Annotated in this window: 63 protein-coding genes, 1 tRNA gene, 1 pseudogene and 1 riboswitch (1 of these 66 only partly in view); of the genes and pseudogenes, 55 read left to right on the top strand and 10 right to left on the bottom strand. The window is 41.9% G+C overall.

Annotation, left to right across the window (positions count from 1 at the left end):
- The 7 genes from LI164_RS03325 to LI164_RS03295 all read left to right on the top strand — a co-directional run.
- Window positions 1–90 carry the end of a deoxyuridine 5'-triphosphate nucleotidohydrolase gene (locus LI164_RS03325; RefSeq protein ID WP_029731653.1) on the top strand. 429 nt of this gene lie to the left of the window's left edge, so the window shows 90 of its 519 coding nt (coding positions 430–519); its start codon lies beyond the left edge, outside the window; it ends in the stop codon at window positions 88–90.
- A gap of 169 nt (window positions 91–259) precedes the next feature.
- On the top strand, window positions 260–1621 hold the full coding sequence (locus LI164_RS03320; RefSeq protein ID WP_040015469.1) for a spore germination protein: 1362 nt from the start codon (window positions 260–262) through the stop codon (window positions 1619–1621).
- A 232-nt stretch (window positions 1622–1853) separates the two neighbouring features.
- Window positions 1854–2729, top strand: a complete 876-nt coding sequence (locus LI164_RS03315; RefSeq protein WP_005333056.1) for a DegV family protein — start codon at window positions 1854–1856, stop codon at window positions 2727–2729.
- A gap of 281 nt (window positions 2730–3010) precedes the next feature.
- On the top strand, window positions 3011–3505 hold the full coding sequence (gene infC, locus LI164_RS03310; protein WP_227086729.1) for a translation initiation factor IF-3: 495 nt from the start codon (window positions 3011–3013) through the stop codon (window positions 3503–3505).
- Between the two features lie 40 nt (window positions 3506–3545).
- On the top strand, window positions 3546–3743 hold the full coding sequence (gene rpmI, locus LI164_RS03305) for a 50S ribosomal protein L35 (RefSeq protein ID WP_005333054.1): 198 nt from the start codon (window positions 3546–3548) through the stop codon (window positions 3741–3743).
- 37 nt (window positions 3744–3780) lie between these two features.
- A complete protein-coding gene (gene rplT, locus LI164_RS03300; RefSeq protein WP_005333053.1) occupies window positions 3781–4137 on the top strand; it encodes a 50S ribosomal protein L20 in 357 nt (118 codons plus the stop codon).
- A 173-nt stretch (window positions 4138–4310) separates the two neighbouring features.
- Complete coding sequence (locus LI164_RS03295; protein WP_005333050.1) at window positions 4311–4853, top strand: cysteine hydrolase family protein; 543 nt, start codon at window positions 4311–4313, stop codon at window positions 4851–4853.
- A 2-nt stretch (window positions 4854–4855) separates the two neighbouring features.
- Here the strand turns inward: LI164_RS03295 and LI164_RS03290 are convergent, their stop codons facing one another.
- Window positions 4856–5335, bottom strand: a complete 480-nt coding sequence (locus LI164_RS03290) for an S-ribosylhomocysteine lyase (RefSeq protein WP_005333049.1) — start codon at window positions 5333–5335, stop codon at window positions 4856–4858.
- A 168-nt stretch (window positions 5336–5503) separates the two neighbouring features.
- Between LI164_RS03290 and LI164_RS03285 the strand changes: the two genes are divergently transcribed.
- Window positions 5504–6145, top strand: coding sequence for a histidine phosphatase family protein (locus LI164_RS03285; protein ID WP_005333048.1), 642 nt, complete (start codon window positions 5504–5506; stop codon window positions 6143–6145).
- A 335-nt stretch (window positions 6146–6480) separates the two neighbouring features.
- Here the strand turns inward: LI164_RS03285 and LI164_RS03280 are convergent, their stop codons facing one another.
- Window positions 6481–7347: a patatin family protein gene (locus LI164_RS03280; protein WP_040015468.1), complete on the bottom strand. Its 867-nt coding sequence runs from the start codon at window positions 7345–7347 to the stop codon at window positions 6481–6483.
- Between the two features lie 323 nt (window positions 7348–7670).
- Between LI164_RS03280 and LI164_RS03275 the strand changes: the two genes are divergently transcribed.
- The 3 genes from LI164_RS03275 to LI164_RS03265 all read left to right on the top strand — a co-directional run bounded on the left by LI164_RS03275 (window position 7671) and on the right by LI164_RS03265 (window position 10808).
- Window positions 7671–9305 carry an ABC-F family ATP-binding cassette domain-containing protein gene (locus LI164_RS03275; protein WP_005333046.1) on the top strand — a complete coding sequence of 545 codons (1635 nt, stop codon included), beginning with the start codon at window positions 7671–7673 and terminating at the stop codon, window positions 9303–9305.
- A gap of 302 nt (window positions 9306–9607) precedes the next feature.
- The gene (truA, locus tag LI164_RS03270; RefSeq protein ID WP_040015467.1) at window positions 9608–10345 is read left to right on the top strand and encodes a tRNA pseudouridine(38-40) synthase TruA; all 738 of its coding nucleotides are present in this window, start codon (window positions 9608–9610) and stop codon (window positions 10343–10345) included.
- Between the two features lies 1 nt (window position 10346).
- Complete coding sequence (locus tag LI164_RS03265) at window positions 10347–10808, top strand: acyl-CoA thioesterase (protein WP_005333043.1); 462 nt, start codon at window positions 10347–10349, stop codon at window positions 10806–10808.
- Between the two features lie 157 nt (window positions 10809–10965).
- Here the strand turns inward: LI164_RS03265 and LI164_RS03260 are convergent, their stop codons facing one another.
- The gene (locus tag LI164_RS03260) at window positions 10966–11250 is read right to left on the bottom strand and encodes a hypothetical protein (protein ID WP_005333037.1); all 285 of its coding nucleotides are present in this window, start codon (window positions 11248–11250) and stop codon (window positions 10966–10968) included.
- A complete protein-coding gene (locus tag LI164_RS03255; RefSeq protein WP_005333035.1) occupies window positions 11243–11608 on the bottom strand; it encodes a hypothetical protein in 366 nt (121 codons plus the stop codon). Before LI164_RS03255 ends, LI164_RS03260 begins: the two co-directional genes overlap by 8 nt.
- A gap of 103 nt (window positions 11609–11711) precedes the next feature.
- On the opposite strand from LI164_RS03255, the gene LI164_RS03250 reads away from it, so the two are divergent.
- Entirely contained in the window at window positions 11712–11885 is a 174-nt protein-coding gene (locus LI164_RS03250) for a hypothetical protein (protein ID WP_005333033.1), read from the top strand.
- Window positions 11886–12355: 470 nt separating this feature from the next.
- Window positions 12356–13000: a Uma2 family endonuclease gene (locus LI164_RS03245; protein WP_005333031.1), complete on the top strand. Its 645-nt coding sequence runs from the start codon at window positions 12356–12358 to the stop codon at window positions 12998–13000.
- A 77-nt stretch (window positions 13001–13077) separates the two neighbouring features.
- Here the strand turns inward: LI164_RS03245 and LI164_RS03240 are convergent, their stop codons facing one another.
- Together LI164_RS03240 and LI164_RS03235 are read right to left on the bottom strand one after the other, a co-directional pair.
- Complete coding sequence (locus LI164_RS03240) at window positions 13078–13341, bottom strand: hypothetical protein (RefSeq protein WP_040015466.1); 264 nt, start codon at window positions 13339–13341, stop codon at window positions 13078–13080.
- Between the two features lie 152 nt (window positions 13342–13493).
- Window positions 13494–14135: a J domain-containing protein gene (locus LI164_RS03235; RefSeq protein ID WP_005333018.1), complete on the bottom strand. Its 642-nt coding sequence runs from the start codon at window positions 14133–14135 to the stop codon at window positions 13494–13496.
- 136 nt (window positions 14136–14271) lie between these two features.
- Between LI164_RS03235 and LI164_RS03230 the strand changes: the two genes are divergently transcribed.
- From LI164_RS03230 to LI164_RS03145, 18 genes are all read left to right on the top strand, one after another.
- Window positions 14272–15162, top strand: a complete 891-nt coding sequence (locus LI164_RS03230) for a S8 family peptidase (protein ID WP_005333017.1) — start codon at window positions 14272–14274, stop codon at window positions 15160–15162.
- Window positions 15163–15259: 97 nt separating this feature from the next.
- The gene (gene ylxM, locus LI164_RS03225) at window positions 15260–15625 is read left to right on the top strand and encodes a YlxM family DNA-binding protein (RefSeq protein ID WP_005333016.1); all 366 of its coding nucleotides are present in this window, start codon (window positions 15260–15262) and stop codon (window positions 15623–15625) included.
- 1 nt (window position 15626) lies between these two features.
- Window positions 15627–16985 carry a signal recognition particle protein gene (gene ffh / locus LI164_RS03220; RefSeq protein WP_005333015.1) on the top strand — a complete coding sequence of 453 codons (1359 nt, stop codon included), beginning with the start codon at window positions 15627–15629 and terminating at the stop codon, window positions 16983–16985.
- A gap of 79 nt (window positions 16986–17064) precedes the next feature.
- Window positions 17065–17310, top strand: a complete 246-nt coding sequence (gene rpsP / locus LI164_RS03215) for a 30S ribosomal protein S16 (RefSeq protein WP_005333014.1) — start codon at window positions 17065–17067, stop codon at window positions 17308–17310.
- A 25-nt stretch (window positions 17311–17335) separates the two neighbouring features.
- Window positions 17336–17566, top strand: a complete 231-nt coding sequence (locus LI164_RS03210; RefSeq protein WP_005333013.1) for a KH domain-containing protein — start codon at window positions 17336–17338, stop codon at window positions 17564–17566.
- 146 nt (window positions 17567–17712) lie between these two features.
- Window positions 17713–18219, top strand: a complete 507-nt coding sequence (gene rimM / locus LI164_RS03205) for a ribosome maturation factor RimM (RefSeq protein ID WP_005333007.1) — start codon at window positions 17713–17715, stop codon at window positions 18217–18219.
- 11 nt (window positions 18220–18230) lie between these two features.
- On the top strand, window positions 18231–19007 hold the full coding sequence (gene trmD / locus LI164_RS03200) for a tRNA (guanosine(37)-N1)-methyltransferase TrmD (RefSeq protein WP_005333004.1): 777 nt from the start codon (window positions 18231–18233) through the stop codon (window positions 19005–19007).
- A 205-nt stretch (window positions 19008–19212) separates the two neighbouring features.
- A complete protein-coding gene (gene rplS / locus LI164_RS03195) occupies window positions 19213–19560 on the top strand; it encodes a 50S ribosomal protein L19 (RefSeq protein ID WP_005333002.1) in 348 nt (115 codons plus the stop codon).
- A gap of 76 nt (window positions 19561–19636) precedes the next feature.
- The gene (gene lepB, locus LI164_RS03190; protein WP_005333000.1) at window positions 19637–20344 is read left to right on the top strand and encodes a signal peptidase I; all 708 of its coding nucleotides are present in this window, start codon (window positions 19637–19639) and stop codon (window positions 20342–20344) included.
- 4 nt (window positions 20345–20348) lie between these two features.
- A complete protein-coding gene (ylqF, locus tag LI164_RS03185) occupies window positions 20349–21203 on the top strand; it encodes a ribosome biogenesis GTPase YlqF (protein ID WP_117495453.1) in 855 nt (284 codons plus the stop codon).
- 36 nt (window positions 21204–21239) lie between these two features.
- On the top strand, window positions 21240–21803 hold the full coding sequence (gene lepB / locus LI164_RS03180; RefSeq protein ID WP_227086728.1) for a signal peptidase I: 564 nt from the start codon (window positions 21240–21242) through the stop codon (window positions 21801–21803).
- Entirely contained in the window at window positions 21796–22455 is a 660-nt protein-coding gene (locus LI164_RS03175; RefSeq protein ID WP_005332994.1) for a ribonuclease HII, read from the top strand. Before lepB (LI164_RS03180) ends, LI164_RS03175 begins: the two co-directional genes overlap by 8 nt.
- The gene (locus tag LI164_RS03170) at window positions 22448–22816 is read left to right on the top strand and encodes a YraN family protein (protein ID WP_005332992.1); all 369 of its coding nucleotides are present in this window, start codon (window positions 22448–22450) and stop codon (window positions 22814–22816) included. Before LI164_RS03175 ends, LI164_RS03170 begins: the two co-directional genes overlap by 8 nt.
- A 74-nt stretch (window positions 22817–22890) precedes the next feature.
- The gene (pgeF, locus tag LI164_RS03165; protein WP_005332991.1) at window positions 22891–23727 is read left to right on the top strand and encodes a peptidoglycan editing factor PgeF; all 837 of its coding nucleotides are present in this window, start codon (window positions 22891–22893) and stop codon (window positions 23725–23727) included.
- A gap of 51 nt (window positions 23728–23778) precedes the next feature.
- The gene (locus LI164_RS03160; RefSeq protein ID WP_005332990.1) at window positions 23779–24735 is read left to right on the top strand and encodes a mechanosensitive ion channel family protein; all 957 of its coding nucleotides are present in this window, start codon (window positions 23779–23781) and stop codon (window positions 24733–24735) included.
- A 108-nt stretch (window positions 24736–24843) separates the two neighbouring features.
- Window positions 24844–24916, top strand: a tRNA-Thr gene (locus LI164_RS03155).
- Between the two features lie 117 nt (window positions 24917–25033).
- Window positions 25034–26383, top strand: a complete 1350-nt coding sequence (locus LI164_RS03150) for a sensor histidine kinase (protein ID WP_161597502.1) — start codon at window positions 25034–25036, stop codon at window positions 26381–26383.
- The gene (locus tag LI164_RS03145) at window positions 26380–27198 is read left to right on the top strand and encodes a LytTR family DNA-binding domain-containing protein (protein ID WP_005332989.1); all 819 of its coding nucleotides are present in this window, start codon (window positions 26380–26382) and stop codon (window positions 27196–27198) included. Before LI164_RS03150 ends, LI164_RS03145 begins: the two co-directional genes overlap by 4 nt.
- Before the next feature lie 122 nt (window positions 27199–27320).
- On the opposite strand, the gene thiC is transcribed toward LI164_RS03145, so the two are convergent.
- Window positions 27321–28631, bottom strand: a complete 1311-nt coding sequence (gene thiC, locus LI164_RS03140) for a phosphomethylpyrimidine synthase ThiC (RefSeq protein WP_005336130.1) — start codon at window positions 28629–28631, stop codon at window positions 27321–27323.
- A gap of 116 nt (window positions 28632–28747) precedes the next feature.
- A riboswitch (TPP riboswitch) is annotated at window positions 28748–28858 on the bottom strand.
- Window positions 28859–29104: 246 nt separating this feature from the next.
- Between thiC and lepB (LI164_RS03135) the strand changes: the two genes are divergently transcribed.
- The 18 genes and pseudogenes from lepB (LI164_RS03135) (at window position 29105) to LI164_RS03050 (ending at window position 46086) form a co-directional block, all read left to right on the top strand.
- The gene (gene lepB, locus LI164_RS03135) at window positions 29105–29665 is read left to right on the top strand and encodes a signal peptidase I (protein ID WP_005332986.1); all 561 of its coding nucleotides are present in this window, start codon (window positions 29105–29107) and stop codon (window positions 29663–29665) included.
- Between the two features lie 45 nt (window positions 29666–29710).
- A complete protein-coding gene (locus LI164_RS03130) occupies window positions 29711–31111 on the top strand; it encodes a uracil-xanthine permease family protein (RefSeq protein WP_005332984.1) in 1401 nt (466 codons plus the stop codon).
- Window positions 31112–31419: 308 nt separating this feature from the next.
- Window positions 31420–32175: a P-loop NTPase gene (locus LI164_RS03125; protein ID WP_040015488.1), complete on the top strand. Its 756-nt coding sequence runs from the start codon at window positions 31420–31422 to the stop codon at window positions 32173–32175.
- 4 nt (window positions 32176–32179) lie between these two features.
- Window positions 32180–33502: a nitrogenase component 1 gene (locus tag LI164_RS03120; RefSeq protein WP_117656997.1), complete on the top strand. Its 1323-nt coding sequence runs from the start codon at window positions 32180–32182 to the stop codon at window positions 33500–33502.
- The gene (locus LI164_RS03115) at window positions 33502–34710 is read left to right on the top strand and encodes a nitrogenase component 1 (RefSeq protein WP_118426722.1); all 1209 of its coding nucleotides are present in this window, start codon (window positions 33502–33504) and stop codon (window positions 34708–34710) included. The genes LI164_RS03120 and LI164_RS03115 overlap by 1 nt, the downstream gene beginning before the upstream one ends.
- Window positions 34711–34712: 2 nt before the next feature.
- A complete protein-coding gene (gene hypF, locus LI164_RS03110; protein WP_227086727.1) occupies window positions 34713–37109 on the top strand; it encodes a carbamoyltransferase HypF in 2397 nt (798 codons plus the stop codon).
- A gap of 48 nt (window positions 37110–37157) precedes the next feature.
- Window positions 37158–37367 (top strand): HypC/HybG/HupF family hydrogenase formation chaperone, encoded by a 210-nt coding sequence (locus tag LI164_RS03105; protein WP_005336157.1) that lies wholly within the window; start codon window positions 37158–37160, stop codon window positions 37365–37367.
- Window positions 37367–38425, top strand: coding sequence for a hydrogenase formation protein HypD (gene hypD / locus LI164_RS03100; protein WP_118358249.1), 1059 nt, complete (start codon window positions 37367–37369; stop codon window positions 38423–38425). The genes LI164_RS03105 and hypD overlap by 1 nt, the downstream gene beginning before the upstream one ends.
- Window positions 38426–38445: 20 nt before the next feature.
- A complete protein-coding gene (gene hypE, locus LI164_RS03095) occupies window positions 38446–39465 on the top strand; it encodes a hydrogenase expression/formation protein HypE (RefSeq protein WP_005332972.1) in 1020 nt (339 codons plus the stop codon).
- A 38-nt stretch (window positions 39466–39503) separates the two neighbouring features.
- Window positions 39504–39776, top strand: a complete 273-nt coding sequence (locus tag LI164_RS03090; protein WP_005332971.1) for a TM1266 family iron-only hydrogenase system putative regulator — start codon at window positions 39504–39506, stop codon at window positions 39774–39776.
- On the top strand, window positions 39770–40525 hold the full coding sequence (locus LI164_RS03085; protein ID WP_005332969.1) for a nitrogenase iron protein NifH: 756 nt from the start codon (window positions 39770–39772) through the stop codon (window positions 40523–40525). The genes LI164_RS03090 and LI164_RS03085 overlap by 7 nt, the downstream gene beginning before the upstream one ends.
- A gap of 63 nt (window positions 40526–40588) precedes the next feature.
- A complete protein-coding gene (locus LI164_RS03080) occupies window positions 40589–42007 on the top strand; it encodes a nitrogenase component 1 (protein WP_227086726.1) in 1419 nt (472 codons plus the stop codon).
- A complete protein-coding gene (locus LI164_RS03075) occupies window positions 42004–43164 on the top strand; it encodes a nitrogenase component 1 (protein ID WP_005332965.1) in 1161 nt (386 codons plus the stop codon). The genes LI164_RS03080 and LI164_RS03075 overlap by 4 nt, the downstream gene beginning before the upstream one ends.
- A gap of 104 nt (window positions 43165–43268) precedes the next feature.
- Complete coding sequence (locus LI164_RS03070; protein WP_005332963.1) at window positions 43269–43826, top strand: DUF3841 domain-containing protein; 558 nt, start codon at window positions 43269–43271, stop codon at window positions 43824–43826.
- Window positions 43802–44380: a DUF3841 domain-containing protein gene (locus LI164_RS03065; RefSeq protein ID WP_117656988.1), complete on the top strand. Its 579-nt coding sequence runs from the start codon at window positions 43802–43804 to the stop codon at window positions 44378–44380. The genes LI164_RS03070 and LI164_RS03065 overlap by 25 nt, the downstream gene beginning before the upstream one ends.
- 360 nt (window positions 44381–44740) lie before the next feature.
- Window positions 44741–44968: pseudogene (locus tag LI164_RS16260) on the top strand (DUF3841 domain-containing protein); the annotation flags it as partial.
- Window positions 44969–45110: 142 nt separating this feature from the next.
- Window positions 45111–45284: a hypothetical protein gene (locus LI164_RS03055; protein WP_005332957.1), complete on the top strand. Its 174-nt coding sequence runs from the start codon at window positions 45111–45113 to the stop codon at window positions 45282–45284.
- A 19-nt stretch (window positions 45285–45303) separates the two neighbouring features.
- The gene (locus tag LI164_RS03050) at window positions 45304–46086 is read left to right on the top strand and encodes an A24 family peptidase (protein ID WP_227086725.1); all 783 of its coding nucleotides are present in this window, start codon (window positions 45304–45306) and stop codon (window positions 46084–46086) included.
- A 301-nt stretch (window positions 46087–46387) separates the two neighbouring features.
- Here LI164_RS03050 and LI164_RS03045 read toward each other — a convergent pair whose 3' ends face one another.
- Entirely contained in the window at window positions 46388–47197 is an 810-nt protein-coding gene (locus LI164_RS03045) for an ABC transporter permease (protein WP_227086724.1), read from the bottom strand.
- Complete coding sequence (locus LI164_RS03040; protein WP_227086723.1) at window positions 47190–47957, bottom strand: ABC transporter ATP-binding protein; 768 nt, start codon at window positions 47955–47957, stop codon at window positions 47190–47192. Before LI164_RS03040 ends, LI164_RS03045 begins: the two co-directional genes overlap by 8 nt.
- Before the next feature lie 194 nt (window positions 47958–48151).
- Between LI164_RS03040 and LI164_RS03035 the strand changes: the two genes are divergently transcribed.
- The 6 genes from LI164_RS03035 to LI164_RS03010 all read left to right on the top strand — a co-directional run bounded on the left by LI164_RS03035 (window position 48152) and on the right by LI164_RS03010 (window position 54883).
- Window positions 48152–48760 (top strand): epoxyqueuosine reductase QueH, encoded by a 609-nt coding sequence (locus tag LI164_RS03035; RefSeq protein WP_040015463.1) that lies wholly within the window; start codon window positions 48152–48154, stop codon window positions 48758–48760.
- A 75-nt stretch (window positions 48761–48835) separates the two neighbouring features.
- Window positions 48836–50215, top strand: coding sequence for an argininosuccinate lyase (gene argH, locus LI164_RS03030; protein ID WP_227086722.1), 1380 nt, complete (start codon window positions 48836–48838; stop codon window positions 50213–50215).
- Between the two features lie 16 nt (window positions 50216–50231).
- Window positions 50232–51317 carry an aspartate-semialdehyde dehydrogenase gene (asd, locus tag LI164_RS03025; protein WP_005332942.1) on the top strand — a complete coding sequence of 362 codons (1086 nt, stop codon included), beginning with the start codon at window positions 50232–50234 and terminating at the stop codon, window positions 51315–51317.
- 21 nt (window positions 51318–51338) lie between these two features.
- Window positions 51339–52034 (top strand): FadR/GntR family transcriptional regulator, encoded by a 696-nt coding sequence (locus LI164_RS03020; protein WP_227086721.1) that lies wholly within the window; start codon window positions 51339–51341, stop codon window positions 52032–52034.
- Window positions 52035–52320: 286 nt separating this feature from the next.
- A complete protein-coding gene (locus LI164_RS03015) occupies window positions 52321–53541 on the top strand; it encodes a MalY/PatB family protein (RefSeq protein WP_005332939.1) in 1221 nt (406 codons plus the stop codon).
- 16 nt (window positions 53542–53557) lie between these two features.
- On the top strand, window positions 53558–54883 hold the full coding sequence (locus LI164_RS03010; RefSeq protein WP_227086720.1) for an APC family permease: 1326 nt from the start codon (window positions 53558–53560) through the stop codon (window positions 54881–54883).
- A 241-nt stretch (window positions 54884–55124) separates the two neighbouring features.
- Here LI164_RS03010 and LI164_RS03005 read toward each other — a convergent pair.
- Window positions 55125–56427, bottom strand: a 1303-nt coding sequence (locus tag LI164_RS03005; RefSeq protein WP_227086719.1) for an IS110 family transposase, incomplete at its 5' end; no start/stop codon positions are given.

The following is a 56427-nucleotide window of genomic DNA, read 5'->3' as shown; positions in this document are numbered from 1 at the left end:
CAGGGAATCTTTGTGGAATATGGAATTACAATGGATGATGATGTAACAACTGTGAGAAATGGCGGGTTCGGAAGTACATCCCAGAGATAATTAGAAGGATTACTGAAAAAATGTCAGGGCATCAAGTATGATACTGCAAGTTTCAGACATACTATTATCATAGATTTTGACTTATTATTACTTTTCAAGATATACCGATTAACAGATGAAACAACGAAAAGAAAATGTAAGTAGAATTTTAGAAGATGAGGGTAAATGTATGGCTGACAAGACAAAAGTTTTTTCAAAAAGAGATAAAAATGTAGACTATATGAATCAGATGCTGCCGGTAGAAGACAGTTTTGATATCGTTCAAAGGGATATACAGATTGGAGGAAAAGACGCTACATTTTACTTTATAGATGGTTTTACGAAAGATGAGTCTATGTTAAAAATCATGGACTCTTTTTTTAATATCAAAGAGGGAGATATGCCAAAGGACGCAGCGGCGTTCGCAACGACCTGCATTCCCTATGTGGAAGTGGACGTGATCGGGGATTTTGATCAGATTTTCCGGAATCTTTTGTCAGGAGTCACGTGTTTGTTCATTGACGGATATCAGGCTTGCCTTGCCATCGACTGCAGAACATATCCGGCGAGAAGTGTGGATGAACCGGACAAGGATAAATCTCTTCGTGGTTCCAGGGACGGGTTTGTGGAGACAATTGTATTTAATACCGCTCTCATGCGGCGGCGTATCCGTGACCGGCATCTTGTTATGAAAATGCTGGAGGTTGGAGAAAGTTCCAGAACGGATGTGGCACTTTGTTATATGGATGACCGGGTAGATCAGGAACTTTTAAAGAATTTAAATTACCGGATCCGGGATATCAAAGTGGATGATCTTCGCATGAATCAGCAAAGTCTGGCAGAGTGCCTGTTTAAACGGAAATGGTACAATCCATTCCCGAAATTTAAATTTACAGAGCGGCCGGATACCGCGGCTGCCTGTCTGCTGGAAGGGAAAGTCGTAATCCTGGTGGACAATTCACCGTCTGCAATGATTCTGCCAACGTCAATTCTGGATATTATTGAAGAAGCAAATGATTATTATTTTCCGACGTTGACGGGCATGTATTTGAAAATATCCCGGGCGCTTATTACATTTCTGACCATCTTTCTGACACCAGTGTTTTTGTTATTTATGCAGAATTTGAGCTGGCTGCCGAAAATTTTTGCATTTGTGGCGGTAAAAGATACCGTTAACATTCCGCTTATTTTTCAGCTTTTGATGCTGGAAGTAGCTATTGATGGTCTGAGGCTTGCAGCGCTGAACACCCCGAGCATGCTTAGTACGCCTTTGAGTGTGATTGCCGGTCTTGTTATGGGAGAGTTCTCCGTGAAGTCCGGATGGTTTAACGCAGAAGTTATGCTGTACATGGCATTTGTGGCAGTTGCGAACTATACGCAGCCTAATTTTGAGCTTGGATATGCGTTAAAATTTATGAGACTGGAATTACTGGTACTGACTGCGGTATTTAACTGGATTGGATTTCTGGCAGGAACGGTGATTGTGATCTGCAGCATCTGCTTTAACAAAACGCTGTCCGGACGGAGTTATTTGAATATCAGATTGAATTAAAACATTAGAATTGTGTGAAATATCCTCCAGCAGGCTTGCAGAGGTGCACAGTAGAAGTATGCCATGCAATTGTATGACGCGCACCTCGCAGCAAGAATGCCGAGGCATTCTTGAAGTTAATAGCAAATATAAGAAAAATTTTGCAACCTTCCTATAAACATGGTATGATATTGCATAGGTGAGTATAGCATTTATACACTGCCAAAAAGCGGTTATATAAGGAGGACTTGCGATGAGCGACTATATCATTACTGTAAACAGTACCGTAGATACAACGAGAGAATGGCTGGCCGAGAGAGGCGTGCCGTATATTCCGTTGAAATATACAATTGATGGACAGACATATTCGGATATGGAAGGTCTGTCTTCAAAAGAATTCTTTGACAAATTAAGAGAAGGAAAAATGTCTACTACTTCCCAGATCAATCCGGACGAAGCACGTGAGGCGTTGGAGCCATATCTGAAAGAAGGAAAGGATATTTTGCATCTTTCATTTTCATCTGGATTAAGTGGAACATGCAACAGTATGAAAATTGCGGCAGAGGAACTTCAAGAGGAGTATCCAGAACGTAAGATTATTGTAATTGATACACTGTGTGCATGTCTGGGAGAGGCGTTACTTCTATATTATGTATTAAAACAAAAGGAAAACGGGGCAACGATTGAGGAGGCTGCAAAGTGGGCAGAAGAGAATAAGCTTCATATTTGCCATGATGTAACAGTGGATGATCTGAATCATCTGCATAGAGGCGGACGTGTGTCCAAGACAAGTGCTGTGCTTGGAACAATGGTACAGATTAAACCAATCATTATTATGGATGATAATGGATGTCTGAAAGTAGTTGGCAAAGAGCGTGGCAGAAAGAAGTCTCTGAACAAGATCGTAGACATGGCCGCAAAGCAGGCAGAGGGATATGAAAATGAGATCATAATGATCACACATGGTGATTGCCCGGAAGATGCAGAGTATGTTGCAAAAAGAGTTCAGGAAAAAATGGGAATCCAGAACATTTATATTAACAATATCGGAACTGTTATCGGAGGACATACCGGTCCGGGTGTTGTAGCAGTATTCTGTATGGGAGATAAAAGAGAAGTAAAGCTGTAAGGTCAGCATAGGAAAGTGTTGAAATGTCAAAAAGTCAAAAATATTTCAGGAAAAGTCAAAAAAGTTGTTGACACTACAGGATTGATGTGTTAATCTATCACTTGTGTGAAACAAAAACAAAGTAGAGTATCCACTCTCACCATAGCACAATCGGGTGACTATTGGTCAGATATTGAGCTGATAACCATAATAGGATTATGATGCAGATATATAAGTGGATAGTCTCGAACTATTCACTTATTTTATTTTTATGATGGGGGTGCACGACAATTAGCGATTTAATGATTAACGGACAGATCAGAGACAAAGAGGTAAGAGTAATTGCAGAGAACGGAGAACAGTTAGGTGTAATGCCGGTTAAGGAAGCCATGAAACTGGCTCAGGAAGCTGAATTAGATCTGGTCAAGATTGCTCCAAAGGCTCAGCCACCTGTATGCAAGATTATCGACTATGGTAAATACAGATATGAGCTTGCAAGAAAAGAAAAAGAGGCTAAGAAGAAGCAGAAAACCGTTGAGGTGAAAGAAGTAAGAATTTCACCTAACATTGATACCAACGACCTGAACACGAAGGTAAACAATGCAAAGAAATTTATCGCAAAAGGAAACAAAGTAAAAGTTACATTACGTTTCCGTGGTCGTGAGATGGCACATATGCAGCAGAGCAAGCATATTCTTGACGATTTTGCCGAGATGCTGGCAGAGGTTGCAGTAGTAGAGAAGCCGGCCAAACTGGAAGGTAGAAGTATGAGCATGGTTTTAACTGAAAAACGTTAAAAATAATTACATGTAATTTCATTAAAGGAGGAACTATATCATGCCAAAAATTAAAACAAGCAGAGCAGCAGCAAAGCGCTTCAAAAAGACAGGTACAGGAAAATTAAAAAGAAATAAAGCTTACAAGAGCCATATCTTAACAAAGAAGTCTACTAAGAGAAAGAGAAACTTAAGACACGCTACAATCGCAGACGAGACAAACGTAAAGAACATGAAGAAAATCTTACCATATTTATAAGATTTTCAGCAGATAGATTGAAGGAGGAAAATAAGACATGGCAAGAATTAAAGGCGGACTTAACGCTAAAAAGAAACACAATAGAACTTTAAAATTAGCAAAAGGATACAGAGGAGCACGTTCTAAACAGTACAGAGTTGCAAAACAGTCTGTAATGAGAGCTCTTACATCCTCATATGCAGGAAGAAAACAGCGCAAACGTCAGATGCGTCAGCTCTGGATCGCTCGTATCAACGCAGCAGCCAGATTAAATGGACTTTCCTACAGCAAGATGATGCACGGACTTAAAGTTGCTGGTGTAGATATCAACAGAAAGATGCTTGCAGAGATGGCTGTTAATGATGCAGAAGGATTTGCAACACTTGCAGAGCTTGCTAAAAGCAAAATCGCTTAATTAAATTAAGAATACTTATTTGAATAAGAATAAATCAGAGAACAAGATGTATATATTTTGTTCTCTTTTTTTGTTTTTTTTATCTACAACTGCACTTGCATTATTCACAAAGATTATATAATATAGAAAACAGAGAGCAAAATGTCGAAAAAAGTATTGGAGGGTTATAGATTATGAAGATATTAGTCGTAATTGACATGCAGAATGATTTTATTGACGGTGCGCTTGGAACAAAAGAAGCTCAGGCGATTGTGCCAAAAGTGGCAGAGAAGATCAAGAACTTTGACGGAAAGGTGTTCTATACCCGTGATACACACGATGAAAAATATCTGGAGACACAGGAAGGAAAGAATCTTCTGGTTAAACATTGTATCCGAGGTACAGATGGATGGAAACTGACTCCGGAAATTGATGTACTCTGTGAAGGAGATATTTTAAATAAATCATCATTTGGAAGTATTGAACTTGGATTTAAGCTGAATGATTACAGAAGTAATCTTCGTGTCATTAAGAATGAAAGAGTGGAGAGTATTACACTGATTGGTGTCTGTACAGATATTTGTGTGATCTCTAATGCAATGATTCTTAAAGCCTTCTTCCCGGATAAACCGATTATCGTTGATGCAGCATGCTGTGCCGGATCAACACCAGAAGGCCATAAGAATGCACTGGCAGTCATGAAGACATGTCAGATTCAGATTGAAAATGAGGAATAAAATTATTCAGGATAGATCAATCTTTCATCAGTAATATCGTTCAGGACTTCGGCCAGATACTTTTTCGCAAGGTATTTGGCCATTCCTAAATTCTGATCCAGATAGTTGCCACAGTCACGGGCAGCAGCACCAGGAATATCGCCTTCGAATTCAGCGATAAATGTAAACATGCGCTGCATCAGTGGAACGATGTCGCGAGACTTATATTCGCCTGCAAGTACAAGGTAGAAACCAGTACGACAGCCCATAGGTCCGAAGTAGATGTCTTTTTCACCGAATTCCGGATCGTTTCTGAGGAATGTTGCGCCAAGGTGTTCAATGGTGTGCATCTCTGCAGTGTTCATAACAGGTTCGCGGTTCGGGGCAGTCATACGAAGGTCAAAAGTTGTAACCGGATTGCCTGCAACATAATCTACGCGAGATACGTAGACGCCAGGTAACAGTTTCAGATGATTTATGGTGAAACTTGTGATTTTTTTCATAATAAAATACTCCTTTTCATTCTGATTTATTGTATTGGAACATTAGAATATGCATCAATACAATAATACCAGTATAACATTTGGCAGACAGATATGCTAGAAAAATGCGAGATTGAAATGCAAAATTTGTTTTTGCAAAATAGAATTTTAGGGAACAGGTGACAGATTATGAAGTTATATTTAGTCAGGCATGGACAGACAGACTGGAACAAAGAAAAAAGACTACAGGGACAGGAAGACATTCCGTTAAATGATTTTGGAAGACATCTCGCAAAAGAGACAGGGATCGGTCTTCGCAATGTCAGATTCGATCTTTGTTTTTCAAGTGACTTAAAAAGAGCACTGGAGACGGCTAATCTGATTTTAGATGAAGGAAGCAATAAAGTTCCAATTATTATGGATAAAAGACTGAAAGAAATTGCCTTTGGTGAATGGGAAGGAAAAAGTGTAGCAAGAAACCAGATGGAAGTTCCGGACGAATTCCTGAAATTCTACGATGATCCGGAACATTTTGCAGGAGCACCGGGTGGAGAATCCTTTGCAGAAGTAAAAGAACGTACAGATGATTTCCTTAAATGGCTTGTAGGACAGGAAGAATACGAAGATAAAAATATTCTTTTGGTCACACACGGAGTTGCGCTGGCAACATTACTCAATAATATAAAAAAAGCACCATTATCCGAACTTTGGGCTGGCAGCATTCATAAAAACTGCGCAGTCACAGAAGTAGAGATCAAAGACGGAGAAATGCAGATACCGTCCGAAAATCAGGTATATTACGAAGATGAGGTGCCGGATTGGGCGCGGTAGAATAGTGTGAAAATATAAATAGAATTCCAAACTATAGTGTCTTGAACACGAAGGATTTTCCGGCATCAGTTGCGTCGTTTATTTTTCGTGAATATGTAAACTCGCCTAAAAACAGGCTCAGACAGTACATATTCACGAAAACTCTACTCACTGATGCTCGGAAAATCCTTCTACCGTTCAATCCATTATAGTTTGGGATTTTTAATTCTCATCACTACTCTGATGATTAGAAGAATTTTGGTATATATTTGTTTAATTCACTTAAAAAGTTAGTAGCACACAGATATTTAGAATTCAAGAATGCCATAGTCCAGGCTTATTATTTACAAATAACACTATATTTCTAAATACCTCATCAGATTCTCATAGTTCCGCTTCATGAGGTGATATCCATGTTCGTAAAATTCTCTTAGAACGTCACAGTCCTGCTCCAGTCTTGATACGGTTGGAACGAGTGGACGCAGTACGAAAATCCGTCCTTCATGTTCTAATTTTTCGATGAGCTCCAGTTCTTTGTTATATATATAATTCCGGCGGATCATAGTCTTGACAGCCTCCGGATATTTGCCATAAGCGCGGCGATATAACTTTGCCATGCCTTTTGTCATTGACTTTTTGCGATATCCCGGATTGCGAGTCAGAATCACAACAATCTTTTCATTGTTCTGATGCAATGCATGTCGGATTGGAATGGAATCTGCAAGTCCGCCGTCCAGATAAGGTACATCGTCAATATTAACCATAGGACACAGAAGAGGCATGCTGCTTGATGCCCGGCAGATGCGCAACAGTCTGTCAAAATCTTGTGTTTCAATCATATATTCTGCTTTTCCGGTAATGCAGTTCGTTGTGACCTGCTCGCAGACCACGCCTTGTTCACAGGATTTCTGAAATGTTTCGAAATCAAATGGAAAGATTTCGCGTGGGTACTTGTCAAAAACCATGTCCATATCCAGAAGACTCTTTTCACGCATGAAATCACGAAGATTATTGTGATAGTTGTATTCTTTATCTTCCACGATCATACAGTTTCGTGTACGCCCAATCTGTTTTGACACGTAATCCACGGCATTACATGCTCCTGCAGAAACACCAATAACGTGGGAGAGATAAGTATCCTGTTCCATAAGATAATCTAAAACTCCCGAAGTGAATACACCTCTGGTAGCACCGCCTTCCAGTACGATTGTTGCATTTATCATAATCAACACCTCTTGTTTTGTAATAATTCGATAATAGTTTTCGGTGAAACATGATTCAAAGGCAGGGATTCCTGACTTTGAAAACATTTTCTAAGTGATATTATATAACGAAAAATAGAATCATGAAAATGCCTTTTTACAAAAAATCAGTTAAAAATGCAGGAAGTAGATAAAAAGGCAGTAAAAAGATGCGACGGAAATAGAAAAAGTGCGTAAAGTGCCGAAAAACAGTGGTTTCCCGGCTTGCTATTTTGACGTATCTTTGGTAAGATATTCTTCGTATGAGCTAAAACGTGATTGATAGATAAAAAGGAGCAAATATAATGATCAGTACAAGTAATATTACATTACGAGTTGGGAAAAAAGCATTATTTGAAGACGTTAATATTAAATTTACAGAAGGGAACTGTTATGGTCTGATCGGTGCCAATGGTGCAGGTAAGTCTACATTTTTAAAGATTCTTTCCGGACAGCTTGAGCCGACCAACGGAGAAGTCATCATCACTCCGGGACAGAGACTTTCATTTTTACAGCAGGATCACTTCAAATATGACGAGTATCCGGTTCTTGATACAGTTATGCTTGGAAATGCGAGACTGTACGAGATTATGAAAGAAAAAGAAGCAATCTATGCAAAGGAAGATTTTACAGACGAGGACGGTATCAAGGCAAGTGAGCTGGAAGCAGAGTTCGCGACCATGAATGGCTGGGAAGCAGAGTCTGATGCAGCAACATTGTTAAATGGTCTTGGAATCGGAACAGAACTTCACTATGAGATGATGAAGAACTTAAATGGTCCTGAGAAAGTAAAGGTTCTGCTTGCACAGGCATTATTTGGTAATCCGGATATCCTGCTTCTCGACGAGCCTACGAACCACTTGGATCTGGATGCGATCGCATGGCTTGAGGAATTTTTGATCAACTTTGAAAACACAGTCATCGTTGTATCACATGACCGTTATTTCCTGAATAAAGTCTGTACACAGATTGCAGATATTGACTATGGTAAGATTAAGCTCTATGCCGGAAACTATGACTTCTGGTATGAGTCCAGCCAGCTTCTCATCCGCCAGATGAAAGAGGCGAACAAGAAGAAGGAAGAGAAGATCAAAGAGTTGCAGGAATTTATTTCAAGGTTTAGTGCAAATGCTTCAAAATCCAAGCAGGCTACTTCAAGAAAGCGTGCATTGGAGAAAATCCAGCTTGATGATATCCAGCCATCCAGCCGTAAATATCCATACATTGATTTCCGTCCGAACCGTGAAATCGGAAATGAAGTATTAACAGTAGAAGGACTGAGCAAGACCATTGACGGAGAAAAAGTATTAGACAACATTTCTTTTACATTGGGACATGATGATAAAGTCGCATTTGTCGGAAGTAACGAGCTTGCCAAGACAACACTGTTCCAGATTCTTATGGGAGAGATGGAGCCAGATGAGGGAACATACAAATGGGGCATCACAACTTCTCGGGCATATTTTCCATTAGACAGTGGAAGTGAGTTTGATAATGACTATTCAATTGTAGACTGGCTGACACAGTACTCTGAAGAGAAAGATGCGACTTATGTACGTGGATTTCTCGGACGTATGCTTTTTGCCGGAGATGACGGAGTAAAGAAAGTGAAAGTTCTGTCCGGAGGAGAGAAAGTGCGCTGCCTGTTATCCAAGATGATGATTTCCGGTGCAAATGTACTGATTTTTGATGAGCCTACGAACCACCTGGATATGGAAAGTATCACAGCACTGAACAATGGAATGACAAAATTCCCAGGTGTCATTCTCTTCTCATCAAGAGACCACCAGATTGTTCAGACAACTGCAAACCGTATCATGGAAATTGTTCCGGGCGGAAAGATGATTGACAAGATAACAACATATGACGAATATCTGGAAAGTGATGAGATGGCAAGAAAACGTCAGACATACACAGTCCAGAATGACGACGAAGACTAAAAAGTAAATTTAATATGTAGAGATGAAAAGACTGTAACTTGTAAGATTGAGTTGCAGTTTTTTTGTATAATAGTGAGAATTGCATTTTCTATTATATCAGCTGGGAGATGACTCCCACCTTTATAGGTGGTAAGAAACAAGCTGGTATCAGTGGTGGGAGTCAATCACCCCAGTTGATGGAGGCATTCTTGAAAAGAAACCTCAACAGGCACTTTTATTATATGATGGAATTTGTTATACTAAAATCGTATAATGATAGGGATAAAATATCATTACAGTTTAAATACAGGGAGTATAAGATTATGAGAAACATAAAAATTACAATTGAATATGATGGCAGCCGTTATCAAGGCTGGACAAGACTTGGAAAAGATGAATCTAACAACACAATATCTGCCAAGATTATTGATGTATTAGGGAAAATGACTGGTGAAAAGAATATTGAGCTGAATTGTGGCTGCCGTACAGAAGTCGGTGTACATGCTTACGCACAAGTGGCGAATTTTAAGACTTCTTCTAATCTGAGTACAAAAGATATTCAGCATTATCTGAATCGGTATCTGCCAATGGATATTGCAATCACGGAAGTTGAAGAAGTTCCGGATCGTTTCCATGCCCAGTTGAATGCAGTATCAAAAACTTATGTTTACCGTATGACGATTATGGATGTTCCAAGTGTTTTTGAGCGTAAGCATACTTACCATTGCTTTAAGACACCGGATAAAAAGGCAATGCAGCAGGCTGCTCTTTTATTTATCGGAGAACACGATTTCCGTAATTTCTCTACTGCAAAGAAGAGCAAGAACACGACACGTGAGGTCTATGACATTGACATTTACGGAGATAATGAGGAAATGCAGATCCTCATTCAGGCAGACGATTTTCTGCACAACATGGCAAGACTTATGATCGGAACACTTCTGGATATTGGATTCGGTCTTCGTAAGAAAGAAGATATTGAGGCAATTTTTAACGGTGAGAAGGCAGTTGGAAATCCTTGTGATCCGAAGGGACTGTATTTACAGGAAGTAGAATATTAATATGAAAGTAGAAAGCAGAAAAGTATCGGATTCCAGAGTAGAGACTGTTCATATTGTAAGACCAAACCATCTGAATGCAGCAGGACGATTGTTCGGCGGCATGCTCATGCAGTGGATTGATGAGGTGGCTGCACTTGTAGCAAAACGCCATACCCACACAAATGTGACGACTGCAAGTGTGGATAATTTAAGTTTTTTAAAAGGAGCTTATCCAGGTGACAGTGTTGTGATCATTGGCCAGCTTGTCTATGTGGGACGGACTTCCATGGACATTAAGGTGGATAGCTATGTAGAATCCATGGATGGCACAAGAACATTGATTAATCATGCTTATCTGACAGTGGTAGCACTGAATCAAAACGACCATCCGATTCCAGTGCCAAGGCTTGAACCTACAACAGAAGATGAAGCCGCAGAATGGGAAGAGGCAAAACGACGCAGAGAACTTAGAAAATCACTGTAATTTTATATCAGCTGGGAGTCAATTCCCCAGCTGATATAGCCTCCGGCAGGATTGCAGAGGTGCGCAGTAGAAGTATGTCATGCAATTGCATGACGCGCACCTCGCAGCAAGAATGCCGAGGCATTCTTGAATGATAAAAGAGCTAAGAGAGCTGGGATTATTTCCCGGCTCTCTTAGCATATCCGGAAACCATCCGGACCATGCGGTCAATTTGTGCCTGCTCTTCCTTTGATTTTCCATCTTTTAAGATTTCCAGAACAAAGGACATTTCTTCCGGAGAAAAAGTGATTCCCTTTTTATGGGCACTGCTGATTAGAGACATCATGACCGGGGTAAGTGATTTCCCGTTTTTCCCCTCTGTCTGTTTCGCAGCAAGCTTTATCAGCTCCAGTTTCACAGGATCCATATTTTTTAGTGCCGGGTGGTTTAACCATTCATTCATTGTCAAAAACTCCTTTCATAAAATCCATAGGGGAGAAACCATTTTCCCCATCGGAATCAGAATTCATAGTCTGCATCATTTCCATCATATTCATGAGATCTTCCATTTGTGACATCTGCGTCTGTTCTTCCGGGCTTAAACAGGATTTTAACTGCTCCAGGACGGAACCAGGATGGTCTGTATTTAGAAATCCATAGAAATGTTCCATCGTAGCTTTCAGTTCCGAAAATTTTATGTAGATAGCTAAGGAGCGCTGCATGGAAGCAGGTGCAAAAGGCAGCATCAGCTTTAGTGTATAAAGAGAAGAGGAAGTAACAAGCATGTCAAAAGGAGTCATTAATTTGGGCTTCTGCTCCATAAGCGCTCCTTAAATTATCGTTGTAAATATATATGTGATTTGAATGGAAATTATGAAAAACGGGCATATTTTATAGTAAGAAGATATTTTAAGGAGATTAAAAATGAGTAGAAAGTTGATCATAGATGGAAATGCCGTATACGAACTGGATGAAAATTGTATGCTGAAAAAGAGACTGGAAGATGTACAGACGGAAAAGAACCAGATGGAAGAGAGGAGAAGAACTCAGGAGAATTTGAACGAATATAAACGTATGCTCAGGATGCGGCAAGTGTAGTTGTAACATTCGGAAAAATGTAACAGAATTGTAAGAAATCTGTAATGGCAATTCCTGAAAGAGTATGGTAATCTATCGACATGCGGATGATGCTTCTTTATCATCCGCAAAATGTATCTGCAAATTTCAATCATTTCGGAGCCTAATAGTAATCAGGTAATATTCCAAAGTGGTGAATAAGTGACAATAATATGTTTATAGCAATATATCTTGAATATATTTTGAATATGAGATAATATAATTATATATCAGCAGGGAGATGACTCCCACCGCTATAGGTGGTGAGAAACAAGCTGGTATCAGTGGGGGAGTCAATCCCCCAGCTGATATAGCCTCCGGCAGGATTGCAGAGGTGCGCAGTAGAAGTATGTCATGCAATTGCATGACGCGCACCTCGCAGCAAGAATGCTGAGGCATTCTTGAATTCTTTCGGACATATTACATTTGTCAAAGAAAGGAAAACGAAGAAGATGAAAAAAGACGTAGAAAACATGATGCAGCCGGACAGAGTGGCAGAGGCAGTGACTTATCTAGCAGAGAAAAAGAAGCAGGGAGAGTATACCATCTCGGATTACTATGCCATTCCTGAAGATGTGAGGGCTGAACTGATTGATGGTGTGATTTATGATATGGCACCGCCTCTAAGCGTACATCAGTTGCTGTCGGCTAAAATACATGGATATTTAGCAAGATACATAGAGAAAAAAGGCGGATCATGTATTCCGTTTTTTGCACCAATAGGTGTGCAATTGGATAAAGATGATAAGACAATAGTAGAGCCGGATATTTTAATTGTGTGTGACAGAAATCAGATTACGAGACGTGGGATTTACGGAGCGCCGGATTTTGTGATAGAGATTTTATCTGAAAGTACAAAGAAGAAAGACTCTTATCTGAAATTAATGAAGTATCAGAATGCAGGTGTACGGGAATACTGGCTTGTTGATCCGGAAAAGAAAAAAGTGATTGTCTACGATTTTGAACAGGAAGAAATTCCGAAAATCTATGGATTTGATACGCAGGTTCCAGTTGGAATATTTGGAGGAGAATGTAAGGTGGATTTTGCTGAATTTTATGAAGAAATCAGATTTATATATGAGAAAGAAGAAAAATAGAACGAGGGAGATTCAACCGAATCTCCCTCATTTTGACTTTATAAAACAGTCTACGCAATTGCTTTGAAAGATGAGAACTAACAGCAGTCATTGCCACAGCCACATCCACCACAACCATTGCCGAGTCCACCGCAGCAGATGAGTAATAAGATGATCCACAGGCAACTGTCATTGCCGTATCCGCCACAGCCATTGCCATATCCGCCACAGCAGATAAGCAATAAGATAATCCACAGGCAGCTATTATTTGCAAATCCGCAATCATTACCGCATCCGCAGCCATTTCCTCTTCTTCCGTCATCGCATCCACAGCCACAGTTTGTTGCGCTTAAATCGCTCATGTCAATTCCTCCGCATAAAGAATATTTACACTATATCCTATGTCTGCGGAGAAAATGTGTGAATAAATTATATCTTTTAATATTGCGCATTACATTAGACTTTACAGGAAAGCTGTGAGTAATAACATAACATTTTAATAATGCTTGGGGCTTTAGTAGCGCAGCAACTTCTTCACAGAATGCTGATAGCGGTAAGCCCGGTTCTGCAGTTTTAACTTTTCAATTTTGTTCATATCATTCTTTTCATGCTCATCATAAAGCTTCAGAAGATATGCAAGATTATAATTCCGGTTCTGATACCATTTGAACAGAAGCCAGTTCATAATATCCGGATACCAGTAGCGCTCCGGAATTTTTGCTTCGCGCAGCAGAATGATATGATGCAGTGCCTTGACAGCCAGTTCGCCAAGCACGGTCGAGTTGTTTTTCTGATGAAACAGGGCATTGCTTTGCTCGATGATATCATATAAGGCACCGGCTGCTTTCCAGTAAGTTACAAATGTAGGATGATCTGGGTCTTCAACTTCTTCAGATTCTTCATAGAGATTAAATGTCTGCATTTTCGAAGGACGGTTTCCGCGGATTTCCCGGTCATATTCGGCACGCTTTACCGGATCGGAAAGAACAAGGTAAGCCTCCAGAATTTCCTGCATCTTATCAGTTGTATCAATTCCGTTCCTCATATTGACGTCCGGGTGGTAACGCTTGGCCAGTTTATTTTTAGCCAGTGTAATCTCCTGTGCGGACGCCTTTACGGAAACTTCAAGTATATCATAATAGTTTTTGGATTCCATAAATTTCCTCCCCTTATGGTGTCACTATTTACTCCCCAGTAATTAGCAAGAATATCATACGACAAATGCGTGAAGAAATCAATTTCTATTTCGTCGAATATTCTATTTTTAAAGGAAATATTTTGGAGAGACATTTATGGATCGTGTAAAAAAGATGGTGCATTATTGGTGTGATGATATAAAAAAAGCAGGGCTTACCGGAAAAGGGGTGACGGTTGCGGTTCTGGATACCGGACTTGCGCCACATCCGGATTTTAAGAGCAGGGTTGTCGGCTGGCGGGACTGTATATATAGGAAAGAAAAATGTTATGATGATAATGGACATGGAACTCATGTGGCAGGGATCTTAGGTGGAAGTGGACAGATGTCCGGTGGGATTCTGTCCGGAATTGCTCCGCTTTGTCGATTTGTTATTGTAAAAGTGTTGGATCAAAAAGGGGAGGCAAATGTAGCGAGTATTCTTGCAGGTCTTAAGTGGGTGGAAATGAATCACAGAAAATATAAGATACGGATTGTGAATCTGTCAGCAGGAGCTGGGGAAAATCTGGAGCCCGGGAAAGAAAAAATGTTGATCGAAGCTGTAGAACATCTCTGGGACTTGGGTCTAGTTGTTGTGGTGTCATCGGGAAATAACGGACCGGGAGAAGGAACCATTGCAATTCCGGGAAACAGTCGTAAAGTGATTACGGTCGGTGCTGTAAAAACAGAAAAAGCAGAGAAGGGGAGCTGTTCGGGAGCCGGTCCTACGAAAGAATGTGTAGTGAAACCGGACGTAATAGCACCGGGATACCAGATCATTTCCTGCAACAGTCAGATACACGGAAAGAAAGATGCGTATACGGTAAAAAGTGGAAGTTCCATGGCGACCCCGGTCGTGTCCGGTGCGGTTGCTTTATTGATGGAAAAATATCCGAGGATTAGCAATGTAGAGGTGAAATTAAGACTCAGGGAGACGTGCATACATTTACCCGGAGCAGGCGAACAGGGGTGGGGAATGTTGAATATCCGCGATTTTCTGAAACTTTAGAAGTCTAAAGAGGAAGGAATAGGGATTGTATGCGAGAAAATACAATAAAAATATAAGTGTAAAGAAAAAATACTTGACACCATGAGGCGTATCGTGTATGATAACACAGGTGATAAATGTGAATGAGATTCTAAAACAGGCTCTTCTGTTTGATTTCTATGGAGAATTACTGACAGATCATCAGAAAGAGATATACGGACAGTTTCTATTAGAGGATCTCTCCCTTGGGGAGATTGCCAGGGATGCCGGTATCAGCAGACAGGGAGTACATGATATTGTAAAGCGGTGTGAACAGGCACTGGCAGGATATGAAGAAAAGCTTCATCTTGTTGAGAAGTTCATGACCGTGAAGAATAAAGTAAAACAGATTGATGAATTGCTGGATGAGTATGAGAAAGAACGCAGGGAAGATATTTTAAGCGGAATTCGAATCTTGTCCGGAGAAATCATAGAGGAGTTATAGTATGGCGTTTGACAGTCTGACAGAAAAACTGCAGAATGTATTTAAGAATCTTAGAAGTAAAGGAAGACTTACGGAAGCAGATGTGCAGGAAGCGTTAAAGGAGATTAAGCGTGCGCTTCTGGCGGCAGATGTAAACTTTAAGGTTGTAAAGGATTTTATTAAGACTGTTCAGGAAAGAGCGGTCGGCCAGGATGTTATGAATGGTCTGAATCCGGGTCAGATGGTAATTAAGATTGTAAATGAAGAACTTTGTAATCTGATGGGATCTGAGACAACCGAGATCAAGCTTCAGCCGGGAAGTGCCATTACAGTGATTATGATGGCAGGTCTTCAGGGAGCAGGTAAGACGACTACAACAGCAAAGCTTGCTGGGAAGTTTAAGTTAAAAGGCAAGAAACCGCTTTTGGTTGCCTGCGATGTTTATCGTCCTGCAGCAATTAAGCAGTTACAGATCAACGGGGAAAAGCAGGGTGTGGAAGTATTTACCATGGGTGACAACCATAAACCGGCGAATATTGCAAAGGCTGCAATTGAGCATGCCCAGAAGAATGGCAATAATCTGGTGATCCTTGATACGGCAGGACGTCTTCATATCGATGAAGATATGATGGCTGAGCTGGAAGAGATTAAGAATACTGTTACTGTACATCAGACAATTCTTGTTATTGATGCTATGACCGGACAGGATGCGGTCAATGTGGCAAAAGAATTTGATGAAAAGATTGGTGTAGACGGTGTGATCGTGACCAAACTGGACGGTGACACAAGAGGTGGTGCTGCGTTATCCGTTAAGGCAGTAACCGGAAAACCGATTCTGTATGTCGGTATGGGCGAGAAGCTTTCTGATTTGGAGCAATTTTATCCGGATCGTATGGCAAACCGGATTCTCGGTATGGGAGATGTCTTATCTCTGATCGAGAAGGCGGAGGCAGAACTTGACATTGACGAGGACAAAGCAAAAGAGATGTCCAAGAAGATGAAAAAAGCCCAGTTTGATTTTGATGATTATCTTGAGAGCATCAAGCAGATGAAGAAGCTTGGAGGACTTGGAAATATCATGAACATGTTGCCGGGACTTGGCGGTATGGGAATGGGCAAGATGAAAGGTCTTGGCGATGAGCAGATGGATGAAGCAGAAAAAGGTATGGCACGTATGGAAGCTATGATCCATTCTATGACACCAGCTGAGAGAAGAGATCCGGATCTTTTAAATCCATCAAGAAAGCACAGAATCGCAAAAGGAGCAGGTGTAGACATCAGTGAAGTAAACCGTATGATCAAGCAGTTCAACGAAGCAAAGAAGATGATGAAGACATTTGCAAAACCAGGCAAAAAAGGCAAGTTCAAGTTGCCTTTCTAAAAATGGTATATGGTGCAAGGCACTTTATATAAATAAAACTATTAAAAATAAATATTTTCATTTATGGAGGAAAAGAACAATGGCAGTAAAAATCAGATTAAGAAGAATGGGACAGAAGAAAGCACCTTTTTATAGAATCGTAGTAGCAGATTCCAGAGCCCCAAGAGATGGAAAGTTCATCGAGGAGATTGGAACATATGATCCAAACCTTGAGCCAAGCGGAATTTCTGTAGACGAGGAAGCAGCTAAGAGATGGTTAAATACAGGAGCTCAGCCGACAGAGGTTGTAGGAAAGATCTTTAAAGCAGCTGGAATTGAGAAATAGATAATTCGTGCCTGGAGGTACAAAGATGAAAGAGTTAGTTGAAGTCATTGCAAAAGCTCTTGTCGATGATCCGGAAAGCGTAACGGTAAACGAACGCACGGAGAAGAAGACAACTATCCTGGAAGTACGTGTTGCAGATTCTGATATGGGGAAAGTAATCGGAAAACAGGGACGTATTGCCAAGGCTATCCGTTCAGTAGTAAAAGCAGCGGCAGCGAAGGAAGACAAGAAAGTGATTGTAGATATTCTGGATTAATCAGGATGGATATAGGGACAGACCGGGTTTTACCAGGCCTGTCTCTCTTTATGAAGAAAGAAATGTGTCCGCCAGAACAGTGAAAGTTCTTCGGACGTTACCAGATATAGATTTATACGAATTGATTCGAAAAAGCGGAGGAATGTATGGAACAGTTATTGCAGGTAGGTGTCATCACACAGCCACACGGGGTGCGCGGAGAAGTGAAAGTCTTTCCGACTACAGATGATCCGGTAAGATTTAAGAAACTGAAAAAAGTAATTCTGGATACGGGAAAAGAAAAGCTGGATCTGGAAGTGGAACATGTGAAGTTTTTTAAGCAGTTCGTTATTGTAAAATTTAAAGAATTTGACAATATTAATGATATTGAGCGTTATAAACGCTGTCCGTTGCTCGTGACGAGAGAAAATGCTGTGCCGCTGGAAGAAGATGAGTATTTTGTTGCAGACATGATCGGCATGAAAGTTATAACAGAAGATGGAACAGAATTCGGAACACTGAGTGACGTGATGGAAACAGGGGCGAATGATGTCTATGTGATTGATTCAAAGGAGCATGGAGAGGTTCTTATGCCTGCAATTAAAGAATGTGTTCTGAACGTAGATATGGAAAGTGGGATCATTACTGTTCATCTGATGAATGGTCTGATTTAAGGAGTGTAATCATGCAGTTTTATATTATGACATTATTTCCGGACATGGTGATGGACGGTCTGAATACAAGTATTATCGGACGTGCCATGGATAAAGGACTTTTGGATATAGAAGCGGTAAATATCAGAGACTATGCATTTAACAAACACAACAGCGTAGATGATTATCCTTATGGTGGGGGAGCAGGTATGCTGATGCAGGCAGAGCCTGTGTATCAGTGCTATGAGGCTGTGAAAAAGAAAATAGAAGTGAAAGCTTTGCTAAGCAATCCGGGTACCAGGAAAAGCCCGCGTGTGATTTATCTGTCTCCACAGGGGAAGACATTTAACCAGACGATGGCAGAGGAATTTGCCCAGGAAGAAGATCTGGTATTTTTGTGCGGACATTATGAAGGAATTGATGAACGGGTATTAAATGAAGTTGTCACAGACTATGTGTCGATTGGAGACTATGTCCTGACTGGCGGAGAGCTTCCGGCTATGATTATGATCGATGCGATTTCCAGACTGGTGCCGGGGGTTCTGCATAATGATGTGTCCGCAGAATTCGAGAGCTTTCAGGATAATCTTCTTGAGTACCCACAGTATTCCAGACCGGAGATCTGGCATGATAAGCAGGTGCCAGCCATACTTTTGTCCGGTCATCATGCGAATATAGAAAAATGGCGCAGAGAGCAGTCTGTGATCCGCACAGCAAAGAACCGTCCGGATCTGATTGAAAAAGCCAAACTGACAAAAGAAGAGCAGAAGTTGGCGAAAGAAATTATGCTTGAAGCTACAGGACAGTAGAATTTAGAAAACTGTCAATTTACAATCTGGAAAGATTAAAAACATTGAATGGATTGCCGGAAAAATAAATGAAAAAATAAAATTAAAAACTTCTTGCAACATAAAGAAGTTTGTGATAAAATATAGCATGTTGTGAAGAAAAACGAGATGGTCCTCTGGTACATTTTGTATTAAGAACGTCCAATTAAACAAGGAGGTCACACAGATGAACGATATTATTAAGAATATTGAGGCAGCTCAGTTAAAAGAGCAGGCTCCAGAATTCAGAGTTGGAGATACTGTAAAGGTTTACGGTAAGATTAAAGAGGGTAACCGTGAGAGAATTCAGATTTTTGAAGGAACTGTTCTTAAGAGACAGGGTGGCGGTTCAAGAGAGACATTTACAGTTAGAAAGACATCTAACGGAATCGGTGTTGAGAAGACATGGCCAGTTCACTCACCTAACGTAGAGAAGGTTGAAGTAGTAAGAAGAGGTAAAGTAAGAAGAGCTAAACTTAACTACTTAAGAGACCGCGTTGGTAAGAAAGCTAAAGTTAAAGAGCTGGTAAAATAATTAAACGAAGAGAACAGAGTAAAAAAGGACAACTACATACATGTAATTGTCCTTTTTCTGATATAGGGATAAATCTATGAAAAAAAGTTCGATAAGGGGTAATTTTACGGGCAGAGAGAATGCCAGAAAAAGGGCGGCAAAGAAACGCCGGAAACAGCGGGAAGCTAAGAGAAGAAAACTTTTAAGACAGCAGAAGAGAATGCAGCAGCCGACAAAGAAAAAAGTTGTAAAGCTGTTAAGAAACATAGACTGGTCTTTAATCCCAGTTATTGGAAAGTGGATTTTTCAGATTGCATTGACAATACTGATCGCATTTGTGTGTGTATGGTATTTCGGACAGCGTGTGAGTGTTGTCGGAGATTCCATGAAGCCGGTTCTTGAAAACGGGGATATTGTGCTCGCCAACCGGATTGTGTATAATGCAAGCAAGCCGAAGCGTGGCGATGTCATTATATTTAAACCAAAGGGAAATGAAAATTCCCATTATTATATTAAGCGGATCATTGCTCTTCCAGGAGAGAGCGTGGAGATTGTCGAAAATTCAGTCTACATCAATGGTGAAAAGCTGCAAGAAGATTATGAGACTTCCAAGATTGATGATGTCGGCATTGTAAATGAAAAGATAAAATTAGGCAGTGATGAATATTTTGTTCTTGGTGACGACAGGCAGAACAGTGAAGACAGCCGTAATGCCAATGTAGGAAATGTGAAATACAGCTACATTTACGGAAAAGCCTGGTTTGTCATCTCGCCAAAAACACACTTTGGATTTGTAAAGGAGTAGAAATATGCATTTTCAGTGGTATCCGGGTCATATGACAAAAGCAAAGCGTATGATGCAGGAAAATATTAAATTGATTGATTTGATCATTGAGCTTGTAGATGCCAGGGTTCCGTTATCCAGCAGGAATCCGGATATTGATGAGCTTGGTAAGAATAAAGCGAGACTGATCATTTTGAATAAATCAGATCTGGCAGAGGAAAGATGGAATGAGGCATGGACCGAATATTTTAAGAAAAAAGGATTCCATGTTGTGAAAGTAAATTCAAGAAAAGGCGGCGGAGTAAAATCCGTACAAAGCGTGATCCAGGAGGCATGTAAGGCGAAGATCGAGCGCGACAGAAAGCGTGGGATTCTGAACCGTCCGGTTCGTGCCATGGTCGTTGGAATTCCGAATGTAGGAAAGTCTACATTTATTAATTCACTTGCCGGAAAAGCAGCCGCTAAAACCGGTAACAAGCCAGGTGTAACGAAAGGAAAACAATGGATCCGCCTGAACAAACAGGTAGAGCTTCTGGATACACCGGGAATTCTTTGGCCAAAATTCGAAGATCAGACAGTAGGATTGCGGCTTGCGCTGATCGGTTCGATTAAGGATGAGGTGTTACAGACAGAAGAGCTGGCAGCAGAGTTGATCCGTTTTCTGGCAGCAAATTATCCGGGTGTACTGGAGAATAAGTATACCATTACAGCTGCCCCAGACCCATATGTAATGCTTGGGCGTATTGCAGAAAGCAGACATTGCCTTGTTCGTGGAAATGAACTGGATACGGAGAAGGCAGCCATGCTTTTGATGGATGATTTCCGGGAAGGAAAGCTTGGACGACTTACGCTTGAGTATCCACAGACAGAAGAAGCGTAAAGGTAAATAGAAATCAGAAAGGGGAACTTACTTTCTATGTCAAGAAGACGAAGAAGGAGAGAGCCGGGAATTATAAGAGAGATATTAGGGTGGATTTTTTATATTATAGTCATTCTTGTCTTAACATATGTCATCATTACTTATGTGGGACAAAGAACAAGTGTCAGCGGGTCATCCATGGAGACGACTCTAAGCGATGGAGATCAGCTTCTGGTGGACAAGCTGTCTTACCGGTTCCAAGATCCGAAACGTTTTGATATTATTGTATTTCCATATCAGTATGAGGAAAATACTTACTATATAAAACGTATTATCGGGCTGCCGGGAGAGACGGTACAGGTAGTAGACGGTTATGTCTATATCAATGGCAGCCGCTTGGAATCAGACATTTATGGAAATGAACTGATGGACGATCCGATGGCGGCATCGCAGCCAATTACCCTTGGAGAAGATGAATATTTTGTACTTGGCGATAACCGGAATCACAGTCAGGATAGCCGTGACACGAGTGTAGGAGAAGTGAAGAAAGATACGATCATGGGAAAAGCGTGGGTGCGTATCTATCCATTTGACAAGATGGGAGTGATCAGGCATGAATAAGCGGGAAGAAGAAAAGCTGAAAAAACAGCAGGAACGTCTGGAAAAAGAGATTGCAAGAACAAAAGCAATGAGCACATTTGAAGAAGAATACAAGGATTATCCGTACATTTGCGGGATTGACGAGGTCGGACGAGGACCGTTGGCAGGTCCGGTCGTGGCAGGAGCTGTGATTCTGCCCAAAGATGATATGATCTTGTATCTGAATGATTCAAAAAAGCTGTCCGAAAAAAAGCGTGAAATGCTGTATGACGAGATCATGAACCGCGCGGTAGCAACGGGGATTGGTATGGCAAGTCCTGCGAGAATTGATGAAATTAATATTTTGCAGGCCACTTATGAAGCAATGCGTATGGCAATTGATAATCTGAAAGTGCGTCCGGACATTTTGTTAAATGATGCGGTGACGATTCCACAGGTAGACATTTTGCAGGTGCCGATCATCAAAGGTGACGCGAAAAGCATTTCTATCGCGGCAGCGAGTATTATTGCAAAAGTGACGAGAGACCGGCTGATGGTGGAATATGACAAGGTACTGCCGGGGTATGATTTCGCAAGTAATAAAGGATATGGAACGAAAGCACATATTGCAGGGTTAAAAGAACTGGGACCGACACCGATCCACAGAAGATCTTTCATACATAATTATGTATAAGAAGAATAATCGCAGGACAGGCACCGGCTATGAAAGGAAAGCAGGTGCTTATCTTGAATCTTTGGGATACAAGATTGTGACATATAATTATCGCTGCAGGCTGGGAGAGATCGATCTGATTGCAAGAGACGGAGAATACCTTGTCTTTGTAGAAGTGAAATATAGAACTACGGGTGTAAGCGGCTATCCGGCAGAGGCAGTCGATGCCCGTAAACAACAGACTATCGCAAAATGTGCCATGCATTTTCTGATGAAGCAGGGGAACGATGACGTACCATGCAGATTCGACGTGGTTGCCATAGCCGGAGCTGAGGGTCAGGAAGAAATCACGCTATATAAAGATGCATTTACACTGATGTAGTTAATGTAGCTTTTGGATTTGAAAATATGTAAATGCAGCAACGAAGTATGGACAGATGAAGTTAGGAGAAATATATGAGTCTTGGATTAAAATATAAGAATAATGAGCAGATATTTGCAGAGCGGCAGCGCGGCGGTGTGCCGTATCTGTCCTATCCGCTTTTTGAAAATACAGGAATCGTCAATCATGGATTTTCTACCAGACTTGGTGGAGTCAGTACCGGGTGCTTCAGTTCTATGAACATCAGCCTGACAAGAGGAGATGATCCGGAGGCGGTGAAAAAGAATCGTGAACTGATTGCGCAGGCAATCGGCGTAGAAGTGGCAGATTTTACTTATACGCAGCAGACACATACGACGAATGTAAAGCGCGTATACGCCAGGGAGAGGGGACAGTCCTTTCCTGAGACAGACGGAATGATTACGGACGTGCCGGGAATCTGTCTTGTAACTTCTTATGCAGATTGTGTACCACTTTATTTTGTGGATCCGGTGAAGAAAGTCATTGGACTGAGCCATTCTGGATGGAGAGGAACAGTTGGAAAGATTGGAAAAGTAACTGTGGAAAAGATGGAGGAAGAGTTTGGTTGTGATCCGGCAGATATTTTAGGAGCGGTAGGACCGTCTATCTGTCAGGATTGTTATGAAGTCAGTGAAGATGTTATTAAAAAATTCCGTGAGAATTATGACGAAAATCTCTGGCCTGAAATTTTTTATCAGAAAGAAAATGGGAAATATCAGTTGAATTTATGGAAGGCAAATGAGTCTGTTTTTTTAGAATCAGGAATTCTTCCGGAGCATATTGCAGTGACCAATGTATGTACACACTGCAACCCGGATATTTTGTTCTCACACAGAACAACAGGAAATGAACGCGGAACATTGAGTGCATTTCTTGCCCTGAAGAAATAGAGAGACTGGATATGAAAATGTAAACTAGAAAGTAAAGCAGGAGACAATAATATGAATAGCATGTTGTTAAAATTGGCAACAACACAGGGAACATCCTTAAAAGTGGATTCAGGGGATGTGTCACAAGGGGTGGCAGATGCGACAAAAGGAGTGACAGATGCAACGCAGGATGCAGTGAATGAGGTGAATCAGGCAACGCAGTATCTGCAGGATCATCTTTCAGACCTGATCGGATTTGGAGTGAAAGTGCTGATCGCAATTGCAGTATTTATGATCGGGCGTGTTCTGATCCAATTTATACGGAAAATTGTGAGAAAATCGCTGGCAAGGTCCAGTGCAGACAAAGGAGTAGAGCAGTTCGTAGACTCTGTTTTGAAATTTTCTTTATATTTTCTGTTGATTTTTATGATTGCAGCAAAATTAGGAGTTGATACAACTTCAGTGGCAGCGATTATTGCTTCTGGCGGTGTAGCAATCGGTCTTGCTCTGCAGGGAAGCCTTTCTAATTTTGCAGGCGGAGTATTGATTCTGCTTCTGAAACCATTTGAAGTGGGAGATTATATTATTGAGGATACAAACCACAACGAAGGGACGGTAAAGGAAATTCAGATTTTTTATACAAAGTTATCGACCGTTGATAATAAAACGATTGTGATTCCAAATGGAATGCTGACCAACAACAGTCTGACGAATGCAACGGCTAAGGCGGAGAGAAAGCTGGATCTGAAAGTAGATATTGCTTATGAAGCGGACTTGCGAAAAGCAAAGGCGGTCATTGAGGAGATTATCAGACAGGACGATGCGACCATCAAGAATGAAGAAATTCTGGTATTTGTCCATGAACTTGCAGAAAGTTCGGTAGTCATTGGTGCCCGTGCATGGGTGAAGAATGAAGATTACTGGAATGCAAGATGGAGGATTCTGGAAGAAATCAAACTGAAACTGGATGAGAATGAGATTGAGATGGCATATCCGCATCTGACTGTCCAGATGGGAAAAGAGAACTGATAAGAAGCAAGAAGTAAAAAATGCTTCAGAAACTAAAAAAGTTCTTGCAAATCTGAGAAGATTCGATATAATAGTAGTTGTGGTTGTCGTACGTCAATCACAACATTTGCTGGAATAGCTCAGTTGGTAGAGCACTTCACTCGTAATGAAGGGGTCGTCGGTTCAAGTCCGATTTCCAGCTTCTTTTTTATATAGATGTGCATATAAGGGTTCTTCGAGAAAGAAGGATCCTTTTCTTTTTACAAAATGTCAAATGATACATAATAATTATACGGATAATAAAAATGGAGGAATTTTTATGTCGGGTGAAATAGCTTTTGCCAATACCGCTTTGGAAAGTTTCGCAGCATTAGTTACATTCGTATTGCTGTTTGCATGTATTGCAAAGATTAAAATGCAACGTGGAATCAAACATGTTACATCGAAGGAAGCAAAGAGGAATACATTAGATTATATTCTGATCATCTGGCTTGTGATTCACATGATCGTACTTACGGCAGATGTACTGAGCTGGACCGCTATGGATTTCGGAAAGAATGAAGTGTGGCTTCTATTTATGTTGAATCTGACTTTTACCTGTCTCTCTCTGGAATGTATGGTCTATACCTATTATGTAAAAGAGACAATCTATCAACACGAGAAGATTGGAAATACTTACGTGTATCTCGTCATGCTGTCAACAGTGATTGCAATCATATTATGGATCACCAGTGATATCAGTGGGAAGTTTTATTATCTGGACACACAGGGGAATTATACAAAAGGTTCGATTTATTGGCTGTGTCAGTTTTATTGTATTATTGTGATGTGTGGAAACATTGTGATTTTGTTAAAACACAGGAAAGCGCTTGTCAGACATGATGTGTTAAGCCTTCTTATGTACGGATTGATACCGATTGCATCGATTCCGGCACAAATGCTTTGGAAATCAACCACATTTAATCTGGCGACAACGCTGGTGCTGATCTATATTTGCATTAGTGTCCATATGGCACAGTATGATCGGATCGTGGAACAGGAAAAGATTCTGATACAGCAGGAACATGAATTGTCCATGAATCAGATGCAGATGATGATTGCCCAGATTCAGCCACATTTCCTATATAATTCGCTGACAGCACTGGCGCAGCTTTGCAGCAAAGATCCAAAAGAAGCGAAGAAGGCAATCATCAATTTTGCGGATTACTGGCGCAATCATATAAACGCAATTGACAAAAAAGAATCAATTCCATTTGAAGAAGAACTAAAATATGTTAAAATATATTTATATCTGGAACAGCTTCGATTTGGAGATGATCTGCATGTAGAATATGATCTGCAGAAAACTGATTTTAAAGTACCAATGTTATCTGTGCAGCCTTTTGTTGAGAATGCAATAAACTGGGGAGTTGGACAGAAAGAAGATGGGGGAACTGTTCGAATTACGACAAGAGAGAATGAAGAACAGATTGAACTTTGCGTCATAGATGACGGAGTCGGGTTTGATATATCAAAGATGGAAGAGCAAAGTGATGGAAGACAGCACATAGGAGTCCGTAACGCAAGAATCCGGTTTCAAAAGATGTGCAATGGAACTGTAGATATTTACAGTGAGAAGGGAAAAGGAACTAAAATACGAATTAATTTACCGAAAGGGGGACAATCATGAACATTATAATAGCGGATGATGAACCATTGGCATTGGAGATGACGTGCGAAGCTGTCCGGGAGGTATGCCCGAAAGCAAATATTTACCCGTTTAGCAAACCGTCCAGATTACTGGAGTTTGCAAAGGAGACGAGATGTAAAATCGCATTTTTAGATATCTGTATGCGTGGTGTGAGCGGCATCGATGTGGCAAAACAGTTAAAAGAAATTATTCCGGACATTAATATTATCTTTGTTACAGGATATGATGAGTACACAAAAGACGCAATGGCAATACATGCCAGCGGTTATATTGAAAAACCAGTAACGGCTGGGAAAGTCAGAAAAGAGACGGAAGATCTTCGCTATCCATTGCCGGCTGAAAATGAACCAAGATTGAAAATTCAGTGCTTTGGCAATTTTGAAGTATATGACAGAACTGGAAAGCCGGCACATTTCAGCAGATCGAAGGCGAAAGAGGTAATGGCATATTTGGTGGATCGCAACGGTTCTTCCTGCTCAGTGAAGGAACTGGCAGCAGTTTTATTTGAAAATGAACCCTATGATAAAAAACAACAGTGGTATATTCAGAAGATTTTGTCATCACTGCAACAGACGTTGAAGGAGCTGGAAGCAGAAGATGTAATAGAGAAAAGCTACAATAATATTGCCATTGTTCCGGAGATGATCGACTGTGACTATTACAAATTCAATAAAAAAGATGCAGAGTTTATGAATGCATATAAAGGGGAGTATATGTCACAGTACGAATGGGCTGCGTACAATAAAAAGTATCTGAATGACATTCATAAGAGATGGAAAAAGGAAAATAAATAAAACGGCTTTTAGAGAAAAAGCTTCCAGATGAAATGTATTTGTATCTGGAAGCTTTTTCTATGTATTCCTTTTTTTATGTATTCTATCTCCTGAGAAGATTCCTGCTATAAGTGGCAGGTGAATTATAAAATATCGATGTATTCGCCGGCAAGTGCTTTGTTCATGCTTCGTACGGCACAGAATTTACCACACATACTGCATGTATCACTGTGGTCATCCTCCGGACGACGGCTGTCGCGGATCGCTCTTGCAGTATCTGGGTCAAGAGCACAGGCGTACTGTGCTTCCCAGTCCAGTTTCTGGCGTGCATCAGCCATTTTATCATCAATATCTCTTGCACCAGGGATACCTTTGGCAATGTCAGCGGCGTGGGCGGCAATCTTAGAAGCGATGATGCCTTGTTTTACATCGTCTACATTTGGCAGTGCCAGATGCTCGGCAGGTGTTACGTAGCAAAGGAAAGCAGCACCGTTCATGGCAGCAACTGCGCCTCCAATGGCAGCAGTAATATGGTCATATCCAGGAGCAATATCTGTGACGAGTGGTCCAAGTGTGTAGAATGGAGCGCCCATACAGATGCTTTGCTGAACTTTCATATTGGCTGCGACCTGGTCAAGTGGTACATGTCCAGGACCTTCGACCATGACCTGTACATTATGTGCCCATGCACGTTTTGTCAGTTCGCCGAGGCGTACAAGCTCTTCAATCTGGCATACATCTGTGGCATCGGCCAGACATCCCGGGCGGCATGCATCACCAAGGGAGATGGTAACATCGTATTCTTCACAGATATCCAGAATTTCGTCGAAATGTTCATAGAACGGATTTTCTTCTCCGGTCATGCACATCCATGCAAATACAAGACTTCCTCCGCGGCTTACGATATTCATTTTACGTTTGTGTTTTTTGATCTGTTCAATAGTTTTGCGGGTGATTCCACAGTGCAGTGTTACAAAGTCCACACCGTCCTCAGCGTGAAGACGTACTACATCGACGAAATCCTGTGCAGTCAGAGTAGCAAGATCTCTTTGATAGTGGATGACGCTGTCATAGACCGGAACAGTTCCGATCATTGCCGGACATTCGTGTGTCAGCTTCTGCCGGAAAGGCTGAGTGTTGCCGTGGCTGGATAAATCCATAATGGCCTCTGCTCCGAGATTTACAGCACTCATCACTTTCTGCATTTCGATATCGTAATCTTTACAGTCTCTTGAGACTCCGAGATTTACATTGATCTTCGTGCGAAGCATACTGCCGACGCCTTCCGGATTCAGACATGTGTGGTTTTTGTTGGCACAGATTGCAACCTTGCCTTCAGCAACGAGCTTCATCATCTCGTCAGTGGACATATGCTCTTTTTGAGCAACGGTCTTGATTTCAGGCGTGAGAATTCCTTTTCTGGCTGCATCCATTTGTGTAGTGTAGTTTCTCATGTTCATTTTGCCTCCATTTTCATTTTTTGTCTGAGTTTTTCTATAGCGGTACAAGGTGGTGTCCCCAATGTATCGCTTGTATAAAAAAAGAAGATGCGTAGAGCATCTTCCTTAATTATCGCGTTAAGATATGTTCCCTACGTTGGCATTATCCAAATCAGGTTATGGGTCGAAGCGGAATTACGCTTCCTCTCAGCCGGTTTTCACCAGCTCCCCGTATGTAATTTTCGGAATGCCCATAGAATGATATGTATTGCATGGAACGTTCCGATTTACCAGTTATTATAGACCTGAAAAAATGTAAAAGCAAGATGAAAATGTGATTTTTGCCATTTTTGCCATAACTGGAAGCATTGAAAAATAGAAATTAGTTTCCTGCATAGGGCAATGTGTGGTAGAATAGAAATATCTTGTGAGCTATAACACATGATATTTTGAAAAGAGAATGTTCAAGTAGAAGGGAAGATATATATATGAGTGGAAAGAAAGGGGAACATGAACCGGAAAAAGAAGGGGTACTTGCAACGATATGGGATTATGCCAAGACATTTCTTATTATTTTTCTGGTCGTGTTTGCACTAAATAAACTGGTCTATATCAATGCGGTGATTCCGTCTGAATCTATGCAGACAACAATTATGAAGGGAGACCGGATCATCGGCAGCCGGCTTGCATACAAATCAAAAGATCCGCAGAGGTTTGATATCGTCATTTTTAAATATCCGGATGATCCATCTAAGATATTTATAAAAAGAGTCATTGGTCTGCCTGGGGAGACTGTGGAAGTGAAAGACGGAAAAGTATACATAGATGGAGCAGAGAAGCCATTGGATGACAGTTTCTGTAACGAAGTACCGATCGGAGATTTCGGACCATATGAAGTTCCACAAAACTGCTATTTTATGATGGGGGATAATCGTAATAACAGTTTGGATTCCAGGTACTGGAAGAAGCATTTCGTAGAAAAAGATGCGATTCTTGCAAAGGCCGTTTTCCGCTACTGGCCGTTTAGTGAGATTGGGAAGGTTGAGTAGACCGGACTAATAAAAGTAAGAAAAAGGATTTGAGAGGGAAAAACAATGAGTACAACAAACAAAGAAGAAAAAGTGGCAGATGTCAGCACGGAGAATATATACCGGCTGAACGGAAGAGTGCCACTGAAAAAAGCAATTCCATTCGGGCTGCAGCACGTACTGGCCATGTTTGTATCAAACCTGGCGCCGGTGCTGATCGTTTGCAGTGCCGCGCTGGTAAGAGGAACAGGGGAACACTTGACTTCTGCAGAGATCACCCAGCTTTTACAATGTGCTATGTTCGTGGCAGGTATCGGAACATGTATGCAGTTATATCCGGTGTGGAAGATCGGGTCTGGGCTTCCGATTGTTATGGGAGTCAGCTTTACGTTTCTTGGAAGTCTGTTAGTAATCTGTACCAATCCGGAACTTGGATATGAAGGGATGGTTGGTGCTGTTATTTTAGGCGGTATTTTTGAAGGACTGGTAGGTCTTAGCGCCAGATACTGGAAGCGCTTCCTGACACCAGTCGTATCCGCGTGTGTAGTTATCGCAATCGGACTTTCGTTATTGTCCGTAGGTATGGATTCCTGGGGCGGCGGAAGCGGAGTTGCTGATTTTGGTGCATGGTATCATCTGGTTGTTGGAGCATTTACACTGATTGTATGCCTGGTAGCCAGATATTTACTGAAAGGGGTATATAAGAATCTGAATGTCCTGGTAGGATTGATTCTTGGATATCTGTTGGCAATCATTTTTACGGTTGCAGGCATTGCGCCGATGGTAGACTTTTCCGGAATTACAAAGACTGTACAGGAAGTTGGAGTCTTCAGTCTGCCGAAGCTGGTCTTTCTGACCAGCCATAAACCAATCTTTGATATGGGAGCATTTTTGACAATTGCTATTGTATTTCTTGTATCTGCGGCAGAGACAACTGGTGCAACAAGCGCCGTATGTACCGGTGCTTTAGATCGCGAGATCAAGATGGAAGAATTGCAGGGGTCACTTGCTGTAGATGGATTCTCCAGTGCACTTTCCGGCTGTTTTGGATGTCTGCCGTTGACTTCTTTCAGCCAGAATGTAGGACTTGTAACGATGACGCAGGTCATCAACCGGTTTACGATTTTGATGGGAGCATTTATTTTGATTTTGTCATCACTTTTCCCGCCGCTGGGAGCATTTTTTAATTCCCTGCCACAGGCAGTTCTTGGCGGCTGTACAGTTATGATGTTTGGTTCTATTATGTATGAAGGAATCAAGATGCTCAAAGAATGTGAGTTCGATGACCGGACGATGGTCATTGTATCACTGGCATTTGCAATCGGTGTAGGACTGACACAGACATCCGGCAACTTCTTCAGTGCATTTCCACATGAGGTGGGAGATATCTTCAATGGAAATGCAGTGGCAGGTGTGTTTGTGGTATCTCTGCTGTTGAGTTTGTTTTTGCCGAAAAAGAAAAAATAATTTTGTGAATAAAATAGCATATGTTGACCAAAAGTAGTTTGGCAGGTTATAATACAAAAAGACAATTTAAAAGAAGATAATTAAAAAAGACTCTGACGGCAAGGTAATCCGAGCGGGAATAGTCGAATATATCGGACACAGGGAAGATGCAGTTGGGGAAAGTGCATCTTCCTTGTACAAGAATCCATCATGCAGAAATCGCATCTGTACAGATTTCTCAGGGTGAATACTACTTTAGTGGCAGATATAAGGACTTTTTTCCGGAAGGAGAAAGGTCCTTTTTCGTTGGGAAAAATTTGGAGGAAGACATGTTAAAGGTAGCGATTTACGGAAAAGGTGGAATTGGGAAATCCACAGTAACTTCGAATCTGGCGGCAGCATTTGCTACAATGGGGAAAAGAGTCATTCAGATAGGCTGTGACCCGAAAGCAGATTCTACAATTAATCTGCTGGAAGGAAAGCCTCTTCGTCCGGTCATGAACTATATGCGGGAGGAAGACGAGGAACCGGAGAAATTAGAAGATATTTCAAAGGAAGGATTTGGCGGCGTACTGTGTATAGAGACAGGCGGCCCGACGCCGGGACTGGGATGTGCTGGCAGAGGTATTATCGCAACATTCCAGCTTCTGGAAGATTTGAGACTTTTTGAGACATACAAGCCGGATGTAGTGCTCTACGATGTTCTCGGAGATGTTGTGTGTGGCGGCTTTGCAGCACCGATCCGGGAAGGCTATGCAGAAAAAGTATTGATTGTAACGTCCGGAGAAAAGATGGCGTTGTATGCGGCTAATAACATTTCCAGCGCAGTTCGCAATTTTGAAGACCGAAGCTATGCACGGGTGTTTGGCATTGTACTGAATCACAGAAACGTGGAAAATGAGGTGCAAAAAGTGCAGGCATTTTCTAAGGAAAGCGGAATTCCAATCGTGGGAGAGATTCCAAGAAGCGATGAGATCATCCGTTACGAAGATCAGGGACAGACGGTGATTGAAGGAAATCCAGAGTCAGAGATTAGTGGAAGATTCTATGACCTCGCAAAAAAATTACTGGAAAGCGAGGAGTAAGGACATGGTGGGAATTACGAAGATGAAAGCAGAAAAACAGAAAGCGGAAAAAGAAGCATTTTTCTGTACAACGAAAGAACTAAGCAGGCTTGGCCTGGAACAGATTCCGACACAGTTTCAGTCACACAAGCATCTGATCTACAGTTCGCCGGCTACACTGGCATTCAATTCACCGGGAGCAGAAGGCTTTGGCGTGAAGCGTGCCGGTCTTGCAGTACCAGATTCCATTATGTTGATCGTGGCTCCGGGGTGTTGTGGAAGGAATACTTCACTGATCAGTTCGATGAAGGAATATAATGACCGGTTTTATTATCTGATGATGGACGAGACCGATATTGTGACGGGAAGACATTTGAAAAAGATTCCGAAAGCAGTAGAGGAAATCTGCAGTGTCTGTCCGAAAAAACCGTCGGTCGTTATGATCTGCATTACCTGTGTGGATGCCCTTCTTGGAACGGATATGGAGCGGGTGTGCAAAAAGGCGGAAGAACAGGTAGAGATTCCGGTCAGACCTTGTTATATGTATGCACTTACAAGAGAAGGCCGAAAACCACCGATGGTACATGTAAGGCAGTCCTTATATTCGCTGCTTGAGCCGGGAAAAAAGAAAGGCAATGTAGTCAATCTTTTGGGATTTTTCTCGCCGCTTGTGGATGACTGTGAGATTTATGATCTGCTGCATAGTGCGGGAGTGAAGACGATTCATGAGATTTCCAGATGTAAGGATTATATGGAATATCAGACTATGTCAGAAGCGAATTTCAATCTGGTACTGCACCACGAAGCAAGATTTGCAGCAGAAGATTTTCACAACCGGCTTCAAATTCCATTTATCGAGCTTCGAAGACTCTACCAGATAGACAAGATTGAAAACCAGTATCATGCACTTGGTAATGCACTCGGTGTTGCATTTTATGATGAAAAATATAAAAAGCAGGCAGAAGATGCACTGGAAAAATTCCGGCAGAAGTGTCCGGATGCTTCTTTTGCAATCGGAGAATGCCTGAACGCTGATCCATTTGAACTATCATTAGCCTTGATACGTTACGGATTTTCTGTACCGGAAATTTACGGGACAATCACGGTGGAGAACTTCACATACATTCGTTCTCTGGCAAAAATAAGTCCAGAGACGAAAGTATTTTCCAATATGGAACCGACGATGATTTATTATGACCCGGCGAAAAGCGATGTGAATCTGGCAATCGGAAAAGATGCCTGTTATTATCATCCGGATTGTCCATATGTCATGTGGAACGGGGAAGAACAGCCATATGGATATGCAGGAGTGAGAAGATTATTCGAACAATTACTGGAGGTAGTATAGTGAGAGGACTTAGAAAATATCTGACACCATTTGCACCGGATCAGTCTGGTGCGGTGTCCGTGTTATATGAACTTGGGGGACTGATCGCAATCTGTGACGCCGGCGGCTGTACAGGAAATGTATGTGGTTTTGATGAGCCGCGCTGGTTTGAACAAAAAAGTGCCTTGTTCAGTGCGGGACTGCGTGATATGGACGCAATTCTCGGACGAGATGACCGTCTGGTGGAGAAGCTGGTGGATGCAGCTTCAAAGCTCGATGTAAAGTTTGTAGCAATCATCGGGACACCGGTTCCGGCAGTAATCGGAACGGATTACAAGGCACTTGGAAGAATGTGCGAGAAAAAATTAAATATGCCTGTTATCACCATTGATACAGATGGTATGGAATTATATGATGTGGGCGAAGAAAAAGCATGGCTGGAGCTTTTCCGGACATTTGCAGAAAAGGAAATGATTGATAAGGCAAGTGAAAGAATTAAGCCGAATCTGGATATTGAGAAAAAACAGGGAAAGATCGGGGTTCTTGGATTAACGCCGCAGGACATAAGTGACCTTCAGGCACCAAAGAAGATTCGAGAATATTACCAGGAAAAAGAAGGAAAAGAAGCAATCTGCTACTGCATGGGAGAAAATGTCTGCCGGAGCACGGATGGTCTTGATAATCATCGAACAGCAGGAGAGGTTGAAAAAAATATTGTAGTTTCCCCGGCGGCTCTGGCAGCTGCGAAATATCTGGAAAAAACATTTGGCACACCTTATGAGGTCACTTACCCAATTGTAGAAGAGCTGGTTCCGGATATGGATTATCGGAGAAAGAAAATCCTAATCGTGCATCAGCAGGTTATTGGAAATGCAATGCGTGCAGAAATCAGACGAAGATGCCAGAAAGTAAATGGTGATCCAGCTGTTGATAACAATGCAGTTATTACGGTAGCAAGCTGGTTCATGATGAAGCAGGAACTCTCCGAAGAAGGTGACATTTCACTTCGAGAAGAAGATGATTATATGGAGCTTATCAAGAAAGAGGATTACGACATTGTTTTTGCAGATCCGATGATGAAACGCATGACTGAAGATGCTTATAAAATGGCTGGAACAGGTTGTGTGGCGGATGCACATGAGACGGAAAGAAAAAGAATTTTTATAGATGCCACACATTTTGCCGTGTCAGGAAAATTGCGTGAGGAAATGAAAAAGCGGGAGGCGTAGAGATGAAAGAAACATTGACTAGACGAATCCGTGTCTACGGAATTGTTCAGGGAGTCGGTTTTCGCCCAACCGTAAGCCGTCACGCAACGACTTGTAATATCCATGGGAGCGTCAGTAACAAAGGTCCTTATGTAGAGATTTTCGCCCAGGCGCCAGAAGCACAGGTGGATAGATTTGTGACCATGATCCGTGAACAGTCTCCGAAACGTGCAGCAATCTTGAAGATGAATATAGAAGACGTTGAAAATCCGGAAATTTATAAAGATTTTCAGATTGTTGAGAGCGAAAAGACGAAAGGGGAAATCTTTGTCTCTCCAGATATTGCAATCTGCGAAGAGTGCAAGGAAGAGATGTATCAGCCGGGGAACAGACGGTATCTGCATCCATTTATTAACTGTACATGCTGCGGACCGAGACTGACTATTTTAGATGCACTTCCGTATGACCGGGAACGTACCAGTATGAAAGAATTTCCAATGTGTCCGGACTGTGAACACGAATACCATGATCCAGAGGACCGCAGATTTGATGCACAGCCTGTTTGCTGCAATAATTGTGGACCACAGGTGTATCTGGCAGAAAGAAGCGAACGAGGACGAGACGCGGTTACTTACGCCAGACGCGTAATCGCGGAAGGCGGAATTGTGGCAGTCAAAGGAATCGGTGGGTTTCATTTGTGCTGTGATGCGACAAAGGAATCAGCCGTGGAACTTTTGAGGACAAGAAAAAAACGTCCGGTCAAACCATTTGCAGTGATGGCACGTAACGAAGAGGCGGTGCGCAGTGTATGTGAACTTAGCGAAGAACAGGAAAAGATACTGACCGGGCATCAAAAACCGATACTGTTGCTGGATAAAAAAGAAGGCGTAAGCAAACTTGCAAAATCGGTAGCTCCTTTTAATCCGAAGGTGGGGATAATGCTTCCTTATGCACCGGTTCAACTATTGTTATTTCAGTATGATGACGGCATTCAGATGCCTGATTTTCTCGTGATGACCAGTGGAAATATTTCCGGTGCACCAATTTGCAGAGATGACCGGGAAGCAAAAGAGGAACTGTCACATTTATGCGACTGCATACTTTCTCATGACCGGAAGATCCGTATCCGTGCAGACGATTCCGTGATGGATTTTTACCGGGAAGAACCGTATATGATCCGAAGAAGCCGGGGGTATGCACCACTCCCATATATGCTTTCAAAAGCGTGGCAAGGGCAGGTACTTGCTGTGGGCGGAGAATTGAAAAATGCATGTTGTATTGGACATGATGACCGGTTTTATCCGGCGCCGTATGTAGGAGATCTGGAAGATCTTCGGACAGTGAAAGCGCTTCAGGAGACGATCACGCGACTGACTGCTTTGCTGGAAGTAGAGCCAGAGCTTGTAGTGGCAGATCTGCATCCGAAGTACAATTCCACAATGGTGGCGCATGAAATGGAGCTGCCAATGATACAAGTGCAGCATCATTATGCGCACGTTTTATCCTGTATGGCGGAAAATGACTGCGCAGGTCCAGTCATTGGCGTTTCCTTTGATGGAACCGGATATGGAACGGATGGTACTATCTGGGGCGGTGAGATTCTGTACGCAGATTATGAACATTTCAAACGAATAGGCAGTATTGAGCCATTCTGGCATGTAGGCGGAGACATTGCTTCCAAAGAAGGATTTCGTATTGCAGTCTCCATCATTGGTGGACTTGTGAGGGAGAAAGAAAAAGCAAAAAATATCATAAAAGAATTGGAATTATGTACCGAACCAGAAGCAAATGTGATTCTTACTATGGCACAGCGACATTTGAATGCAATTGAGTCTACAAGTGCAGGAAGGTTGTTTGACGCAGTAAGTGCGATCTTGGGGATTCAAAAAAGCTCTACATTTGAAGGGGAAGCGTCCATGGCACTGGAATTCGCAGCAGAGGCATGGCAGAAAGAACATGAGGCAAAGAATACGGAAAATACCAAAAACGCCAAAAATGCCGAGAATGTCAAGAATGCCACAAATGCTAAGAATGGTAAGCATACAGATGTTAAGGAGCATGAACATATTTTTTTGCAGACGAATGCAATTGTCTGGCAGATGATCGAGGGCAGAAGACAAGGGGAAGATGTCGGAAAGCTTGCGTATATATTTCATCAGTTGCTTGCAATGGAGATCTGCGCTGCCTGCGAAAATGTACGAACGCAGAAGAAATGTAATCAGGTGGCGCTAAGCGGCGGCGTATTTCAGAACCGTCTATTGCTGGAACTCGTGGAAAAGGAACTTTTAAATCGAAAGTTCCAGGTATTGCGGCATCATCTGATTCCACCAAATGATGGCGGTATCGGGCTTGGCCAGGCAGTTTATGGCATGGCATATCTGAATAAAAAGAAGCAGACAGATAGTAAAAATGTAAAGTAAAAACAGATCTTGAAAGATAAAAAGAATAGATTATGGGAGGTTAAGAGCATGTGTGTTGGATTATCAGCAAAGGTAGTGCGAATAAATGAAGGCATGGCAGTGGTAGATGCTGATGGAGCAAAGAGGGAGGTTTCTGCGGAACTTCTGGATGAACTGGAGCCGGGAGATTATGTAATGGTACATGCAGGAGTTGCAATCGCGAAGATTACGGATGAAGATGAAAGTGAGACAGATCAGCTCATGGAGGATTTATTATAATGGAAGAAAAAAAGAAAACAGCCAGAGAGATCATCGAAGGCTATGATGGTCCTCCGGTGCGAATCATGGAAGTGTGCGGAACCCATACACATGAGATTTTCAGACTTGGAATCCGGAAACTTTTGCCAGAACAGGTGGAACTGATTTCGGGACCGGGGTGTCCGGTCTGTGTAACACAGGTCGGATTCATTGACGAAGCAATTTATCTGGCACTGGAAAGGCAAGTGACGATCTGTACATTTGGTGATCTGGTACGTGTACCGGGAACGAATATGAGTCTTGCCGGGGCAAGAGAAAAGGGTGCGAAAATCCGTATTGTCTATTCTCCAGTAGATGCGAAGGAGTATGCCAAAGAACATCCAAAGGAGCAGGTTACATTCCTTTCAGTCGGATTTGAGACCACCACTCCGTCTGCTTGTCTTTCTGTGAAAAAAGCAAGGGAAGAGGGCTTGACGAACTACTCGATTCTGACAGCGAATAAAACGATGCCGCAGGCATATGAAGCATTGAAGGGAAGCGCAGACATTTTCCTGTATCCGGGACATGTTAATGCAATCACCGGGACGAAGCTGTGCGAAGAACTGGCAAAAGAAGGAGTCAGCGGTGTGGTAGCAGGATTTACAGCAAAAGAACTTTTGACAGCGCTGGCAGTGGCACTGGCACGGTTTCAGGAAGGCAGGCCATTTTTTGTAAATTGTTATCCGCGTGTAGTAACAGAGAATGGAAGCCCACAGGCGCAGAAGCTGATAGAAGAGATGATGGAACCTTGTGATAGTGAATGGAGAGGGCTTGGCGTAATCAAAGGTTCAGGAATGAGACTTCAAGAGGAATGGAGCGCATTTGACGCACGGAAGAAATACAAGATTCCGCCGATTCAGGGAAAAGCAAATCCTGCATGCCGGTGCGGAGATGTTCTTCAGGGAAAATGTAAACCTTCTGATTGTAAGGTATTTGGTAAGGTCTGTACACCACAGCATCCGGTTGGCGCATGCATGGTGTCAGGAGAAGGTGCATGTTCCGCGTACTATATGTACGGCGAAGCAGAGAAAATGAAATAAAAAGCTGGGAGTGATATATTATGAATAATGGAATAAAAGATCAGACAGTCACCATGGCACACGGTGCCGGAGGACGTCAGACATCAGAATTAATCGATAACATATTTGCGGCACATTTTGCAAATCCGGATCTGACTGCGGATGATGCGGCTGTGTTAAATCCACCAGTTGGAAAAATGGCAGTGTCTACCGATGGATTTATCGTATCACCTGCATTTTTTCCAGGAGGAAATATCGGAAAACTGTCTATTTGCGGAACAGTCAATGATCTGGCGTGTATGGGAGCAAAGCCACTGTATCTGACCTGTGCATTTGTCATTGAGGAAGGATTCCCAATGGACAAACTGGAAGAAATTGCGTCAGCAATGGAAAAAACCGCCAAAGAAGCAGGTGTTCACATCGTGTCCGGTGACACAAAGGTAGCCGGAAAAGGGCAGGTGGACGGAGTATTTATCACAACAACAGGAATGGGACAGATTGAAGATGGAGTTAAAGTCGGCGGCGAGCTTGCGAAACCCGGTGATGCGGTTATTGTAACAGGAGATATTGGACGCCATGGCTGTACAATCCTGCTTGAGAGAGAAGATTTGGGAATTGAGGCCGATATCAAGAGTGATTGTGCACCCCTTTGGAAGACGGTGGAAGCAGTGATGAACAGGACACACGATCTGCATGTTATTCGTGATGCGACACGTGGCGGCGTGGGAACTGTATTATATGAAATTGCGAAGCAGAGCCAGGTAGGCGTACAGCTTGACAGCGCCAATATTCCGGTTCAGCCGGAAGTAAGGGGTGTCTGTGGCATGTTGGGACTGGAACCATTGTATCTTGCATGTGAAGGAACTATGGTCATCATTGCACCGAAGGAAGAAGCAGCGAAGATTGTGGAGACATTGCGTCAGTGCCCATATTCAGAAAATGCTGCTATTATTGGTGAAATTACAGAAGAACAGCCGGGAAAAGTTGTAATGATGACGGAGATTGGAACCCAGGCATTATTGCCACAGCCAGGCGGAGAATTATTGCCGAGAATTTGCTAAGATCAGATTACTTAGAAATAAGAGCAGGGAGAGAAAGTATGGAAACAAGAGTAGCAGTGATTTCTATTATTGTAGAAAACCCGGAGGCGACGGAGCAGTTGAATCAATATCTGCATGAGTCAGGAAAATATATTATTGGAAGAATGGGAATCCCGTACCGTCAAAAAGGAATCCATATTATCAGTATTGCGATTGATGCGCCGCAGGACGTGATCAGTGCGCTTTCTGGAAAAATAGGGCGTCTTAAGGGAGTGTCGGCAAAGACTGCTTACTCCAATGTCATCACCAAACCGGAGGAATTATCATGTTAAAAATTGCAGTTTATGGCAAAGGCGGTATCGGAAAATCTACGACAGTATCCAATATGGCGGTCGCACTGGCTGAAAAAGGATTATCAGTTATGCAGATTGGCTGTGATCCAAAGGCAGATTCTACGATTGCCTTGCGCGATGGAGAACCTATGCCGGCAGTATTGGATATCTATAATGAGAAAAAAGGCAATGTGACTTTGAAAGAGATTACAAGAATCGGATACAAAGGAGTTGTCTGTGTGGAGTCAGGAGGACCGACCCCGGGACTTGGCTGTGCAGGACGCGGAATTATCACTGCACTGGAGAAACTAAAAGAGACCGGAGCATATGAAGTCTACAAACCGGACGTAGTCCTTTACGATGTACTTGGCGATGTAGTGTGTGGCGGATTTTCCATGCCTATGCGGAGTGGGTATGCAGACTATGTATTTGTTGTAACTTCGGGAGAAAATATGTCCATTCATGCCGGAGCGAACATTGCAATGGCACTGGAACGCTTCCAGAATCGCGGATATGCAAAACTTGGCGGATTTATTCTGAACCGGAGAAATGTGCCAAGAGAAGAAGAAAAAGTGCAGGAACTGGCAGAAGATTTCCATAGTGGTACTATTGGGTACCTCTCAAGAAGTGAGCTTGTAATGGCAGCTGAAGAGCAGAAAAAAACGTTGATGGAGTGTTATCCTGACAGTGAGATGGCAGATGAATACCGTGCTCTGAGTGAGGCGGTTCTGGCGATATGTAAGAACTAAGCTGCCGGGGCATTTTTGAACAAAATGTGAAATGTAGTGGGAAAGAATTTAGAGAGGGAATTTATGTTAAAACGAGTAGGACAGACGGAAATGGAGAAAAACCATGTAACCCCAGAAGGAGCCATGATCAGAATAAAAGATGCGTCCTATCCGGCACCATTTCATCCGGGATTGGAGTTTAATTCTCCGGTTCATGGAAACTGGAATATTGTACACACCGGAATGTTGATGCCGGAGACCATTCAGATATATGTCTGTGCAGATAACTGTATGCGTGGTGTTGTATTGACGGCGGCCGAGATGAATGCGGCAGATCGTTTTTCATACGTGATCATCGAAGAAGACGATCTGTTGAACGGAAATCTGGAGGATATCACAATTGAAGGCGTCACAGATGTATTAAAGAAACTGGAACGAAAACCAAAAGCAGTGCTCTTATTTACCGTGTGCCTCCATCATTTTCTTGGCTGTGATCTTAAGATGGTCTATGAGGAACTTGACAGGCGTTTCCCGGAAATTGCATTTGTACGCTGCTATATGGATCCGATTATGCAAAAAACTGGTCTGACACCAGATCAGAAACTGCGAAAAGCAATGTATGATCCATTAAAAGTGCAAAAAGCAGATCCACATATCGTCACGTTGCTTGGACATAATTTCCCATTGGACGAAACTTCTGACATCAAACGATTCCTGAAAAAATGTGGTTGTGAACTCAGAGAGATTACGACTTGTGATACATGGGACAAGTATGAGAAACTTGGTGAAGCAAATATATTTCTTTCTATCTATCCGACAGCAAAATACGGGGCGCAGGCGCTGGCAAAAAGACTGGGACGAGAACACATTTACATGCCGGCAAGTTTTAACTATGAAGAGATAAAGCAGCAGATGGAAAGACTGGCAGAGATACTGGAAAAGACACTGGTATCTAAGATAATTCAGACGTCTGAAGAACAGATAGAGACATTAAATGTGTTGATAGATGCACAAAAAGATTCCTATTACGAAAAAGAGGTTGAAGCTTGCGAAGAAACTATTAAAAAAGTAAGAGAAGTTGTTGGAGATACACCAATCGTCATCGACTATCTCATGCATCCGAGACCGCTTGGACTGGCAAAATATCTTTTAGAACATGGATTTTGTGTGGAAGCTGTTTATCTGGATGGTGTAAGCCCGGAGGAAGAACAGGAATTTTACTGGCTTAGCAAACATGCACCAAAACTGGAGCTTCGCGCGACCATTCAGCCAAAGATGCGCGTGCTTCCAAGAAAGAATGAAGGAAAAATGCTGGCACTGGGACAAAAAGCAGCATGGTTCACCCAGAGCCCATATTTTGTGAATGTAGTTGAAGGCGCAGGGTGGTATGGATTTGATGGAATCCGGAAAATGGCAGAACTTATGATCCGGGCTTACGAAGAAGAAAAAGAAGTGGAGGATCTGGTTGTGCGAAAAGGATGGGGGTGCGAAAGCTGCATATGAGACAGACATACAAAATTATACCAATTTACACGGCGGATGTGTCGGGTGTCTGTTCTGCACTTTATGAACTGGGCGGTATGACAGTGATGCATGATCCGTCCGGCTGTAATTCTACTTATAATACACATGATGAGATCCGTTGGTATGACCAGGACAGCCTGATCTACATCTCGGGACTTACTGAAATCGATGCGATCATGGGAAATGATGAAAAGTTCCTGAATGATATCATGGATGCAGCACGGGAATTAAAACCGAGGTTTATTGCACTTGCCGGATCGCCGATTCCATATATGAACGGAACAGATTTTCCGGCACTGGCAGAAGTGCTGGAACAGGAACTTGGGATTCCTACATTTTCTGTACCGACCAATGGTATGCACGATTATGTATATGGTGCAGGACTAGCTCTGGAGCAGATTGCAAGGCAGTTTGTGCCTGCAAAGGCAGTTTGCGAAGAGAAAAATATACAGCCACATACGGTTAATCTTCTTGGTGTCACGCCGCTTGATTTTGGAGCATATAGCCGTGCCGGATATATGAAAAAAAATCTGGAAAAATGTGGCTGGAAGGTGTTATCAACCTGGGCGATGGGAGATGATCTTGAAGTATTGAGCCATGCACTGGAAGCAGAAGTAAATCTTGTTGTATCTTCCGTGGGATTGCGCACCGCAAAATATCTGGAAAAAGAATATAAAATGCCATATGTAGTTGGGACGCCAGTAGGAACATTTACAGAAGAAATTGTACAGGCATTGGAGAAGAAAGAACGATACCCATATAAAAGATTACGTGAAGAAAATTCGGATAAGGAGCAGCCTGGAAGCGGCAAAAACGATAAAGAAGTTATGCTGATCGGTGAACCGGTCACGACAGAGTCACTGGCTTTGGCTATTGAACAGAAATATGGAATACCAGTTCATGTATTATGCCCGTTACAGGAGACGGAAGATTTATTGTTTCGAACAAGCCGGCAGGTTCTTGGAGAGGAAGACATGGAAGAAGCTTTAAAAGATGCAGATATCATAGCAGCAGATCCAATGTACCGTCCGATCTGTCCGAAAAAATGTGAGTTCTACGAACTTCCACATCTGGCATTTTCCGGAAGAATTTACAAGAAAAAGCTGGAAAAAATCGAAGATTTCTGGAAGTATTAAAATCAATGATAACTGCAGTGCATTTTATGAGCCATCTTATGTGATCGCAAGAGCATATCAGAACGGTGGGTTTTAAATGAAGGTATGTAAAAAGGAGGGAGCGTATGTCGAATATTACCGTCTGGACTAAACAGCATGAAAATGTGTTAAAAGAGTTGGAGACGACCGGTCGTTATATTGCGAAGCGGGAGTATATCAGGATGGATTTGAAAGAACAGGCTCCGGTCGTGCTGGAAGCTTATGACTGGCTGGTGAAGCACGGACCGGACAGAGCGAATAAACCGGCAGACGTGGAGTATCCGGTATGGGTGTCATTTACCAACGAAGGAACAATGATGAACAGTGAAAATACAGTAATTTTAGAGTTGTCACTGGATCCTGCAATCATTACATCAGTTAATATCGCAAAGTGGGGACATATTTTAAATTACGGATATATTCCGAAAGACGAAAATGACTTAAGACGCCACAGACAACTTCTGGATGATTATGGAATCAGTGATGTAAAAGCAGTTATTTCCCAGTTCTATCCACAGATTAAGCGTGAGATACAAAATAGCTGGGAGCGGTTGTTTGATGATACAATCCTTATGGGAAGCGATGCGAAATATGGAAATGTATGGGAGTTGAAGAGAGAATGGCTGACAGATGTAATACGATAAGACTGTATTCTTTTCAGACTGATGTTGTATATCAGGTATTGAAACGGGACGGCGTATGTTATTCAAAAGAAGAGTATGTACGAAAAAAATATAAGGAGTCTGCGAAGGTATTTATAAATGCATATGGCTGGTTTGTAAAGGAGGCGCAGCATATAGTTCCAAAACCAGAAGGAGCCGAGTATCCATACTGGGCATTCACAGATCTTTATAATGTGGATCAGACAGGAGATGGACATGTGCTGACGTTAGACGTGCCAATAGGAGAAGCAATCTTGTTCGACATGTTCGACTGGACGAAGATTATGCAGATGCATTATATCGGTGAAAATGAATCGGAAGAAGCAACATTTTCCGAAGAATTGAAAAATATGGGGATGAATGAATTTCAGATTATGACCAGTAATTTTTATCCGGAGCAGAAAGCGAGAATTCAGGAAAGCTGGAAACGTCTGTTTGGTCATCAGCAAGCAATCGAGGCGGGGGATAACAGTGGTGTTCACAGTGTGCAGGCAGGACTGTGGTGCATCAAAGATGAGTGGATTGTAAAAGAATAATCATTGTGAGTTTTCCCAAAATATGCTATAATTCCAAAAAAATCGCATAATTTGACAATTTGTGACATATCGTCTATTTTATGTAAGCAATTACTTGATGGATAAGTATAACAAAGATATTATAGCAATAAATGATGTTGGGGTCAAAAGCCCCAACTATGATGCCTACGGATTGTTCCGTGCGTTGCACTCCCACAATCCTCCCAATTATTCGCATATCGTGGGATTGTCATCCCACTTTTAGGCTCATATTGGGGCGGATCCCAAGGTCTTTCATCCACTTATGAGCAAGCTCATGTGGATTTAGACCTTTTGCCCCTGGCATCTTTTAAATAAAGGTATGTAAAAAGGAGGGAGCGTATGTCGAATATTACCGTCTGGACCAAACAGCATGAAAATGTGTTAAAAGAGTTGGAGACGGCCGGTCGTTACATTGCGAAACAGGAGTATATCAGGATGGATTTGAAAGAACAGGCTCCGGTCGTGCTGGAAGCTTATGACTGGCTGGTAAAGCACGGACCGGACAGGGCGAATAAACTGGCAGACGTGGAGTATCCGGTATGGGTGTGCGATCCGACTTTTACATCGGGCAGACGCTCAAGTGGCTCTGGGGCATGCAAAATCGGTGCGGCTGGCGCTCCAGGTAACTGGACAGGAATGCTATGGCAGGAGTGGTACTTTTTTCGACGCTTCCAAGGAGGGAGGCGTCGCTGAGAGTATTTGGACAGAAGTGCTTAATTTAAGCAAAGCACCGGGAGATTTCTGGGTGCTTCAGATGGCAGAGGACGGATATACCGTTGAAAAGTTCGTTTACCGGGAAGGTGATTACACCGTCTGGTACACATTAGAGCCAAAATCATATACGGTCTACTATGAAGACTATATGGCTGGCAAAGAAGAATAAGATAGATGAGTAGAATAACATGTTAATTGTATTAGAAAGTATTTTATGGGTGATCCGGTTCTTTTTCGGAGCCTGTATCTTTAGTTTTTTGAATGTGGTGATTGACCGTTTGCCAAGAGCAGAAAGTGTGGTAAACGGAAGAAGTCATTGTACGAATTGTGGCAGAGTATTACATGCGTGGGAACTGATCCCGTGTGTCAGCTACATATTCCTGCGCGGACGATGTGCAGGTTGTAAAAGCCGCATTCCGGGAAGAGATTTCTTCGTGGAAGTGATTGGCGGCACAGCATTTATCGGCTGTGGAATTCGTTATGGCTGTGGCAGTCTTGGAATGTTATCAATGCGTGGTACAGTCATGTTGATTTATTTTGGAATACTACTTGTGGTAGCCCTTATTGATTGGGATACCCAGATTATTTATGATAGATTTCATATTTTTATATTGATATTAGCAATTGCAAATATATGGCTTGTTCCGGAGCACGGGCTTATAGACAGGTTGATTGGAGCGCTGATCATCTCTGTTCCGATGCTGCTTCTGGCACTTGCAATCCCGGGAGCATTTGGCGGTGGGGATATCAAGTTAATGGCGGTCTCCGGAGCATTTCTTGGGACAGGATCGGTAGTGTGCGCCATGTTTTTCGGGCTGCTGACAGGAGGCGCTTACGGAGCATTTATGCTAAAGAGCAAGAAATTAGGAAAAAAAGATGTATTTGCATTCGGACCATTTCTTGCATTCGGACTGGCGCTTGCGGCATTATATGGAAATCAGATCGTTACATGGTATCTGCATTTTTTATAAAGAGAGTAACGAACAGTTACTAAAGAGATAAAAATCAGGTATAGATAAACAAGAAGCCGTATCTTCAGCGAGCGCGGGATGCATACACTGAATATGGATCTTTCCAGATTGATGCAACAGGGATATATTACAAGAGAAGAAGCAATGAAATTTACGAATAATAAAGCGGAGTTAACACAGTATATGTAAGTAAAACAAAAAACACGCTATTATGTACAGGACCGTCACAGGAGGTGATAGGTCCTTTTTTCATATAATAGGAAATTGCACATTCATTGTTCTTCCAAAAAGAATTGAGATATTAGTAATGCTTTCGGCACCAACGCTCAAGTAGATTTGTGAGCGAATAGAGAAGTGTTGCCATGAGACAGAGAAGAAGGATACTCATAAGAAGCCAATCCATCTTAAAGACCTGGCTCGCGTAGATGATCAGATATCCAAGCCCTTCTCTGGCAGCCAGAAATTCACCGATGATCACGCCTACGAGGCAGAGTCCGATGTTGACTTTCATGTTACTGATGATTGCCGGAAGAGAAAAAGGAAGTACGACTTTTAGAAGCGCGTGCCTCCGATTTCCACCCAGTGTATAGATGAGTTTCAGTTTTCCTGGATCGACGGTCATAAAACTGGTGTATAAGTTCAGAATGCTTCCAAAGATTGCTACAGACATTCCGGCGACGATAATTGTTGTTTTTGTTGCTCCAAGCCAGACAATAAGAAGTGGTGCAAGTGCAGACTTCGGCAGACTGTTCAGTACTACCAGATAAGGATCCAGAATCTCTGATAACCGTCTGCTGAACCAAAGAAGAATGGTAACCAGAATACTGGTGGCGGTGACGAGCAGGAAGCTTAAGATTGTCTCGTATAGTGTGACATTGGTGTGCAGAAAAATGCTTTTATCCAGCACCATGCCCCAGAAACATAGTGCAATCTTTGACGGGCTGCTAAAGATGAAGGAGTCGATGATACCTACATTTGCAGTGAATTCCCAAAGAAAGAGAAAACTGAAAAGAATCAGAATCCGGGAGATACCGACAATGTATTTGTGCTTCTTTTGCTGTTTCAGATAGTTGATCTGATTTTCAGAAAGTTCATTTAAAAATTCAGTCATCTGTATTCAGCTCCTTCCATATTAAGTTGAAGTAATGTTTGAATTCCGGGGAGTTCCGGCGGTTCAAAGGAGTATCTTGTTCCAAATCAAAAATGAGTGGAACAGTCTGACGTATATTAGCCGGGCGTCCGGAAAGGACAATGATCCGGTCGGCGAGGGAGATGGCTTCTGACAGATCGTGTGTTACAAGAACGGCTGATTTCCCTTCCAGCCGGATGATCTGACCAATATCGTCCCCGACATTTAAGCGGGTCTGATAGTCCAATGCGGAAAATGGTTCATCCAACAGTAGGAGATCTGGATCCAGAACGAGTGTACGGATCAGGGCGGCCCGCTGGCGCATGCCGCCGGAAAGTTCCGAGGGTCTTGCATTTTCAAACTGTTTCAGCCCATAGATGTCTAGAAGATTATGTGCCTTTTCCCTGGTCCTTGCAGTCAGCATATGCTGAATTTCCAGTCCTAAAATAACATTATTGTAAATGGTCCGCCATTCGAAAAGTTCATCATGTTGTAACATATAGCCTACATTTGTGGTGCTTTCGTGAAGGTATTTCCCATTGATTTTAATGAAGCCTTTTTCAGGTGTGAGAAGTCCGGCAATAATAGAAAGAAGCGTTGACTTTCCGCAACCCGAAGGTCCGACGATGGCAACGAATTCTCCTTTATTCAGGATAAAGGAGATGCCATTTATGGCAGGAGTTTCTCCGTCCGGATTGTGGTAAGCATAGTGAATATTCTTAAGTTCCAGTACTTGATCCATGGAAACCTCCGCAAATGATAATCCTATATCTTATCATATGTATCTTGAAAGAAAATGTGTGGTCAGTTTTATATCAAACGAAAAATGTATATTTCCGTGGCCATAAAATGGTTCATAAATATGGATTTTCCCTTGTCATCTTGTTATGAAAAAGTTATAATTGCATGTGAGTACGCAAGATAGGAACGATGAGTATGAATTATCAAAAAGAATTAGACAAGTTATTGGATACGCTGACAAAAGAAGGGCGTGTTCCAAGGCTTCTGTTACACAGTTGCTGTGCTCCATGCAGCAGTTATGTGTTAGAGTATCTGAGCAATTATTTTGAAATCACAGTGTTCTACTATAATCCGAATATTTATCCGGAGACAGAGTATACGAAGCGGATTCTGGAACAACAGAAACTGATCGATGATATGAATTTCAAATATCCGGTCAGCTTTGTAGCGGGAGAATATGAGAAAGAGAAATTTTACGAGATGGCCAGGGGACTTGAGGAGGTCAAAGAAGGCGGCTCCCGGTGCATGAAATGTTATGAGCTGCGTCTCAGAGAGACTGCAGAGATTGCAAAAGCAGGAGAATATGACTATTTTACAACCACGCTTAGCATCAGTCCACTGAAGAATGCAGCAAAGCTCAATGAAATCGGGCAGCGTCTGGCAAAAGAATATGGTGTGGAATATTTGATTTCAGATTTTAAGAAGAAAAATGGTTACAAGCGTTCCACAGAACTGTCAAAAATTTATGGTTTGTACAGACAGGATTACTGTGGTTGTGAATTTTCTCAGAGACAACGAAAGTAAGACACTGTTGACTTTAGATAAAAATATGGTACACTTTTATACAGTACAGTATTAAATGACGGAAAGGAAGAGATTATGGCACAATTATGGGGAGGTCGTTTCACAAAAGAGACTGACCAGTTAGTATATACGTTCAATGCATCTATCTCATTTGACCAGAGATTTTATGAGCAGGATATCAAAGGAAGTATGGCACATGTTACCATGCTTGCAAAGCAGGGAATCCTGACCGATGCAGAAAAAGAGACAATTATTACAGGACTTCAGGGGATTCTTGATGATGTGAAATCAGGAAAACTTGAGATTACTGATAAATATGAAGATATTCACAGTTTTGTTGAGGCAAACCTGATCGACCGTGTTGGAGATGCAGGTAAGAAGCTTCATACAGGACGAAGCAGAAATGATCAGGTTGCACTGGATATGAAGCTTTATATCCGTGATGAAGTGCAGGAGACAGATGCACTGATCAAGGAGATGTTAGAGGCGATTCTTGGAATTATGGAGAATAACCTTGAGACATATATGCCGGGATTCACACATTTACAGAAAGCACAGCCAATCACACTGGCTCACCACATGGGCGCGTATTTTGAGATGTTCAAAAGAGATCATGAGCGTATGAAAGACATTTATGCAAGAATGAATACATGTCCGCTTGGATCTGGAGCCCTTGCAGGAACAACTTATCCGTTAGACCGTGCCTATACAGCAAAGCTTCTTGGATTTGACGGACCAACTATGAACAGTATGGATGGTGTTTCAGACAGAGATTATCTGATTGAGTATTTGTCAGCGCTTTCCATGATTATGATGCATCTGAGCCGTTTCTCAGAGGAAGTGATCATCTGGAATTCTAATGAATATAAGTTTGTTGAGATTGATGATGCTTATAGTACCGGAAGCAGTATTATGCCGCAGAAGAAGAATCCGGATATTGCAGAGCTTGTAAGAGGTAAGACCGGACGTGTCTATGCTGCACTGACCGGACTTCTTGTTACAATGAAAGGAATTCCGCTTGCATACAACAAAGACATGCAGGAAGATAAAGAACTTCCATTTGATGCAATCGATACAACAAAAGGATGCTTACAGTTATTTGCAGGCATGCTTCGTACGATGACATTTAAGAATGACCGCATGGAAGAGAGTGCAAAGCACGGATTTACAAATGCGACAGATGCAGCGGATTATCTTGTGAATCACGGAGTTCCGTTTAGAGACGCACACGGAATTGTTGGACAGCTCGTGTTACTTTGTCTGGATAAGAAGATTCCGTTGGATGATCTTCCACTTGAGGAGTATAAGAAGATTTCACCTGTATTCGAGGAAGATATCTATGAAGCAATCAGTTTAAAGACATGTGTAGAGAAACGTAATACAACTGGTGCACCGGGTGTGAAACCGATGCAGGAAGCAGTGGATAGTTATAAAAAATATATGGAAGAGTACTAGAAGGGAGACATACGAGATGGATCAGAAATTAAGAGTCGGAATATTAGGAGCAACAGGAATGGTTGGACAGCGCTTTATTGCACTTCTGGAGAACCATCCATGGTTCGAGGTTGTAACAGTTGCAGCCAGCCCGAGATCAGCAGGCAAGACATATGAAGAAGCAATCGGAGACCGCTGGAAAATGGATACACCGATGCCGGAAGGAGTTAAGAAACTGATCGTTGCGAATGTTAATGAAGTCGAGAAAGTAGCTTCTTCTGTAGACTTTGTATTTAGTGCAGTTGATATGACAAAAGACGAGATTCGCGCAATCGAGGAAGCGTATGCGAAGACAGAGACACCGGTTGTCTCCAATAACAGTGCACACCGCTGGACAAAAGATGTTCCGATGGTAGTGCCGGAGATTAACTCAGACCACTTTGAGTTGATCAATGATCAGAGAAAACGTCTTGGAACAACTCGCGGATTTATTGCAGTAAAACCAAACTGCTCTATCCAGAGTTACACACCTTGCCTTGCAGCATGGAAAGAGTTCGGACCAAAAGAAGTTGTTGCTACAACATATCAGGCAATTTCCGGAGCAGGTAAAACATTCAAAGAGTGGCCGGAGATGGTAGAGAATATTATTCCATACATCGGTGGAGAGGAAGAAAAGAGCGAGCAGGAGCCACTTCGTGTTCTTGGAACATATGAGAACGGACAGATCACACTTGCAGATGCTCCGAAGATTACATGCCAGTGTCTGCGTGTGCCGGTTCTGAACGGACATACAGCCGCAGTATTTATCAACTTTGAGAAGAAACCTACAAAAGAGCAGCTTATTGAGAAACTGGAAAGCTTCAAAGGATTTCCGCAGGAGGCAGGACTTCCAAGTGCACCAAAGCAGTTTGTCCGCTACATGGAAGAGGATAACCGTCCACAGGTAAGATTAGACGTAGACTATGAGAACGGAATGGGTGTATCCATCGGACGTCTCAGAGAAGATTCTATGTTTGACTTTAAGTTCGTAGGACTTTCACACAATACAGTCCGCGGAGCAGCAGGCGGAGCTGTACTCTGCGCAGAAGCACTGACGGCAAAAGGATATATTCAGGCAAAATAATCACAGAGGGGACATGAATACATGGCAAAACAGGGAGGTCAGACTCCACTTTACGAACAAGTGGTCAAGATGATCAAAGATCAGATTGTATCCGGGGTTTATACAAAGGGAGATCTGTTGCCAAGTGAAAAAGAAATGATTGATAATTTGGGGGTCAGTCGAATCACCGTCCGGAAAGCATTATCGATTCTGTCTGATATGGGTTATATCCGAACAGAAAAAGGGCGGGGGAGCGAAGTGATTCTAGATGTAGAAGACTTGCTGTCACGTGGAAAATTTTCAGAAGAGATGACTGCATATCGCAGACTATGCATGGAAGCAACACAGGTTCGGATTCTGTTAGAGCCGGAGATCGCAAGACAGGTTGCGATAAAGGCGACAGACGAGCAGCTTGCATCTCTTCGCATCTGGGAGAATCATATTCGGATGAAAAATCCAACGAATGAATTTCATTTGGCACTTGCAGAAATACTGGGTAATCAGGAACTTGTAGAAATGTTGCAACAGTTGATCGAGGTGGAGGAGTCAAAAGCGCCCAAAGATATGGTGTTGCCAGAACAACAGGAAAAGGTTGCACAGACATTAAGTTTACAACATCAGAAGATTTTGAGAGCAATCGAGGCGAGAGATGCTGAGTTCGCATATTTTTACATGAAAGAACATGAAAAATATGCAGAACAGATGTATGAAGATTATTTCAGACGTGTTATGGCGTAATATATGTTAGAATTTAGATTAGATAGAACCATCTGGATATAATATAGCAAATTGTATTCATAAAAGTTAAAAGTCATAAAAGGATAACAAGAAAGGAAGTATAGAGATATACTTCCTTTCTTGTTATCTAATTCTATAGATAGACATAACAACATGAAAATATTTATAGAAGATGTTCGTTAATATTTTGTGCAATACTGTCAAAAAAACGGCGAAGTTATTATGCGATAATACAGAAAAATGAGAAATATTATGTATATAATTGATTAAACAGGGAAAAGGTGTTATGATATATAACAAGTTGGAAGTGCAACAAGAAAGGAAGGTCAAGGGAAATATGTATGATTTTGACAAAGTAGTTGACCGCAGAGGTACAAGTAGTATTAAGTGGAATGTACAATGGGATTTTGGTCAAAAAGACGGATTGCTTCCATTTTGGATCGCAGATACGGACTTCGCATCTGAGCCGAAGATTCTTGAGGCGATGAAAAAAAGATGTGATCATCCGATTTTTGGTTATGCGGATCCATGGGATAGTGTGTATGATGCTATCCAGGGATGGTGGGATCGTAGACATGGATTCCACGCAGAAAAAGACTGGATGTTCATCAGCAGTGGTGTGGTAACCAATATTTACTTTAATATGCAGATGCTTGTTCCAAAAGGAGGGAAAATTCTTGCATTCACACCTGTATACGATCCATTCTTTGCAGCAATTGAAAACAGTGGACATGAATTAGTAGCATGTCCAATGGATCGGGTTGATAATTACTTTACTATCAACTATGAAAGATTCGAGGATGAATTAAAGAATGGTGTAAAAGCGGTTATGTTCTGCAACCCACATAATCCGGTCGGACGTGTGTGGACAGAGGAAGAGCTCCGTAAGCTTGTTGAATTGTGTGTGAAATATGACGTATATCTTCTAAGTGATGAAGTACATGCAGACTATGCTTTGACACGCAACTATACAACGCTTGGAAAGTTCCCGGAGATTTATGACAAACTGATTATTTACACAGCAATCAGTAAGTCATTTAACATGGCAGGTCTTGTATCTTCTTGTCTGATTATTCCAAATGTGGAATTAAAGAAACAGGTAGTTGCAGATTTTGAGTCTCGTTGGATGTTCGGACCATGTGACCTTGCATTTACAGCAATGGAAGCGGCTTATACATACGGTGACACATGGATGGATGAGGCACGCGCATATGTAAAAGCAAATGCAGATGCCACAGAGAAATTCATTGCAGAGAGAATGCCAAAAGTTCAGGTTACAAAGTATGAAGGAACATTCCTGATGTGGCTGGATATGAATTGTTATGGTCTGACAAGCGAAAAGATTACAGAGATTCTTGCAAAAGAATATGGGGTAGCGCTCGGAGACGGCAGCCACTATGGAAAAGATGCAGAAGGATTTATGAGATTTAACATTGGTTGTGCAAGAGAGACTTTGATGAAAGGTCTGGAACTGATGGCAGCAATGTATGATAAGTATGTGAAATAGGAATGAGGAGAACATTATGGGTGAAGAGAAGAAACAGGGAGAACTGAAAAAAGTTCTTGGCCTTGGGGATTTGATGGGAATCGGTATCGGACAGATCATCGGTTCAGGTATTATGTCACTGACAGGTATTTGCATTGCGCTGACAGGTGCAGGAACACCATTTGCTTTCCTGACAGCAGCACTTCTTGTTTTGTGTCCAAACATGGTTCTGGCTGTTCTTGGAGCAGCAGTACCGGCGACAGGTGGCATGTATACATATGTACGTGATTACATAGGAAGAAAGACTGGATTCTTTTATCTGGCACTTCTGGTAGCAGGACAACTAGTCCTTGCAATGTTTGCGATTACGTTCGCAGTTTACATGCATGATCTGCTTCCGGGAACAAATCAGACAGTTGTAGCATTTGTACTTTTAACAGTTTGCTTTATTATGAACATCCTTGGTGTTGAGATGGCTGCAAAACTTCAGAACATCCTCGTTATTGTTCTGGTAGTTGCAATGGCATTATTCATTATCTTTGGGTTGCCAAAGGTTGACTGGTCAGCATTTGACAGCATCGATAAAATTATGCCAAACGGATTTATTAACTTTATGACAGGTGCGAGCTTGCTTACATTTGCCACAGGTGGAGCGGAGTTCTTAAGTGAGCTTGGCGGAGAGATGAAGAATCCTGGACGTGATCTTCCGAGAGCGATGATCGGCTGTACAGTAGTAGTAGCTGTTATCTATGCATTTATCGGAGTTGTCGCAGCAGGAGTCCTTCCGGTTGACCAGATTGCAGGCGAAAGCTTATCACTTGTAGCAAAAGAGATTTTCCCGAAAGGATTGTATGTATTTTTCGTTGTTGGTGGAGGAATGTTTGCAGTAGCATCTACACTGAATGCAAGTTTTACTTGGGTAACAAAAGGTCTTCTTGTTGCAGCTGAGGAAGGCTGGCTTCCAAAGAAAGCGGCATATGTTGGAAAAAGGGGAACACCGGTTGTACTGCTTACAGTATTTTACATTATTGGTGCAATTCCGATTCTTACAGGCATGAGCCTTGAGACAATTTCAAGACTTGGTAATGGTCTGAGCCTGATTTATGTATTATTCCCAATTGCTACAGGATATCTGATTTATAAGAAAAATCCAGAAGCTATGGCAAAATCACCATTCAAAGTTGGAAAAGTTCCACTTTACATCTTTACAACAATAGGTCTGATTGGATATGTAATTGCAGCTGCTTTGAACTTTGCTGATATTCAGAACGCATGGCAGATGATCGTTGTATTCTTTGCAATCGTAATTATCTATGCGTTTGTAAGAGAAAAGAAAGTAAAAGAAATTGTTGGAGAAAAATAAAAACAATGCCGGAAATCATAAATGTGGCACATTTATGATGGTGGAAGGGATGCCAGAAAGCATCCCTTCTTGTGGCAGAAAAGTACCTTATGCCTAAAAAAGCACAATAAGTCCAGCTAATAAATGTCAATAGTTAAATGAGAAAAAAATTATTTTGTTTTCTGACTAAAAAAGGGCAAACTTTCCCCTTGGTGAAAATATCATTTTTTGAAAGATATTGAATCATTGGGTTCATAGTATTTTATGCAGCTATGTCGCATTTAGCAGCATTGTATTGTTTGATATGCTCCTGAGGAGCAATGATTTTAAATGGTTTGTTGTCTCTGAGTATTGCAAATATCATATTGCATACCTTATGTGAAACAGCTCCCATTGCTACGAGCTTTGGTTTTGAGTCACATTTCTTGAGGTAGTACTCACGAAGAACTGGATTTTTAGCTTCTCCATTACGGGAGATACTGATGCTTTGTAAGGTTAACGTGTGAATCACACGTCTGGCTATGGCAGAACCACGCTTAGACATTTGAACCTTGGTACCTTCAAATTTTCCGGATTGTTTTACTGCCGGATCAAGACCGAAATAAGCGAAAAGTTGTTTTGGTTTTGAAAATGCTGAAAAGTCACCAATCTCACCCATGATGGATACAGCAGACAAGAAACCAGCACCTTTAAATGTTTCAATCAAATGAATCTGCTTGACAAAGTCGGCATCTTCATTAGCATCAACAAGCTCATGGAGCGATTCAAGAATGTTGTTGATTTCTTCATCATATTTACGTATGAAGCTGATATAAAGGCGAATACGCTTGATGTTGCTGTCTATGATGTAACCAAACTGATTTGCATCAGTTGCCGCCTGAATTATGGCATTATACTTATTTTGAGCATATGTAAGTCCAAAGCGAGCTGTTGATTTGATGATATCAATAATCTCTTGCTTGTCTGCTTTAAGAAAAGCTGATGGAGAGGTATAAGTCTCCAATAATGTAAGAGAAGTGTTGATAGTAACCTTGGAAAAGATGTCAAGATACTGTGGAAACACCATGCGTAATTCACCCTGAAGCTTATTCACATAGGCACTGCGATTATCCATTAAATCGTAGTATTCACGGCATAGGTTACGGCAGTTTAGAGCAAGATCTGAAGGCATAAGTGAAACCTTTAAATCAGGTTTCAAACCAATCAAAGCAGCTTTTTTAGAATCAAAACGATCATTATGTACTTTTCGTATGTTGATGTTTGTGCTATTCTTAGTGATGATAGGATTAATAACCGAGCAGTTAAAACCCTTATCACGAAGATAGCAGAAGAGTGGGTAATGATAAATTCCCGTGGATTCGAGGAAAATGCGACTTTCCAAAGAATACAACTCTTCTGCTTCTTTTATTTTAGAAACAGCGGTTGTAAGGGAATCAATACTGTTATGTAGGATTTTGTAAGGTTTTCCTACGAATTGTTGGTTTGGAAGTGCTATAGACATCCATGAGAAATCAGCACCGATATCAATACCAACAGAGATGAATAAATCATCGAGATTAAAGAAA

The sequence above is a fragment of the Dorea sp. 210702-DFI.3.125 genome (assembly GCF_020560945.1).
Lineage (GTDB): Bacteria > Bacillota > Clostridia > Lachnospirales > Lachnospiraceae > Dorea > Dorea formicigenerans.
The sequence above is the reverse complement of the archived record's forward strand: the minus strand, read 5'-3'. Positions and strand labels throughout refer to the sequence as shown.

What these genes read in the sequence shown, in the direction of transcription:
- LI164_RS03320 (WP_040015469.1), top strand. Translation starts at nt 260, where the DNA reads ATGGCTGACAAGACAAAAGTTTTTTCAAAAAGAGATAAAAATGTAGAC.
- LI164_RS03315 (WP_005333056.1), top strand. Translation starts at nt 1,854, where the DNA reads ATGAGCGACTATATCATTACTGTAAACAGTACCGTAGATACAACGAGA.
- infC (WP_227086729.1), top strand. Translation starts at nt 3,011, where the DNA reads ATGATTAACGGACAGATCAGAGACAAAGAGGTAAGAGTAATTGCAGAG.
- rpmI (WP_005333054.1), top strand. Translation starts at nt 3,546, where the DNA reads ATGCCAAAAATTAAAACAAGCAGAGCAGCAGCAAAGCGCTTCAAAAAG.
- rplT (WP_005333053.1), top strand. Translation starts at nt 3,781, where the DNA reads ATGGCAAGAATTAAAGGCGGACTTAACGCTAAAAAGAAACACAATAGA.
- LI164_RS03295 (WP_005333050.1), top strand. Translation starts at nt 4,311, where the DNA reads ATGAAGATATTAGTCGTAATTGACATGCAGAATGATTTTATTGACGGT.
- LI164_RS03290 (WP_005333049.1), bottom strand. Translation starts at nt 5,335, where the DNA reads ATGAAAAAAATCACAAGTTTCACCATAAATCATCTGAAACTGTTACCT.
- LI164_RS03285 (WP_005333048.1), top strand. Translation starts at nt 5,504, where the DNA reads ATGAAGTTATATTTAGTCAGGCATGGACAGACAGACTGGAACAAAGAA.
- LI164_RS03280 (WP_040015468.1), bottom strand. Translation starts at nt 7,347, where the DNA reads ATGATAAATGCAACAATCGTACTGGAAGGCGGTGCTACCAGAGGTGTA.
- LI164_RS03275 (WP_005333046.1), top strand. Translation starts at nt 7,671, where the DNA reads ATGATCAGTACAAGTAATATTACATTACGAGTTGGGAAAAAAGCATTA.
- truA (WP_040015467.1), top strand. Translation starts at nt 9,608, where the DNA reads ATGAGAAACATAAAAATTACAATTGAATATGATGGCAGCCGTTATCAA.
- LI164_RS03265 (WP_005333043.1), top strand. Translation starts at nt 10,347, where the DNA reads ATGAAAGTAGAAAGCAGAAAAGTATCGGATTCCAGAGTAGAGACTGTT.
- LI164_RS03260 (WP_005333037.1), bottom strand. Translation starts at nt 11,250, where the DNA reads ATGAATGAATGGTTAAACCACCCGGCACTAAAAAATATGGATCCTGTG.
- LI164_RS03255 (WP_005333035.1), bottom strand. Translation starts at nt 11,608, where the DNA reads ATGGAGCAGAAGCCCAAATTAATGACTCCTTTTGACATGCTTGTTACT.
- LI164_RS03250 (WP_005333033.1), top strand. Translation starts at nt 11,712, where the DNA reads ATGAGTAGAAAGTTGATCATAGATGGAAATGCCGTATACGAACTGGAT.
- LI164_RS03245 (WP_005333031.1), top strand. Translation starts at nt 12,356, where the DNA reads ATGAAAAAAGACGTAGAAAACATGATGCAGCCGGACAGAGTGGCAGAG.
- LI164_RS03240 (WP_040015466.1), bottom strand. Translation starts at nt 13,341, where the DNA reads ATGAGCGATTTAAGCGCAACAAACTGTGGCTGTGGATGCGATGACGGA.
- LI164_RS03235 (WP_005333018.1), bottom strand. Translation starts at nt 14,135, where the DNA reads ATGGAATCCAAAAACTATTATGATATACTTGAAGTTTCCGTAAAGGCG.
- LI164_RS03230 (WP_005333017.1), top strand. Translation starts at nt 14,272, where the DNA reads ATGGATCGTGTAAAAAAGATGGTGCATTATTGGTGTGATGATATAAAA.
- ylxM (WP_005333016.1), top strand. Translation starts at nt 15,260, where the DNA reads ATGATAACACAGGTGATAAATGTGAATGAGATTCTAAAACAGGCTCTT.
- ffh (WP_005333015.1), top strand. Translation starts at nt 15,627, where the DNA reads ATGGCGTTTGACAGTCTGACAGAAAAACTGCAGAATGTATTTAAGAAT.
- rpsP (WP_005333014.1), top strand. Translation starts at nt 17,065, where the DNA reads ATGGCAGTAAAAATCAGATTAAGAAGAATGGGACAGAAGAAAGCACCT.
- LI164_RS03210 (WP_005333013.1), top strand. Translation starts at nt 17,336, where the DNA reads ATGAAAGAGTTAGTTGAAGTCATTGCAAAAGCTCTTGTCGATGATCCG.
- rimM (WP_005333007.1), top strand. Translation starts at nt 17,713, where the DNA reads ATGGAACAGTTATTGCAGGTAGGTGTCATCACACAGCCACACGGGGTG.
- trmD (WP_005333004.1), top strand. Translation starts at nt 18,231, where the DNA reads ATGCAGTTTTATATTATGACATTATTTCCGGACATGGTGATGGACGGT.
- rplS (WP_005333002.1), top strand. Translation starts at nt 19,213, where the DNA reads ATGAACGATATTATTAAGAATATTGAGGCAGCTCAGTTAAAAGAGCAG.
- lepB (WP_005333000.1), top strand. Translation starts at nt 19,637, where the DNA reads ATGAAAAAAAGTTCGATAAGGGGTAATTTTACGGGCAGAGAGAATGCC.
- ylqF (WP_117495453.1), top strand. Translation starts at nt 20,349, where the DNA reads ATGCATTTTCAGTGGTATCCGGGTCATATGACAAAAGCAAAGCGTATG.
- lepB (WP_227086728.1), top strand. Translation starts at nt 21,240, where the DNA reads ATGTCAAGAAGACGAAGAAGGAGAGAGCCGGGAATTATAAGAGAGATA.
- LI164_RS03175 (WP_005332994.1), top strand. Translation starts at nt 21,796, where the DNA reads ATGAATAAGCGGGAAGAAGAAAAGCTGAAAAAACAGCAGGAACGTCTG.
- LI164_RS03170 (WP_005332992.1), top strand. Translation starts at nt 22,448, where the DNA reads ATGTATAAGAAGAATAATCGCAGGACAGGCACCGGCTATGAAAGGAAA.
- pgeF (WP_005332991.1), top strand. Translation starts at nt 22,891, where the DNA reads ATGAGTCTTGGATTAAAATATAAGAATAATGAGCAGATATTTGCAGAG.
- LI164_RS03160 (WP_005332990.1), top strand. Translation starts at nt 23,779, where the DNA reads ATGAATAGCATGTTGTTAAAATTGGCAACAACACAGGGAACATCCTTA.
- LI164_RS03150 (WP_161597502.1), top strand. Translation starts at nt 25,034, where the DNA reads ATGTCGGGTGAAATAGCTTTTGCCAATACCGCTTTGGAAAGTTTCGCA.
- LI164_RS03145 (WP_005332989.1), top strand. Translation starts at nt 26,380, where the DNA reads ATGAACATTATAATAGCGGATGATGAACCATTGGCATTGGAGATGACG.
- thiC (WP_005336130.1), bottom strand. Translation starts at nt 28,631, where the DNA reads ATGAGAAACTACACTACACAAATGGATGCAGCCAGAAAAGGAATTCTC.
- lepB (WP_005332986.1), top strand. Translation starts at nt 29,105, where the DNA reads ATGAGTGGAAAGAAAGGGGAACATGAACCGGAAAAAGAAGGGGTACTT.
- LI164_RS03130 (WP_005332984.1), top strand. Translation starts at nt 29,711, where the DNA reads ATGAGTACAACAAACAAAGAAGAAAAAGTGGCAGATGTCAGCACGGAG.
- LI164_RS03125 (WP_040015488.1), top strand. Translation starts at nt 31,420, where the DNA reads ATGTTAAAGGTAGCGATTTACGGAAAAGGTGGAATTGGGAAATCCACA.
- LI164_RS03120 (WP_117656997.1), top strand. Translation starts at nt 32,180, where the DNA reads ATGGTGGGAATTACGAAGATGAAAGCAGAAAAACAGAAAGCGGAAAAA.
- hypF (WP_227086727.1), top strand. Translation starts at nt 34,713, where the DNA reads ATGAAAGAAACATTGACTAGACGAATCCGTGTCTACGGAATTGTTCAG.
- LI164_RS03105 (WP_005336157.1), top strand. Translation starts at nt 37,158, where the DNA reads ATGTGTGTTGGATTATCAGCAAAGGTAGTGCGAATAAATGAAGGCATG.
- hypD (WP_118358249.1), top strand. Translation starts at nt 37,367, where the DNA reads ATGGAAGAAAAAAAGAAAACAGCCAGAGAGATCATCGAAGGCTATGAT.
- hypE (WP_005332972.1), top strand. Translation starts at nt 38,446, where the DNA reads ATGAATAATGGAATAAAAGATCAGACAGTCACCATGGCACACGGTGCC.
- LI164_RS03090 (WP_005332971.1), top strand. Translation starts at nt 39,504, where the DNA reads ATGGAAACAAGAGTAGCAGTGATTTCTATTATTGTAGAAAACCCGGAG.
- LI164_RS03085 (WP_005332969.1), top strand. Translation starts at nt 39,770, where the DNA reads ATGTTAAAAATTGCAGTTTATGGCAAAGGCGGTATCGGAAAATCTACG.
- LI164_RS03080 (WP_227086726.1), top strand. Translation starts at nt 40,589, where the DNA reads ATGTTAAAACGAGTAGGACAGACGGAAATGGAGAAAAACCATGTAACC.
- LI164_RS03075 (WP_005332965.1), top strand. Translation starts at nt 42,004, where the DNA reads ATGAGACAGACATACAAAATTATACCAATTTACACGGCGGATGTGTCG.
- LI164_RS03070 (WP_005332963.1), top strand. Translation starts at nt 43,269, where the DNA reads ATGTCGAATATTACCGTCTGGACTAAACAGCATGAAAATGTGTTAAAA.
- LI164_RS03065 (WP_117656988.1), top strand. Translation starts at nt 43,802, where the DNA reads ATGGCTGACAGATGTAATACGATAAGACTGTATTCTTTTCAGACTGAT.
- LI164_RS03050 (WP_227086725.1), top strand. Translation starts at nt 45,304, where the DNA reads ATGTTAATTGTATTAGAAAGTATTTTATGGGTGATCCGGTTCTTTTTC.
- LI164_RS03045 (WP_227086724.1), bottom strand. Translation starts at nt 47,197, where the DNA reads ATGACTGAATTTTTAAATGAACTTTCTGAAAATCAGATCAACTATCTG.
- LI164_RS03040 (WP_227086723.1), bottom strand. Translation starts at nt 47,957, where the DNA reads ATGGATCAAGTACTGGAACTTAAGAATATTCACTATGCTTACCACAAT.
- LI164_RS03035 (WP_040015463.1), top strand. Translation starts at nt 48,152, where the DNA reads ATGAATTATCAAAAAGAATTAGACAAGTTATTGGATACGCTGACAAAA.
- argH (WP_227086722.1), top strand. Translation starts at nt 48,836, where the DNA reads ATGGCACAATTATGGGGAGGTCGTTTCACAAAAGAGACTGACCAGTTA.
- asd (WP_005332942.1), top strand. Translation starts at nt 50,232, where the DNA reads ATGGATCAGAAATTAAGAGTCGGAATATTAGGAGCAACAGGAATGGTT.
- LI164_RS03020 (WP_227086721.1), top strand. Translation starts at nt 51,339, where the DNA reads ATGGCAAAACAGGGAGGTCAGACTCCACTTTACGAACAAGTGGTCAAG.
- LI164_RS03015 (WP_005332939.1), top strand. Translation starts at nt 52,321, where the DNA reads ATGATATATAACAAGTTGGAAGTGCAACAAGAAAGGAAGGTCAAGGGA.
- LI164_RS03010 (WP_227086720.1), top strand. Translation starts at nt 53,558, where the DNA reads ATGGGTGAAGAGAAGAAACAGGGAGAACTGAAAAAAGTTCTTGGCCTT.